The 56,101-nt window shown below is 73.6% G+C and carries 48 protein-coding genes and 2 pseudogenes (2 of these 50 cut by a window edge); 24 read left to right on the top strand and 26 right to left on the bottom strand.

What is annotated here, in order from left to right:
• From gvpJ to ACZ52R_RS09295, 4 genes are all read right to left on the bottom strand, one after another.
• Positions 1-6, bottom strand: partial view of a gas vesicle protein GvpJ gene (gvpJ, locus tag ACZ52R_RS09280; RefSeq protein ID WP_360500288.1) — the beginning only. Its footprint begins 420 nt before the window's first position; the window shows 6 of its 426 coding nt (coding positions 1-6); it begins with the start codon at positions 4-6; its stop codon lies beyond the left edge, outside the window.
• Positions 7-12: 6 nt separating this feature from the next.
• Positions 13-1,329 carry an SRPBCC family protein gene (locus ACZ52R_RS09285; RefSeq protein ID WP_465663600.1) on the bottom strand — a complete coding sequence of 439 codons (1,317 nt, stop codon included), beginning with the start codon at positions 1,327-1,329 and terminating at the stop codon, positions 13-15.
• A gap of 5 nt (positions 1,330-1,334) precedes the next feature.
• Positions 1,335-2,219 (bottom strand): hypothetical protein, encoded by an 885-nt coding sequence (locus tag ACZ52R_RS09290; RefSeq protein ID WP_465753242.1) that lies wholly within the window; start codon positions 2,217-2,219, stop codon positions 1,335-1,337.
• A gap of 305 nt (positions 2,220-2,524) precedes the next feature.
• Positions 2,525-2,818: a helix-turn-helix transcriptional regulator gene (locus tag ACZ52R_RS09295; RefSeq protein WP_465621842.1), complete on the bottom strand. Its 294-nt coding sequence runs from the start codon at positions 2,816-2,818 to the stop codon at positions 2,525-2,527.
• A 217-nt stretch (positions 2,819-3,035) separates the two neighbouring features.
• Between ACZ52R_RS09295 and ACZ52R_RS09300 the strand changes: the two genes are divergently transcribed.
• Positions 3,036-3,413: an STAS domain-containing protein gene (locus ACZ52R_RS09300; protein ID WP_465621844.1), complete on the top strand. Its 378-nt coding sequence runs from the start codon at positions 3,036-3,038 to the stop codon at positions 3,411-3,413.
• 71 nt (positions 3,414-3,484) lie between these two features.
• On the opposite strand, the gene ACZ52R_RS09305 is transcribed toward ACZ52R_RS09300, so the two are convergent.
• Positions 3,485-4,699: an MFS transporter gene (locus tag ACZ52R_RS09305; protein ID WP_465753243.1), complete on the bottom strand. Its 1,215-nt coding sequence runs from the start codon at positions 4,697-4,699 to the stop codon at positions 3,485-3,487.
• Between the two features lie 61 nt (positions 4,700-4,760).
• Here ACZ52R_RS09305 and ACZ52R_RS09310 point away from each other — a divergent pair, with 61 nt between their 5' ends.
• Positions 4,761-5,810, top strand: a complete 1,050-nt coding sequence (locus tag ACZ52R_RS09310; protein ID WP_465621848.1) for an ArsR/SmtB family transcription factor — start codon at positions 4,761-4,763, stop codon at positions 5,808-5,810.
• Between the two features lie 99 nt (positions 5,811-5,909).
• On the opposite strand, the gene ACZ52R_RS09315 is transcribed toward ACZ52R_RS09310, so the two are convergent.
• Positions 5,910-7,439, bottom strand: coding sequence for a hypothetical protein (locus ACZ52R_RS09315; RefSeq protein ID WP_465621850.1), 1,530 nt, complete (start codon positions 7,437-7,439; stop codon positions 5,910-5,912).
• Positions 7,440-7,740: 301 nt separating this feature from the next.
• On the opposite strand from ACZ52R_RS09315, the gene ACZ52R_RS09320 reads away from it, so the two are divergent.
• A complete protein-coding gene (locus ACZ52R_RS09320; RefSeq protein WP_465663605.1) occupies positions 7,741-8,364 on the top strand; it encodes a TetR/AcrR family transcriptional regulator C-terminal domain-containing protein in 624 nt (207 codons plus the stop codon).
• A 136-nt stretch (positions 8,365-8,500) separates the two neighbouring features.
• Here ACZ52R_RS09320 and ACZ52R_RS09325 read toward each other — a convergent pair whose 3' ends face one another.
• Complete coding sequence (locus ACZ52R_RS09325) at positions 8,501-10,291, bottom strand: SpoIIE family protein phosphatase (RefSeq protein WP_465663606.1); 1,791 nt, start codon at positions 10,289-10,291, stop codon at positions 8,501-8,503.
• A gap of 430 nt (positions 10,292-10,721) precedes the next feature.
• Between ACZ52R_RS09325 and ACZ52R_RS09330 the strand changes: the two genes are divergently transcribed.
• The gene (locus tag ACZ52R_RS09330) at positions 10,722-11,945 is read left to right on the top strand and encodes an ROK family transcriptional regulator (protein ID WP_465663648.1); all 1,224 of its coding nucleotides are present in this window, start codon (positions 10,722-10,724) and stop codon (positions 11,943-11,945) included.
• Positions 11,946-12,131: 186 nt separating this feature from the next.
• On the opposite strand, the gene ACZ52R_RS09335 is transcribed toward ACZ52R_RS09330, so the two are convergent.
• Both ACZ52R_RS09335 and ACZ52R_RS09340 read right to left on the bottom strand, forming a co-directional pair.
• A complete protein-coding gene (locus ACZ52R_RS09335) occupies positions 12,132-13,028 on the bottom strand; it encodes an alpha/beta hydrolase (RefSeq protein WP_465753244.1) in 897 nt (298 codons plus the stop codon).
• A gap of 112 nt (positions 13,029-13,140) precedes the next feature.
• The gene (locus ACZ52R_RS09340; RefSeq protein WP_465621858.1) at positions 13,141-13,917 is read right to left on the bottom strand and encodes an alpha/beta fold hydrolase; all 777 of its coding nucleotides are present in this window, start codon (positions 13,915-13,917) and stop codon (positions 13,141-13,143) included.
• A 61-nt stretch (positions 13,918-13,978) separates the two neighbouring features.
• Here ACZ52R_RS09340 and ACZ52R_RS09345 point away from each other — a divergent pair, with 61 nt between their 5' ends.
• On the top strand, positions 13,979-14,398 hold the full coding sequence (locus tag ACZ52R_RS09345) for a MarR family winged helix-turn-helix transcriptional regulator (protein WP_465621860.1): 420 nt from the start codon (positions 13,979-13,981) through the stop codon (positions 14,396-14,398).
• A 49-nt stretch (positions 14,399-14,447) separates the two neighbouring features.
• Here the strand turns inward: ACZ52R_RS09345 and ACZ52R_RS09350 are convergent.
• From ACZ52R_RS09350 to ACZ52R_RS09360, 3 genes and pseudogenes are all read right to left on the bottom strand, one after another.
• Positions 14,448-14,813 (bottom strand): annotated as a pseudogene (locus ACZ52R_RS09350) (transposase); the annotation flags it as partial.
• Positions 14,814-14,992: 179 nt separating this feature from the next.
• Positions 14,993-15,529: a hypothetical protein gene (locus ACZ52R_RS09355; protein WP_465621862.1), complete on the bottom strand. Its 537-nt coding sequence runs from the start codon at positions 15,527-15,529 to the stop codon at positions 14,993-14,995.
• 637 nt (positions 15,530-16,166) lie between these two features.
• The gene (locus ACZ52R_RS09360; RefSeq protein WP_465663608.1) at positions 16,167-17,099 is read right to left on the bottom strand and encodes a LysR family transcriptional regulator; all 933 of its coding nucleotides are present in this window, start codon (positions 17,097-17,099) and stop codon (positions 16,167-16,169) included.
• A 117-nt stretch (positions 17,100-17,216) separates the two neighbouring features.
• Between ACZ52R_RS09360 and ACZ52R_RS09365 the strand changes: the two genes are divergently transcribed.
• Entirely contained in the window at positions 17,217-18,062 is an 846-nt protein-coding gene (locus tag ACZ52R_RS09365; RefSeq protein ID WP_465663609.1) for an alpha/beta hydrolase, read from the top strand.
• Positions 18,063-18,164: 102 nt separating this feature from the next.
• Positions 18,165-18,398, top strand: a complete 234-nt coding sequence (locus tag ACZ52R_RS09370; protein ID WP_465663610.1) for a hypothetical protein — start codon at positions 18,165-18,167, stop codon at positions 18,396-18,398.
• 298 nt (positions 18,399-18,696) lie between these two features.
• On the opposite strand, the gene ACZ52R_RS09375 is transcribed toward ACZ52R_RS09370, so the two are convergent.
• From ACZ52R_RS09375 to ACZ52R_RS09410, 8 genes are all read right to left on the bottom strand, one after another.
• Positions 18,697-19,095 (bottom strand): hypothetical protein, encoded by a 399-nt coding sequence (locus tag ACZ52R_RS09375; RefSeq protein WP_360500333.1) that lies wholly within the window; start codon positions 19,093-19,095, stop codon positions 18,697-18,699.
• A gap of 107 nt (positions 19,096-19,202) precedes the next feature.
• Positions 19,203-19,793 (bottom strand): DUF6817 domain-containing protein, encoded by a 591-nt coding sequence (locus tag ACZ52R_RS09380; RefSeq protein WP_465663611.1) that lies wholly within the window; start codon positions 19,791-19,793, stop codon positions 19,203-19,205.
• Positions 19,794-19,803: 10 nt separating this feature from the next.
• A complete protein-coding gene (locus tag ACZ52R_RS09385) occupies positions 19,804-20,772 on the bottom strand; it encodes a ketopantoate reductase family protein (RefSeq protein ID WP_465663612.1) in 969 nt (322 codons plus the stop codon).
• 38 nt (positions 20,773-20,810) lie between these two features.
• Complete coding sequence (locus ACZ52R_RS09390) at positions 20,811-21,617, bottom strand: hypothetical protein (protein ID WP_465663613.1); 807 nt, start codon at positions 21,615-21,617, stop codon at positions 20,811-20,813.
• Positions 21,614-22,129, bottom strand: coding sequence for a hypothetical protein (locus tag ACZ52R_RS09395; protein ID WP_465621872.1), 516 nt, complete (start codon positions 22,127-22,129; stop codon positions 21,614-21,616). The genes ACZ52R_RS09390 and ACZ52R_RS09395 overlap by 4 nt, the downstream gene beginning before the upstream one ends.
• Before the next feature lie 369 nt (positions 22,130-22,498).
• Positions 22,499-23,029, bottom strand: coding sequence for a CbrC family protein (locus ACZ52R_RS09400; protein ID WP_465621873.1), 531 nt, complete (start codon positions 23,027-23,029; stop codon positions 22,499-22,501).
• Positions 23,030-23,222: 193 nt separating this feature from the next.
• Complete coding sequence (locus tag ACZ52R_RS09405) at positions 23,223-24,383, bottom strand: right-handed parallel beta-helix repeat-containing protein (RefSeq protein ID WP_465663614.1); 1,161 nt, start codon at positions 24,381-24,383, stop codon at positions 23,223-23,225.
• Positions 24,384-24,864: 481 nt separating this feature from the next.
• Entirely contained in the window at positions 24,865-25,266 is a 402-nt protein-coding gene (locus ACZ52R_RS09410) for a hypothetical protein (RefSeq protein ID WP_465663615.1), read from the bottom strand.
• 254 nt (positions 25,267-25,520) lie between these two features.
• Here ACZ52R_RS09410 and ACZ52R_RS09415 point away from each other — a divergent pair, with 254 nt between their 5' ends.
• The 3 genes from ACZ52R_RS09415 (at position 25,521) to ACZ52R_RS09425 (ending at position 29,166) form a co-directional block, all read left to right on the top strand.
• A complete protein-coding gene (locus ACZ52R_RS09415) occupies positions 25,521-26,285 on the top strand; it encodes an ABC transporter ATP-binding protein (protein WP_465663649.1) in 765 nt (254 codons plus the stop codon).
• Positions 26,286-26,290: 5 nt separating this feature from the next.
• Complete coding sequence (locus ACZ52R_RS09420; RefSeq protein ID WP_465621878.1) at positions 26,291-27,682, top strand: ABC transporter permease; 1,392 nt, start codon at positions 26,291-26,293, stop codon at positions 27,680-27,682.
• Positions 27,683-27,942: 260 nt separating this feature from the next.
• Positions 27,943-29,166, top strand: coding sequence for a sensor histidine kinase (locus ACZ52R_RS09425; RefSeq protein WP_465753245.1), 1,224 nt, complete (start codon positions 27,943-27,945; stop codon positions 29,164-29,166).
• A gap of 305 nt (positions 29,167-29,471) precedes the next feature.
• Here ACZ52R_RS09425 and ACZ52R_RS09430 read toward each other — a convergent pair whose 3' ends face one another.
• Entirely contained in the window at positions 29,472-30,140 is a 669-nt protein-coding gene (locus tag ACZ52R_RS09430) for a response regulator (RefSeq protein ID WP_465621881.1), read from the bottom strand.
• A gap of 210 nt (positions 30,141-30,350) precedes the next feature.
• On the opposite strand from ACZ52R_RS09430, the gene ACZ52R_RS09435 reads away from it, so the two are divergent.
• On the top strand, positions 30,351-30,776 hold the full coding sequence (locus ACZ52R_RS09435) for a MarR family winged helix-turn-helix transcriptional regulator (protein ID WP_465621944.1): 426 nt from the start codon (positions 30,351-30,353) through the stop codon (positions 30,774-30,776).
• The gene (locus ACZ52R_RS09440; protein ID WP_465621883.1) at positions 30,773-32,275 is read left to right on the top strand and encodes an MFS transporter; all 1,503 of its coding nucleotides are present in this window, start codon (positions 30,773-30,775) and stop codon (positions 32,273-32,275) included. Before ACZ52R_RS09435 ends, ACZ52R_RS09440 begins: the two co-directional genes overlap by 4 nt.
• Before the next feature lie 13 nt (positions 32,276-32,288).
• Here the strand turns inward: ACZ52R_RS09440 and ACZ52R_RS09445 are convergent, their stop codons facing one another.
• Positions 32,289-32,819, bottom strand: a complete 531-nt coding sequence (locus tag ACZ52R_RS09445) for a DUF5959 family protein (protein ID WP_465621884.1) — start codon at positions 32,817-32,819, stop codon at positions 32,289-32,291.
• A gap of 318 nt (positions 32,820-33,137) precedes the next feature.
• On the bottom strand, positions 33,138-34,136 hold the full coding sequence (locus ACZ52R_RS09450) for a ScbA/BarX family gamma-butyrolactone biosynthesis protein (protein ID WP_465663619.1): 999 nt from the start codon (positions 34,134-34,136) through the stop codon (positions 33,138-33,140).
• Between the two features lie 459 nt (positions 34,137-34,595).
• Between ACZ52R_RS09450 and ACZ52R_RS09455 the strand changes: the two genes are divergently transcribed.
• Complete coding sequence (locus tag ACZ52R_RS09455; protein WP_465621888.1) at positions 34,596-35,327, top strand: ScbR family autoregulator-binding transcription factor; 732 nt, start codon at positions 34,596-34,598, stop codon at positions 35,325-35,327.
• 359 nt (positions 35,328-35,686) lie between these two features.
• Positions 35,687-36,541, top strand: a complete 855-nt coding sequence (locus ACZ52R_RS09460; protein WP_465621946.1) for an AfsR/SARP family transcriptional regulator — start codon at positions 35,687-35,689, stop codon at positions 36,539-36,541.
• Positions 36,542-36,669: 128 nt separating this feature from the next.
• On the opposite strand, the gene ACZ52R_RS09465 is transcribed toward ACZ52R_RS09460, so the two are convergent.
• Positions 36,670-37,149 (bottom strand): SgcJ/EcaC family oxidoreductase, encoded by a 480-nt coding sequence (locus ACZ52R_RS09465; RefSeq protein WP_465753246.1) that lies wholly within the window; start codon positions 37,147-37,149, stop codon positions 36,670-36,672.
• A gap of 5 nt (positions 37,150-37,154) precedes the next feature.
• On the bottom strand, positions 37,155-37,934 hold the full coding sequence (locus tag ACZ52R_RS09470; RefSeq protein ID WP_465663621.1) for a TioE family transcriptional regulator: 780 nt from the start codon (positions 37,932-37,934) through the stop codon (positions 37,155-37,157).
• A 111-nt stretch (positions 37,935-38,045) separates the two neighbouring features.
• Here ACZ52R_RS09470 and ACZ52R_RS09475 point away from each other — a divergent pair, with 111 nt between their 5' ends.
• Complete coding sequence (locus ACZ52R_RS09475) at positions 38,046-39,299, top strand: erythromycin esterase family protein (protein ID WP_465663622.1); 1,254 nt, start codon at positions 38,046-38,048, stop codon at positions 39,297-39,299.
• Between the two features lie 32 nt (positions 39,300-39,331).
• Here ACZ52R_RS09475 and ACZ52R_RS09480 read toward each other — a convergent pair.
• Positions 39,332-40,351: pseudogene (locus ACZ52R_RS09480) on the bottom strand (LysR family transcriptional regulator); the annotation flags it as partial.
• Positions 40,352-40,422: 71 nt separating this feature from the next.
• Here ACZ52R_RS09480 and ACZ52R_RS09485 point away from each other — a divergent pair.
• The 9 genes from ACZ52R_RS09485 to ACZ52R_RS09525 form a co-directional block, all read left to right on the top strand.
• Positions 40,423-41,154 (top strand): maleylpyruvate isomerase family mycothiol-dependent enzyme, encoded by a 732-nt coding sequence (locus ACZ52R_RS09485; protein WP_465663623.1) that lies wholly within the window; start codon positions 40,423-40,425, stop codon positions 41,152-41,154.
• Positions 41,155-41,208: 54 nt separating this feature from the next.
• Positions 41,209-42,339 carry a PP2C family protein-serine/threonine phosphatase gene (locus ACZ52R_RS09490; RefSeq protein ID WP_465753247.1) on the top strand — a complete coding sequence of 377 codons (1,131 nt, stop codon included), beginning with the start codon at positions 41,209-41,211 and terminating at the stop codon, positions 42,337-42,339.
• A 481-nt stretch (positions 42,340-42,820) separates the two neighbouring features.
• Positions 42,821-44,194, top strand: a complete 1,374-nt coding sequence (locus ACZ52R_RS09495; RefSeq protein ID WP_465753248.1) for an MFS transporter — start codon at positions 42,821-42,823, stop codon at positions 44,192-44,194.
• Between the two features lie 48 nt (positions 44,195-44,242).
• Complete coding sequence (locus ACZ52R_RS09500; protein ID WP_465753249.1) at positions 44,243-45,550, top strand: non-ribosomal peptide synthetase; 1,308 nt, start codon at positions 44,243-44,245, stop codon at positions 45,548-45,550.
• Between the two features lie 355 nt (positions 45,551-45,905).
• Complete coding sequence (locus ACZ52R_RS09505; protein WP_465753250.1) at positions 45,906-49,040, top strand: non-ribosomal peptide synthetase; 3,135 nt, start codon at positions 45,906-45,908, stop codon at positions 49,038-49,040.
• A 14-nt stretch (positions 49,041-49,054) separates the two neighbouring features.
• Entirely contained in the window at positions 49,055-50,230 is a 1,176-nt protein-coding gene (locus ACZ52R_RS09510; RefSeq protein ID WP_360500388.1) for an acyl-CoA dehydrogenase family protein, read from the top strand.
• 27 nt (positions 50,231-50,257) lie between these two features.
• Entirely contained in the window at positions 50,258-52,093 is a 1,836-nt protein-coding gene (locus tag ACZ52R_RS09515; RefSeq protein WP_465621904.1) for an amino acid adenylation domain-containing protein, read from the top strand.
• Between the two features lie 67 nt (positions 52,094-52,160).
• Positions 52,161-54,005, top strand: coding sequence for a non-ribosomal peptide synthetase (locus tag ACZ52R_RS09520; protein ID WP_465663629.1), 1,845 nt, complete (start codon positions 52,161-52,163; stop codon positions 54,003-54,005).
• Positions 54,002-56,101: the 5' portion of a condensation domain-containing protein gene (locus ACZ52R_RS09525; RefSeq protein WP_465663630.1), read on the top strand. It continues 777 nt past the right edge of the window; 2,100 of the gene's 2,877 nt are visible here — the first part of the coding sequence; it begins with the start codon at positions 54,002-54,004; its stop codon lies off the right edge, out of view. Before ACZ52R_RS09520 ends, ACZ52R_RS09525 begins: the two co-directional genes overlap by 4 nt.

Consider the following 56,101-nt stretch of genomic DNA (forward strand, 5'->3'; position numbering starts at 1 on the left):
GGTCATGACGGCTCACCTCACCCGTGCCGGCGCGCGCCTGCGGGCCCGTGGGACCGGTCGTTCGTCGGTGTCCGCCTGCGGGGGCTCCTCGTCCTCGTCCTCGTCCTCGGCGTCTTCGTCGTACTCGTCCTCGGCGTACTCCTCCGCCGGTTCCTCCTCGTCGTCGTACTGCTCGTCTTCGCTCTCGCGCTCCTGCTCCTCGTCCTCGCCATCCGGTTCGTCCTCCCATTCCTCCTCTGCGGCGTAGTCGTCCTCGGGCTCTTCCTGATCCTCGTCCTCCTGGTCCTGCTGGTCCTCCTCGTCGTACTCCCCGGGCTCCTCGTCGTACTCGTCCTCGCCTTCCTCGGCCGGTTCCTCCTCCTCGTCGTACTCGCCGGATTGCGGCTCCCGCTCGTCCTCGGAGTCGTCCTCGGCGTCGTATTCGGCCTCGTCCTCGTCCTCGGGTTCGTCCGCGGTTTCGTCGAAGCCGCCCTCGGCCTCTTCCTCTTCGAGGGCGTCCTCGTGGGAGCGCACGACCTCGCTGTCGCGGATCTCCCCGCGCCAGCCCTCGACCCCGTCCGGGTCGAGAATGGTGCGGGTCATCACGTGCCGGCGGAAGTGCTTGAGTTCGAGGCGTGTCCGCCGACCCTGGGCCCGCCACAGGTTGCCCGTGCGCTCGAACAGGCCCTTCGGGTGGTACTCGAGGACCAGGAGGATCTTGGTGAGGTTCGGCGTCAGCTCGTGGAAGGTGACGGTGCCGTCGGTGGAACCCTTCTCGCCCTGCGACCGCCAGACGATCAGCTCGTCCGGCACCTGCTCGATGATCGTCGACTCCCAGGTGCGGTGGGAGAGGAAGATCCCGGCCTTCCACTTGAGCTTCTCCTCGGACTCCTGAGACACGCTCTCCAGCCGTTTGGTGAAGCGGGGAAAGTCCTGGAACTGGGTCCACTGGTTGTAGGCGACCCGCACGGGGACACCGACCTCGATCTCCTCGACGATGTTGGTGACCTTGAGCTTGGCGCCCTTGCCTCCGCCTCCTCCCCCGCCGGTGAGCTTGTTGCCGACCATCTGCTTCACGCCTGCGGCTCCCGCACTCAGCAGAACCCGCATCGCGGACGTTCCGCCGCCCCCGCCCTGTTCACCGTGATCGTCGGAGGGACGACCGCCGCGCTCCACGTAGTCGGCGAGCCGGCCGGTGGTCTCCGCCACCTTGTCGCTCGCCACCGCGACGGCCCGTTCCCCCGCCGCGGTCGCCAACTCGCGCGCCTGTTGCAGCAGCCGGTCGGTGGGCAGTGCCTCCAGCACCTCGCCCAGCCCGCCCAGGCCTCGGTCCTTGGTCTGCTCGGCCATCACCTTCACCCCCGCTTGCGCGCCGACGAGGCGCGCGTGCTCGTGGTCTTGCGCGCGGCGGTGGCGCTGCTCTTCTTCGCCGGCGCAGCCGCGCTCTTACGGCCGGTGGAGGAGGAGGCCGCGCTCTTACGGCCGGTGGACGAGGAGGCGGCGGTCTTACGGGTCGAAGCCGACGCCGTCTTCTTCGCGGCCGCGGCCTTGCGTGGGGCGGCCGCCTTCTTCGCCGGAGCCTTCCTCTCCGGAGCCTTCGACGACGGAGCCTTTGACTCGCTCGACTTGCTCGCCGGTCGACCGGACGATGCCGCACTCTTGCGTGTCGTGCCGCTGCTACCGGTCGTACGGGAGCGTGAAGGGGTCGTCTTCGTCGCGGAGGCGGAAGTCCGCTTCGACGCGGACGGCGACGCGCGGCGCGGGGCCGACGACGTCGAGCGAGAGGTGGCAGCCCGGGAACGCGGCGCCCGCTGCTTCTTCGCGGTGCCGCTGTCGTGGGCCTGGTCCTCCTCGGGCTCCTCGTCCGGCTCTTCGTCCGGCTCCTCCTTCTCCTCGTCGGGCTCTTCGTCCGGCTCTTCCGGCTCCTCGTCGCGTCCTGCGGTGCCCTCCCGCAGGTCCTCGGTGCGCCGCTGCAACTGGTCGGTCAGGGCGCTGACCCGGTTGCTCGCCGCCGCGATGGCCGCTTTCTTCCCCGCCTGGGCCAGTTCGCCGCGCACGTCGCCGGCCAGCTGACGAAGCTGGGGCGACGATTCCAGCACCTCACCGAGCAGCACCCCGGGGTTGGCATTCAGACGTTTTCCCGCCGCCATTCCGGCGAGGGCCAGCGCCCATCGGGCCTTGTGGAAGCGCCCGAGGACGTAGGCCGCGCCCAATGCGACGGCAAGTTTGGCGTTATTCATGATCGATGTCCCTGGAAGAGTCCCTGAAGCGGCCCCGGCCCTCTCCAGTGGGAAAGCCGCTCCACGGCCCGCCCGTGTACCCCGGCCCGGCCCCGACAAACAACCTAGGGTCACTGTGTCCGGCGCACCCGACTCGGCTGAGGGCCGAATCGGTCGACTGAATCGTTCGGGGCCGGGCCACTTGACTGGGCTTCATATGTGTCTCTCGGTGCCGGATGCCTCTCAGCGCACCACGCCGTGACAGCACGTAACCTCCGTGCTGCCGGCGCTACCCCCTTGCCCGATGACCGCGGGGCAGGGGCGGGTCAGCGCAGCAGGGTGGAGAGGAGTTCGGCGATGGTGGGGCCGGCGTCGGCGGGGTGCCGCAGCTGTTTGCTGTCGATGACGCTGTAGTGGTTGGCGCGGCCGCGGCGCTCGTGGGTGAGGTACCCGGCCTGTTCGAGGTCGACGATGATGCGTTGGACGGCGCGTTCGGTGAGCAGGCAGCGGGTCGCGATGTCGCGCACGCGGATGCCGGGGTCGCGGGCGATCTGGACCAGGACGCGGGCGTGGTTGGTCAGGAAGGTCCAGTGCCGCTCGGTCCTGGTGCCGTTCTCCATGTCTCCACCATAGGACTTCCGCTTCACGACTGCCGAAACACGACAGCAGATTCGTGCAATGGTTGACATGCCCGGAGAACGGGCGAAGAGTGGGTGAGCCGCACTTCGCGTCGCGTCCGCAGTGGATTCGCACGGCGGCCTGTCGTTTGGAGATGGTTTGTGTGAACCCGATCAACAGGAAGGCACCGGAAGAGCTCAGGGTGAAGGGCGCGGAGAAGTGCTTGCTTGCCTGAAGTCGGAGACCGTCCGGGTCGGCGATGCCCTCGTGTGCTCCTTCACCGGGGACATGATCATGGACAGTGGGCCCATCGCCGCCCAGGCCCTGGACGCCGCGCTCGACCGGCGCCCGGCTCTGCTCGCAGTCGATCTGGCCGGCGTCACGCTGTTCACCTCCACCGGCCTCAACCTGCTTCTCCGCACCCGCCGACGTGCGCTGGAGGCCGGCATCCCGCTCGTGCTGATCGCCCCGTCGCCGCGGACCCTGCGGGTCCTGGACATCACCGAGACCGCCACGCTGTTTCCCGTCCACGCCACCGCCGAAGACGCCGTCCGGAGGAGTGGGCCGCGTGGCCCGGGCCCGGTTCCTCTCAACTGACCCGGTGCGAGGGACCGGCGCTGGGGGTGCGGGTTCGCTGTCGCGGGACCGGGACATACCGGGACACCGACCTATTGCCGTGCGGGGAGGGTCTCCTCCTCCGGGGCCGCCGCCGCACCACCCGCCGCAGGGCCTGCGCGCAGCCCGGGCGCGAGCAGCAGGGTGGTGGCCAGTGAGGCCGCCGCCGTGACCACCATGCCGGTGGCCGGCGACGTCAGCTCGGCCACCGAACCGGCCACGGCCGCGCCGACCCCCTGCATGGTCAGCATTCCGGAGCTGTGCAAGCCCAGCGCGTGCCCGCTCAGTTCGTCCGGTGTCAACGCCATCAACCGCTCCTGCAGCAGCAGCCCCGCCGCGTACCCGAAGGCGGCGACCGTGACCAGCACCAGGGCTATCGGCCTCCCCGGGTGGACCGCGAAGACCAGGTACGGGGCGGCGAGCAGGACGCAGAGCGGGACGGCCAACCGGTCCCGCCGGCGGGCGGGCAGGAAACGGCCCGCGACGGTGTCCCCGACCAGCATGCCCACCGCCCCGAGGGCGAACATCAGGCCGGCGTCGGCGGGCGAGTACGGGACGTAGAGCGACTCCACGCCGACGATCAGGCCGTTCGGTACCCACAGTGCGAGACAGACGTACCGTCGCGGTACCGAGGACCAGAGGCGCGCATTGGTGCGCCAGGTCTCGGCGACCGACGTCCGCCCCGCGCCCCGGGGCGGACGGCTGCTCAGCCCGCACCGTGCCAGCACGGCGGCCGGCAGGTACAGGCCGGCGGACAGCAGCAGCGTGCCGCGCGCCGAGAGGACCGTCACCAGCGCGCCGCCGACCGCGAAGCCGCAGATCTGGATGACGCCGACCGACATGTTGAGGACGGACCGCCCCAGCAGGTACCCGTCCCGGGTCAGGACCTCGTTGAGCAGCCCGTACCGCACCCCGCCGCCGACGGAGTCGACGACGCCGAGCCCCAGCAGCACCGCGAACACGGCCCAGACCGGCAGCCCGGGGATCGCCTGCAGGGCCGTGCCCGCGCCGAGGAGCAGGCTGAGGCCGGTCATCGCCGCGCGGGGCGGCAGCCGGTCCGCGCCGGACAGGACGGTGGCCGCACCGACCAGCTGGGCCAGCGCGGGGCCGAACATGGCCAGGGAGGAGAGCAGCGCCGAGCCCGTCCGCTGGAACACCAGAATGCCCAGGGCCAGCCCGCCCACCGTCTGGGCCGCGGTCTGCCCGGCCGAGGCGAGGAGGAGCGGGGTGAACTCCCTGGTACCGAAGAGCTCCCGATACGTACGCATGCGGGGAGTCTCTCCGGCATGATCGACGCGTCGGCAGACTTTCGCGGGGAGGCGAAACCACATGGGCTGGTGGCGGGTCGACGCGGACACCCTCGCCGGGGGCCGGTTCGTGACGTCACCGCTGGCGGAGGCGCTGGCCGGCCTGAAGACCCTGCACCGCGGCAGCGCGAGTCACGTCGGCGAGCACCGATGGCTCGCCGCCCACCTTGCCGACTACCGGGACCGCCTGGCCGGCGACCCGGTCACGGCGGCCTTGGTCGGGGCCGCGTTGGGGCGCCGGTGGAACGCCACCTTCCTCACCCCCACCCCCCTCGGCGACGGCGAACCCACCTTCGCCGAGGAGCTGGAGCAGGTACGCGGCACCCCGGCCGCCGTCGTCCGCGCCGACCTGGCGGAGTCACTCGACCGCTCGCTGCCGGACCTGCTGCGGCGCGACGACCTGGCCCCACGAGCCGCTGACCTGCTGGAATGGGTGTGGACGGAGACGGTCCAGGACACCTGGCCGCGCCGCCGGCGGATCATCGAGGCCGACATCCTCGCCCGCACCGCCCGGCTCGGCCTGCACGGCTGGGCCACCACCCTCGACGACATGCGCCCCGGGATGCGCTGGCTCGGGGAGGACCGCCTGCAGATCACCGGCTTCGACAGCCCGCCGCTGGAACTCTCCGGCGTCCAGCTGATGTTCGTCCCGGTCACCCTGAACCAGAGCTGGGTCTGCTGGGACGCCCCGCCCGTCGACGGCCGGCGCATTCCCCCCGCTCGGCGCCTGCCCCCCGCCGGGCGCATGCTCCCCGCCCGGCGTTTCGCGGTCGTCTACCCGTGCTCGGGAGTCCTGGTCGACGACGACCGCCGCCCGGTGCCGAAGGCCCTGGCCGCCCTGCTCGGCCCCGCCCGCGCCGAAATCCTCGCCCTGCTCGACACCCCGAAGACCACCACCCAGCTGGTGGCCCTCACCGGCCTCCCGCTGGGCTCGGTGGGCCGGCACCTGCGGATCCTGCGCGAGGCCCGGCTGACCCAACGCCGGCGAGCGGGCCGCTCCGTCCTCTACTGCCGGACCACGACGGGCCGGACCCTGGTGGACGCACAGCTGTCCGAACCCGGAGCGCACTGACAACGGCGCGGCACGACGGTCTCGGGGGATTCGAGCCGGGCCCGGCCCCGTCGGGATCCGGCGGGCTCGCCGGATCCCGACGGGGCAGTCGGCCCGGTGTCAGCTCTTCGGCGCGGCGGCCGGGCTCGCGGCCGGGCCGGCGTTGCTGTACGCGCCCGTCACGATCGGCCACTCGTGCTGGTAGATCTTGAAGGGCAGGTCCTTCTCGAACAGCGGGGTACCGAAGACGGCGATGCGGCCGAGCACGGCGCCGTCGATCTCGACCCCGCCGGAGAGGGCGGCCTTGCCCTGGACGACCGGCTTGCCGGCGCTGCTGTCGATGGTGACCGCGCCGTCCACCGCGGCCTTGAGGTACGGCTCGACGGTGGCCTTCACGCCCACGGAGTCGTACAGGGCGACCGAGCCGTCCGCGACCAGCCCGCTGCGCACGTTGGCCTTGCCGTCGAGCGAGGCCTTCACCGGGGAGATGGTGGTCTTGATCGGCTCGCTGGTGCCGGTCCAGCCGCCGGCCTTGGTGTAGTCGGCGTGGACGGCCCAGTCGCCGTCGGCGGCCTGGGCGACGTCGACGGTGACCGTGCCGTCGGCGGAGACCTCGGCGTAGACGGTGACGTTGACCGTGATCACGACCGGCACCTCGCCGACCATCACCGTGTAGGGGGAGGTGAGCGTGGCGATCGGTATCTTGACCTGGCTGATCGACTTGCTCAGGCCCGCGGTGACGCGCCAGTTCGCGTGCGCGCCGAGGTCGAAGCCGACCTTCGCCTGGTCGAGGCTGAGGAGGCCGCCGCCCTGGTAGGAGAAGGTGACGCTCGGGTCGAGTTCGATCGAGCCGGTGAGCTGGGCCTTCGCCCCGCCGGGCAGGTCGATGGTGTCGTCGGCGTCCAGCTTCAGCGCGGCGGAGGCGGAGCCGGCGGCGCCGTCGGCGCGGGGGACGTAGGAGACCTTGACGTCCTTGAGCTGTGGGGTGACCTTGATCTTGTGCGGGTCGAGCGCGGTCTTGACGTTCGCCCAGGCCTGGCCGAGCAGTTCGGAGATGGTGGCCGGGCGGGTGCTGACCTCGACCTTTCCGGCGGCGGCCGGCTTGACGGCGGTGACCGCGAGCAGGGCACCGTTCGGCGCGGCGGCCGAGGGCGGGCTGTCGATCACCTGGCCCGGCTTGACGGCGGCGGCGACCGCGGCCGTGGCGGCCGGACTCGGGGTGCCCTTGCCGCTGTCGACGACGGCGAGCACGGCCTTGCCGGACTTCTGGTCGTAGGCGGCGAGCTTGAGGTCGGGCGTGCCGGTCACGACGGCGGGCGTGCCGGACGGGGCGGGGGCGGGTGCGGCGGCAGCCGCCTTGGACGGGGACGACGGCGAGGACGAGGCCGGGGCCGGCGCGGGCACTGGTGCGGCGGCCGGTGCGGCGGCCGGGGTGCGGTCGGCGACGGGGGACAGCAGGGTCACCTTCGCGTCGCCGGCCGGAGCCGGGCCCTGGGCCTGGGCGGTGGACGCGGAGCCGGGGGCGCCGGCGACTGTGTCCGGGGCGGCGGCATCGGTGGACTGGACGGCCGGCGTCGTCGGGTCGCAGGCGCTGAGCGTGAGCACAACGGACACGGCGAGCGCGGGCAGCACGAGGGTGCGCATGTTCATGCGGAGGGTCACCTTCAGTGAATGTGGGACAGGAGAGGAGCAGCGCACCGGCCGTCATCCACCACGAGAGTGTCAGGGGCATGCCAGGCGTCGCGTCGGCAAGGTCCACCGCGGGAGGAACGACAGGATTCCGGGGCGAAAAGCGCCTCGGATCGAAGCCCGGGGTGCAGGTGCGGCACCGGGCGCGATCCACCGGCGCCCTAAAACTAGAGCCAGTAGTTTTACCTGGTCGAGAACGTACACTAGTCCGTGATCACAGCACGCATCGGGGGTGGCGCAGCCGAAGGAAAGAGGAGAGACGATGGGCAGACCGCCGCGGTCGCTGCTGACCAGAGAGGGGATCATGCGGGCGGCCCTGGAGCTGGTCGACGAGGAAGGCGCCGACGCGCTGTCGACCACGCGCGTCGCGGCCCGGCTGGGCGTCAAGGGCCCGTCCCTCTACAACTACGTGGCGGGGCGCGACGAGATCATCCAGGGAATGTTCGAACTCATCGTCGCCGAGATGGACCTCGACCCGGCGGTCCGGCCGTGGACGACCGCGCTGGCCACCTGGGCGCGCGCCTACCGCGCCACGTTCACCGCCCACCCCAACGCCATGCCGCTGCTGGCTGCCCGTCCGGCCCAGTCGGTGGCGGCACTCCAGGTCTATGCCAACGCCTTCGCGATGCTGCGTGAGGCCGGCTTCCCGGAGGATCGCCTGCTGACCGTGACCATGGCCCTCAAGCAGTTCGTCATGGGCTCGACCCTCGCCCTCGAAGGACACCCACTGGGCACCGCACCGGCGGAGGACCTTCCGCTGGGACTCGAACCGTTCCTGAACCCCGCGCCCGACTTTCGCGAACAGGTCTTCGAAACCGGGCTGGCCCTTCTGATCCGGGGATTCCGGGACGAACTGGACGACCTCCGGGCCCAGCAGCCGAGCTGACGCGCCCGAAGCGCCGCGCCGGAGCCCTGACGACCCGCCGCCGCACCGGGCGTCGCGGCCCGTCGCCCGGCGCGGGCGCGTTCGACCTGCTCCGGGACGACGTCCACCTCGGTGACCGCCGCGAAGCGGAACCCCGTCAGCGCGGCCTGGCCCGGGCGGCGAGGAGGGCGATGTCGTCCTCGGCGGCGGGCGACGGGGGCGGGACGAGGGAGTGGAGGACGGCGTCGAGGAGGTCGTCGAGGTCGCCGGTGGCGGGCAGACGCAGCGCGGCGAGGCGCTCCAGGGAGGCGTCGATGTCCTCGCCGCGCCGTTCGACCAGTCCGTCCGTGTAGAGCAGCAGGGTCCGGCCGGGGTCGAGGGGGTGGGAGGTCTGCTCGTAGCCGCCGAGGCCGGTGCCGAGGGGCGGGCCGGTGGGGACGGGCAGCAGTTCGGTGGGCTGGTCGGGGGTGATCAGGGCGGGCGGCAGGTGGCCCGCGCTGGAGAGGGTCCAGCGGCCGCGGCCCGGGTCGGCGAGGGCGAGCAGGCAGGTCGCGGGGCGGGCGGAGTCGTCGGCCGAGATGACCGTGTCGAGCTGGCGCAGGATCCGGTGCGGAGGCAGGTCCATCCCGGCGATGTCGCGCAGGGCGGAACGGTAGTGGCTCATGTCGACGGCGGCCTCGACGCCGTGCCCCATGACGTCGCCCATCGCGAGCAGGGTGCGGCCGAACGGCAGCCGGACCGTCTCGTACCAGTCGCCGCCGACCACCGAGCTGGTGCCGGACGGCAGGTAGCGGGAGGCGAGGGCGAGGTTCTGGTGCGGGTTGCCGGGTTCGCTGAGCAGGGCCCGCTGAAGCTCGAGGGCGATGCCCTGGGAACGGGCGTAGCGGCGGGCGTTGTCGATACCGGTGGCGGCCCGGGCGGCGAGGTCGCCGAGCAGGACGGCCTCGTCGGCGGTGAAGGGCGGGGTGGCGGCGGTACGGCCGAGGGTGAGCAGCCCGACGAGGCGGCCGCGGGCGGCGAGCGGCAGGACGAGCAGGGAGGCGGTCCCGGCGGGGCAGGCGTCCTCCGGGCCAGGCTCGGCGAGCACGGCGATGGCGCCGGCGAGGCTGCGAGCGGCGGCCGATCCCTCCCGGTGCCGGATCGATTCGCCCGGGCGGGTCAGGTCGGCGAGCGCGTCGGTCAGGGCCGGGACGGCCCGCACGGCGGCGCGGTGCAGCCGCTGGGATGCGCCGCGGCCGGCCCGGGCGGGGTCGGCCTCGGGCGGCAGGACGTCGACGACGGCGAGGTCGGCGAGGCCGGGCACCGCGAAGGCGGCGAGTTCGGCACAGGTGGTGCCGATGTCGAGGGTGGTGCCGATCCGCTCGGCGGCGGCGTCGAGCAGCGCGAGACGGGCGCGGGCCTGTTCGAGCTCGCGGAGCTGCTCGCGGGCCGGGTCGGGGTCGTCCAGGACGACGACGATCACGCCGGTGGTCCGTCCGGCGTGTCGCAGCGGCCGGTAGCGCACTCGCAGGCCCGGCGGGACGGGGTGGCCCGCGCCCGCGCCGCCGGTGGCCTGTTCGCGATCGAGGCCGTCGGCGAGGACGCGGCGCAGCACGGCGGCGGCACCGGCGAAGGCGGTGGCCTCAGTGGTGCGGCCGAGCAGGTCGGCCCGGCGCAGGCCGGTGGCGGTGGTGAAGGCGGGGTTGAGGTACTGCCAGCGCAACCGCTCGTCGAGCACGGCGACGCCGACCGGGGCGGCGTCGAGGACCGCGCGGAGCAGGTCGGGATCGTCGCCGCCGGGGTCGTTGCCGTGGTTGTTGCCCGGGTCACCGTCGCGGGCACCGCCGTGGTCACCACCGGTGATCGCGCCGATCCTCGCGGCGAGGGCCGCCGCCGTCGCCGCCAGCGACCGGGTGCCCGGTGTCGCGGGCGGGGAGCCCTCTGCTCGGTTGTCGCGCCGGAAGTGCATACGCCCATGATCACGCGCCGGAGCGCGGCACGCCCACAACTGGACGAAACCTTGACCGGCCGGGGACGGTGTTGTAGCCGCAGCGGTGCCGCAGGAGCGAGGAACCGGGAGGGATGAGCCGCACGACCTGGAGCGGCGCCCGGGTGGCGTGCCGGAGAGCGGCCTGCGTCCGGCGGGCGAACGCCGGATGATCACCGGTCATACTGGGGCGTCGGCGCCCGACACCGGACGCCGCAGGCCGTGCCAGACCACCCGCAGACCAGCGTCAGACCCGTGCGAAACCCGTGCGAACCCGTGCGCGACCGTTCGAAACCGTGCGCGACCCGTGCCAGACCGCGTGACACTCATGCGCGACACTCATGCGCGACGCGTGCCGGACCGCGCGAGGCCCGTGCCGGAGACGTCCGTGAGCACCAGACCGGAGGAACCGATGAGCCCCCACCAGCCGACCAGTCGCCCGGCGGCCGGGGCCCCCGCGGTGCCCTGGAACCGGCAGCGGCTGCGCAGCAACAACGAGTGGCTGCTGCTGGAGCTGCTGCGCACCGGCGGTGGCTCCTCGCGTGCCCAACTGGCCCGGGACACCGGCCTGTCCAAGCCGACCGTCTCGGCCGCGCTGGCCGCCCTGGAACAAGCCGGGTTGGTCCGCGAGGCCGGGCGACTGGCCCCCGAACGCGGCCGCACCGCCGTGCTGTACGAGGTCGACCCGACGGCCGGGCACGTACTCGGCGTCGACATCGGCCGGGCCCGGCTGCGGGTGGCCGTCGCTGACCTCGCCGGGACGGTCGTCGCCCGCCGGGACGTGGCCAACCGCGGCCGTTCGGCGAACGCCGTCGCGGACGCCGTGGTCGCCGCCGCGCACGAGGCGATCGCCGAAGCGGGCCTGGCCGCCGACGACATCGTGCACGCCGTGATCGGCACCCCGGGCGTGTGGGACGAGGAACGGCGCGGGGTGCGCTACGCCTCCAGCCTGCCCGGCTGGGGCCGGCCCGGGCTGTTCGACCGGATCGGGGAGGGACTGGGGACGGCCGTGTCGGTGGCCAACGACGCCAACCTGGCCGCGCTCGGCGAGTACACCCTGGGCGCCGGGCGCGGCAGCCGGATGTTCGCCTACCTGCTGGTCGGCACCGGCCTCGGGCTGGGCGTGGTCAAGGACGGCGAGCTACTGCTCGGCGCGCACGGCGCGCTGGGCGAGATCGGACTGGTGCCGCTGCCCGCCCGCCCCGACGAGCCGGTGGCGACCATCGAGCAGGAGGCCGCCGCGGACGCCGTGGTGCGCACCGCCCGGGACTTCGGGCTGGGCGGGGAGGGCACCGCGCGGCAGCCGACGGCGAAGCAGGTCTTCGAACTGGCCCGGGCCGGGGAGGCCGCGGCGCTCCGGGCCGTGGAGCGGGAGGCCGAGCAACTCGCCTACGCCGTCGCCGTGTTGTCCGCCGTGCTGGACCCGGACCTGGTGGTGCTCGGCGGCGGGATCGGCAGCAGCGCCGACCTGCTCCTGGAACCGCTGGAGCAGGCCCTGCACCGGCTCGCCCCGATGCGTCCGACACTCGCGCCGAGCCTCCTGGGGGAGGAGGCGGTGCTCCTCGGCGCGGTCTCCACGGCGCTGGAGTCCGCCCGCCCCGAGGTGTTCGAGCGCCGGACGGCGGGGCTGCGCTGACGGCAGGACGGTGCTGACGGTGGGTGCTGCGCTGACGGCAGGACGGTGCTGACGGTGGGTGCTGCGCTGACGGCAGGACGGCGCTGAGGGTGGGTGCTGCGCCGACGACGGGGCTGCGCCGGCGGATGCGGTAGGGGTGTCAGCCGGTGGCCGGGGTACTCCGGCCAGGCTCGCCCGCGGCTGCCGTCACAGGCTCAGCAGCAGGTCCCGGACCGCTGCGGGCCGGGACAGGAACGGGTGGTGGCCGGTGTCGAGCTCGACGACGCGGCCGGCCCGGCGGGCGAACTCGCGCTGCAGCCGCGGCGGGGTGCCCCGGTCCTGGGCGCAGACGAGGTACGTCGAGGGCACCTGCTGCCAGGCGGCCGCCCCGACCGGCTGCCCGGTCACCCGCACGCTCTGCCGGGCGAGGTGGTCGGCGGCCTGCGCCTGGACCTCGGTGTCGCAGTCCTGAAGGAACGTCTCCACGAGCAGCTCGGGGCGGACGCCGAAGGTGCCGGCGCCCGCGTCGACGTCGATGAACGGGGCGGGGCCGCCGTCCCCGAACTCCGACAGGCTCTGCCCGACCTCGGGCAGGTAGCTGGTGACCAGCAGCAGGTGCCGCACCGATCCGATGCCCGCGGCGGCTTCCGCGGTGACGATGCCGCCGTAGCTGTGGGCGACCACGACGGTCGGCTCCTTACCGGTCTGCAGCACCTGCCGTACCGCGGCGACGTCCTCGGGCAGCCCCGGACCGTCGGCGCCGCCGGGCGGGCCCGTCTCACCGCAGCTCGGCAGCGCCGGGGCCACGCTCGCCACCCCCCGCTCGCGCAGTAGCTCGGCGGTGCGGTGCCACCACCACGACCCGTCCCGCACGCACGCCCCGTGCACGAACACGACCCTCATCGCCACCTCCGCGTCGGCCACTCCCGGGAAGAACAGGCCTACGATCACAGGTTCCCACGGGCGTCGATTCCCCTGCGGGCGGCGGAGGTCGGGCGTGGCGTGGCGCGGCGGTGCCGGTCGGAGTTCGGTGTGGTTCCAGTCGCCGGTGCAGCTGACCTGGCCGGCGACGCCGATCAGCAGCAGCGCTCCGAGAGCGTCCACCGGCGGCGGGTGCCCGCCGGGCCGACTGTGCGGCGGGCGACGCGCGAACCCGTCACCCGTCACCCGTCCGACAGTCGCCCGGCGGACAGCGGCTCTCGGCCCCGCTCGTGGGTCACCCGGCGGTCACGGGACGGGTGGTGGTCCGGTGCAGGTGGGCTTCGATCAGCGCGGACGTGGCCTCCGGCTGTTCGAGCTGCGGGAGGTGTCCTGCCCGGGGGACGAGTTCGAGGCGGGCGTCGCCGAAGGCGGCGGCGTAGGCCGCGCCGTAGGCGGGGGTGACGATGCGGTCGCTCTCGCCCCAGAGCAGGAGGGTCGGGACCCGGACGCGGCCGAGCCGGCGCAACAGCTTGGGGTCGTGCATGTAGGGGTCGCCTGCGAGCGTTCGCATGGTGGCCAGGTTGGCCTGCCTGCGGGCGAGTTCGCCGGGTGGCAGGTCGGCGGGGTCGACGTGGTAGCGGTCCGGGTCGTGCCAGGAGAGCTCGGCGAGCCCGCGGGCGTCGAGGGCGAAGACGTCGGTGATCGGCTCCGCCTCGACGTCGACGCCGACGGCGTCGATCAGGACGAGGCCGGTGATGACTCCCGCGCTGTCGCGGACGGCCATCTCGGCGGCGATCCAGCCGCCGAGAGAGGAGCCGACGACGAGGACGTCCTTGAGGTGGTGGTCGTGGAGGTGATGCAGGTAGGCGAGGGCGAGGTCGTCGATGCCGGTGAGCCAGGCGGGGCGCTGTGTGCCGTCCCAGCCGGGGTGGACGGGGGTGATGGTGTGCGCGCTCCTGGAGAGGTGCTCGGCGAGGCCGGCGACCGTGGCGGGGCCTCCGCCGCCGTGGAGAAGGAGGACGGGCCGGCCGGCGCCCGTCTCGGACAGGGTGAGGGACAGGTCGGGGTGCATGGCTCCACAGTAACTAAATATCTTTATATAAGCTAGCTTGGTTGTGCCGTAGGATCACTCCATGCATGGTGAGCTGCAGGAACTCGGCAGAGCGGTCAAGCAGACCCAGTACCGACAGCATCGGGCGCTCGACAGTGCCCTCGCGGCCGTCGGCACGACGCTGGCGCAGTGGGACGCCCTGCGCGCGATCAGCCGTTCACCCGGGGCCTCGGCGCGTGCGCTGGCCGTCGCGACCTTCCAGAGCGAACAGGCCTTCGGGGCGCTCGTCGGCCGCCTGGCCGCCCAGGGCCTCGTGGAGCGCCGCCCCGGGCACGGCCGCCGCATCGAGCACCACCTCACGCCCGCCGGTGAGCAGGTTCTGACGGCCGGCCATACGGTCGCCGACGAGGTGCTCGCCGACTGCTTCGCCCCCCTGTCCGAGGTGGACCGAGCCGCCCTGCTCGACCTGCTGAGGCGGCTCGCCGCCGGAGCGGGCGGATAAAAGCGGGTGGTGAGGTTGGCGGATCTCGATCTGCCAACGAGTGGGGAAACGGTGCGTAGGCCGCGTGGGAGGCGTGCTGGAATCGCACGACCGCCGACTCGGAGATCCTGACGCGGAGGGGGCTGACGGGGACGGCAAGCCGGGGGATCGGCAGGGCGGCACGTGTGCGTCGCAGCCGGGTCGGCTCGAGCCGGCCCCGGTCCAGCGCGGCGTACATCGCGCCGTGCCCGCGCCGGTGCTCGGCCGCCAGCGACAGGTCCACAAGCGTCTTGACCGGCCCCTCCGTGCACAACAGCGCGTCGGTGAGCTCGAAGAGCACATCCGCTCGCTTGTACAGACTCTCGGGGAACTCGACCCGAAAGCGGCACAGAATGCCCAACGCGTCCCCTACGGGCGCGTCGGCGGGAAGACTCATGGGCAGCGGCCGTTCTCTCGCATTTCGTGACTCGACATCTCGAAGCGTGGAGAACGGCCGCCTCCGCTGTCCCGGAAGGAACCGCAGATCAGCAGGTCGGGTGACCAGCGAGGTTCAACGACAAGCTCAGCTCAGACGCCTCGCGTAACCGACGCATCCTCGGAGCTCTGGTTCCAACTTCAGGGGCCGACCCGGTCGTAGCGCAGTGACGTGCGACCGGCGGCGTCGGAGTAGATCTGGGCAACGGACGCTGTCCCGACTGCGTCGCTTCGGATGCCCTGCAGCCGGATCGTGGTCGGCCTGTTCACGTGGATCAGCTCGCTGATCGGTGCGGTCGCGTTACCGCCGGCCTGGGCGTTGCCGGGGTTCAGGTCGATGACCTGGTAGACGAGCCGCTCGCTGTCCGCGACGGCGGTGTTCGATGTGGCATCCCACAGCCGAGCGGTGATGTACGTGTTGACCGGGGGAACGCCTGCGAGACGGCCACGGACGTTCGCGTCGAGCTCGTAGGTCCCGGCCCGGGGCAGGGTGACCTCCAGCGGGGCGTCGGTCCACACACCGGGCGGCAGGTTGACCACCGTGTTGAGGTGGGCGATTCCTCGGACCGCCGTGGGCGCCGCGGGGGCCGCGGTGACGGTGGTCTGGGTTGCGACGGTCGTGGCGCCCACGAGCACGGCGACGGTTACGGCGGTAAGTCCGGTGCGCAGCGATGACATGATGCCTCCGAGACGGATGCCAGCGGAATGTGCCATCGCCAATGTAGGGACGCTCGCAAGGCGGGTGTATCACCCGGCAGGGTGATGCCCGCTTGCAAGTCGACGGTCGCGAGCGGGCGTGCGCCGGGAGCTCCCGGAGCGCTCGGCCATCGCCGTCTCGCGAGGCATCGGGCCTGGTCGAGGTCGCGGGCCCGCGGTCGGCGACGGCCTCGGCGGTGGCGCGGGTGGTCAGCTTCCACAGCCGGCGGGCGGGCGCGCCGGGCCGTCCCGCCCGTTCGACGCCGGCGTTGCCGACGGCGGGCCGGTCCAGGACCAGTGACCGGACAGGTGTCGGCGGTCGCGGTGCGCACCCGCTCGGTATGCCCCACGACGACAGCACCCAACTCCTGGCACTGCTGGACGCGGTCGCACCGATCCGGGGACTTCGCGGACGCCCTCGGCGCAAGCCCCGACGCCTGGATGCCCCGTCAGGTCTGCGCTCGGCCTCTTCGGTGACTGCGGCGAGCGGTGACAGGTACCGGGCCTGCGGGTCGACGCAACGTTCTGAGACTCGCTCGGGTACGCCGTGCGCCTCCCGCCGAAGCAGACCCGTGCCGGAAGGCCGGACACGCCCACGCGAAGGGATGACCGGCCCGAATCAAGTGTGGTGCCGGAGCCGGTCGTTGAGCGCGGCACCGACGTCGGGGCAGTTCTTCCGGATGATGTCGAGGAAGGCGCGCAGCACCGGGGAGTGATCGCGGCCCGCGAAGGACAGGACGAGATCGGGCAGGGGCGTGCGCGGGGTCACTTCACAGAACCGCACTCCCGGACGCGGGACCGCCCTCATGCGGGACGGCCCCAGGCCGACGCCCACGCCCGAGGCGGCGAGGCCGATGATCGTGTGCACGTCCCTCGCGACGGTCGCGCCGGCGAGAGCCGATGAGTCCGTGCCCAGCAGGGTGCGCAGTCCGGCGACTACGGCGGGCTCGTCCTCGCCGGCCGACACGATCAGTGGCTGTCGCCGCAACTGGTCGGCCGTTACCGATTGTTGACCCGCGTACGGGTGCACCGTACTTACCACAGCGATCACGTGGTCGCGTCCGATCGGGACGGACACGAGATGCTCGGCTCCGGCGCCCCGTGGCGGGCCGAGGGTGAGGGCCACGTCCAGCTCCCCGGCGACGAGAGCCGAGCTGCTGCGGTTGGTCGCCATCTCGTGCAGTTCCAGTCTCACGTCGGGCCGTTCACGGCCGAACCGGCTCAGGACGCCCGGCAGCGGGTCGAGCAGTGCCGAGGCGATGAAGCCGAGGCGCAGACGTCCCGTCTCGCCGCGCGCGGCCCGGCCCGCATCGACCGTGGCCGCCGCGATCTCGTCGAGTGCCCGGCGTGCCCGCGCGAGGAACGCCTCACCGGCGGCGGTCGGGAACACCCCCTGACGTGTGCGGTCGAACAGCCGGGCCCCGACCTCGCGCTCCAGGTCGGCGATCTGCTTGGACAACGGCGGCTGCGCGATGCCCAGCTCGCCGGCCGCCCGGCCGAAGTGTTCGTGCTCGGCGAGAGCAACCGCGTACCGCAGGTGTCGCGCTTCCATGGCTCGCCCTCCATCCCATCGATCCCATCGGCTGCCGACAAGACCTCAAAGATATTGCCATGCCACTTACCAGATCTATGACTGGATGGCGCGGTGGTTCCTGTCTGGAATGGAGCCATGAAGAACGTATCTCTGACCGGCACCGTCTTCGTTTTCGTGCACGGCGCCTGGCACAGCTCCGGACAGTGGGCAGCGACGCAGCGCGCGCTGGCCGGACTGGGCGCTGCGAGCGTGGCCGTCGACCTGCCGGGGCACGGCTTCGACGCACCCCTGCCAACCGGATACCTGCTGCCCGGCCAGCCGGGCCTGCTGACCGAGAAGTCACGGCTCGCCCCCCTGGCGATGGACGACTGCGCCGAGGCAGTACTGAGCGTCCTGCGCCAGGTGCGTCACCATCGCACTGTCGTGCTCGTCGCGCACAGCGCGGGCGGCGGTCCCGCGTCCCTGGCCGCGGAGTGGGCACCCGAGCTGGTGGACCGGATCGTCTACCTGTCCGCGTTCGTCCCGGGCGGGCGGCCGCGGTTCTTCGACTACCTGGGCTCACCCGAGAACGCCCCCGCGCTGGGCCGGAACCTGAACCTCGGCGACCCCGAGGCCCTGGGCGCCGTACGGATCAATCCGCTCTCACCGGATCCCGCCTACCTCGACGAACTGCGGGAAACCCACTACCACGACACCCCGCTGGACCGCTTTGACCGGTGGCGGTCCGCGCTGAGCCCTGATCTGCCCCTGGCGATCCCGACGGCTCCGGTCACCCTGACCGCGGCACGGTGGGGACGAATTCCACGAACTTTCCTGCGCTGCGCCGAGGACCGGGCGCTGGCACCGGCCGCGCAGGACCTGACGATCGCGGAAGCCGACCGGGCCTTCCCCGGTAACCCGTTCACTGTGCATACCCTGCCCGGCAGCCACAGCCCGTTCGCAGCCCGGCCGGGCGAGCTCGCCGCGGTCCTCGCCTCGTGAGCCGGTATCGGCCCGTGAAGGGTTTCCCGTTCCTGAGCGCGGGCCGGCTCGCGGCCGGTGCCGGCGGGCGGCTCGTACTGCCGGTCGTGCTGTGCGACATCCGTGCAGTTGCTCAACGTCACCATCGGGCAGATCGCCGCCCCGGCGATCCGGGCCGACCCGGGTGCCGTGCAGCTGATGGTGGCCGGGTACACCCTGACCTCCGCCTCCGCGGCCGGTTCTGTGTCCGGGCTGTTGCCCACGGCTCAGCAGCTGGGCGGGTCGATAGGGTGGATGCGGCGGGGCTCGTCTACCTCGCACCCGCCGGCCCGGGCGCCGCGTTTCGGCACGCCATGATCTACGAGGCCGCCGTCTTCACCGTCACCGCGCTGATCAGCCTTCGGATGCGCGATCGGAACCGACCGGCCGCGCCACTGGCAGATGCGGCTATCCCGCCGCACGACATCCCCTGGGCGGCGGCGAAAAGAGCCTGGTAGGCAGTGTGCAGGAACATGCGGGTCAGGGCGGCGCCGAGGCAGAAGTGCGGGCCGGTGGCGACCGGTGGCGGTGGGTGCTCCGTGGTGCTCCCGGCCCGGTCGGTGCCCGGGCCGGGAGCGGCAGATCCTGGTAGCGACCGCGGTGTGGCGGGGGCTGGTCAGGCTGTGGCGCAGGCCTTGGTCACGTCACCGGCGGCGCTGGTGATCGCGCCGAAGTCGGGCTGCTGGTTGTGGGAGACCTTGTCGAGGGCATCGTCGACAGCCTTGGAGAGCTTGTCGGTGGCGGTGTCGAGCTTGCCCCCACCGTCCTGATGGATCTTCTTGGTATCGTCGACGATCTTCTTCAAAGCGTTGGTGGTGTGCTTGCGGCGCTCCTCGTCGGTGATCTGGCCGACGTTGACCGCTGAGTCCGCGAGGTCCTGGACATCGCCGGTGAGGCTGATCGCACGCTTCCCACAGTCGATGGCCTGGTCGGCGTTCTTGCACGCGGTGAACAACGGGGCCGCGACGAGCACCGCGAGTGCGGTGGCGGCCAGGCGGTACGGCTTTCTTGTCATGTCAGAATCCCTCCCGCCTGCACAACGCCGTTTTGCCGTAAGGCGGTTCCGGCAGCGTGGATGAAGGGTTGGCAAAGCCTTTGCCCGTTACCGAATGTGGCAATCAGTCAGTTTGCCTGGTCCGGACCGGGCGTTCCCGGTCCGAGGAGGTCGGTGCAGGCCTGCCAGGCGGCGGGCGGCAGGAGGTCGCGGGTGCGGGCGAAGAGCCCGTACAGGGCTGGTCCGTAGCGGGCGGCCAGGTCCGCGTTGTGAGCCAGGACGTCGAGTTCGTTGGCGACCGTGATGGCGAGGAAGGCCCGCAGGTCCTCCTCCGGCGGGGTGTGGTCGGCCCCGGTGAACCGGTCGCGGAACACCACCGGTTCGTCGACCCCCAGGCGCGGGTAGACGGCCGCCCGGTCGCAGCTGGCGTAGAGGTGGACGAGTGCTTCGCCGCGGTGGCCGATGAGGTCGACCAGGGTGTCCCGTCGGTCGAGCCCCAGCAGGGCCTGGTCGAATCCGTCGGTTCCGTACGCGGCGTGGCAGAGCCCGGCGGCCCGGACGGCATGGTCGCAGCCCCAGTCCGCCAACAGGCCTGCCACCCGGAGGAGATGGGACAGCAGCGTGCCGCCCGGGTGGGGGATCCGGTCGGTGCCGTGGGCGCGGAGGAAGGTTTCGACGCGGTCCCACGCGAGCGCGCTTCGGTGGTCGGAAGGCGTCACCTCGCGCGTCCTAACTCGTTTCCGCCAGATTCTGATCGTTGGGGCCCCGCGCGGGTCCGCGCCCCGGCGGCCGTCCCCGTCCGGCGGCCTCTGACAGCTCGCCGACCAGTCGGGCGAGGGTCGGGACGGCCACCCCGTGCGTGCCGGCGGCCCGCAGGACGGCGCTGCCGATGGCGCCGAGCTCGGTCGGGCGGCCGGCCTCCACGTCGCGCTGCATCGAGGACTTCATCGCCCCGGGGACCCGATCGACCGCCGCGAGCAGGGCCTGCGCGTCGGCGGGCGCGCCGACCGCCCGGGCGACGGCGGTGATCTCATCCAGCGCGGCGAGGAGTTCGGGCCGGTGCTCGGTGCGCACGGTGCCGACGTCGCTCGCATGGCGGGTGGTGAGCAGCGCCAACGGGGCGAGGAAGGAGAACTTGCTCCACAGCATCGCCGTCTCGTCCTCGCACAGCGTCACGGCCAGGCCGGAGTGCCGCAGTCGATCGGCGAACTCCCCGACGGGGGAGTTGGGTTCGCTGGGAGCGGCGAGTTCGACGGCGGCGAACGGGCTGGTGTGCTCGATCCGACCGGGCGCGGTGCGGGTGGCCTCGACCCGGATCGTGCCGGCCACGACCCGGGCGGCCGGGTAGCGCCGGCGTAGGACCGCCATGTGGTCCAGGCCGTTGAGCAACGGCACCACGATCCCGGTGCCGAGCACCTCGGGCGGCAGCCGGTCGAGGGCGGCCGCCAGGGCCGTCTCCTTGACGGTCACGAAGACGGCGTCGACCGGTTCGCGCAGCTCGGTGGCGGCCTCGACCGCGGCGGTGAAGTCGCCGAACTGCCCGCTGTGGACGTGTAGTCCGTCCCGGCCGAGGATGGCGGCGGTCTCCTCGCCCGCCAGGCAGACGACGCGGTGCCCGTCGCGGGCGAGCAGTCCGCCGATCAGTCCGCCGACGCCGCCCGGTCCGAGGATCGCGACGGTCAGGGGGGTGGTGGTCATGCTGACTCCTGTGGGTGAGAAGCGGGTTGGGGGGGCGGTTACGGGATGTCCCAGAAGAAGCGGCCCTCCAGACCGTCCGGGCTGAGGAAGCCGAAGCCGTCGCCGTAACCGAAGTCGAGGAAGTACGGATCGCCCTCGTCCGGGGCGTCCGAGAGGGCGAAGAAGTACCGCCAGGGCGCGGGGACCTCGGCTTGGCCGCTCGGAAAGGACGGGAGACCGCCGACGTGGTCGTGCACGTGACCGCCGTCCGGGAACCGGACCTCGGGGCCCTCGCCGCGCAAGTACCGCTGGAAGACGGCCCGTTCGTCCATCGACCGGTCGAGGTCCTCAGGCAGCGGCCGCAGATCGAGGTGGAACTCGACCGGTGTCTCGTCGCCGTCCGGGTCGCGGCGCCACAGCGTACGGCCGCGGGTGTCGGGCGGGCCGATGACGGCGAAGGGCGGGATCCGCCCGCCCGGCTGGACGAGCAGCAGGGCGTCGCCCGCCTCCGGGTCGATGCCACCCGTGATCTCCCCCTCCTCCAGGAAGAGGTAGGCGAGTCGCAGCTCCTCGCCGGGGACGGCGAACTGGCCGATGAACAACAGTGGTTCACCGGTCGTCGGCGAGAGCGGCCAGGCGGGTTCGGCCAGCCAGCAGGGCTCGCCGCCGAGCTTGGGGACGGGAGCGGTGATCGGCCGCTCGGGCTCCCGCAGGACGAACTGCAGGCGGGGGAGGAAAGCGGCGTCGTGCGGACCGGTTGCGGTGCCGGTGGGCTGCGGGGTCGGCGAGGGCGTCGAGGATGCCGGGGTCGGCGAGGGCGACGAGGATGCCGGGGTCGGCGAGGGCGACGAGATTCGTGGGGTCATGGGGTGGCCTCGGCGGCTTCGTAGAAGGAGACGACGTCGAAGCTGAACGGCCCTTCGTGGCGCGGCTTCCGCCCCGGCGCGGCCGACCGGCCCGGCGCGTGGTGGCGGTAGAGGTGGAGCGGGTAGTGGTGGAGGGTGCCGCGGGTGGGATCGGGCACCGGCAACCCCTCGGCGCGCAACGCCTCGACCAGCTCGTGGGCCGGCCAGCCGAGCAGGTCGATCCCCCGGTAGCCGACCGGGCAGGCGGGCCGGTCGTCGCTCGGGTTCCGGCCGACGGTCACGCTGCAGAGGCGGTCGCGGTCGTCCGAGCAGAGGGTGACGCCCACCCCGGGCAGCTGGAAGGCCAGCGCCCAACGGCAGCCGCAGACGAAGGTGTTCCGCACGCCGTCGGGCAGCAGCTCGCCGTGCGGGGCCAGCAACGTGCGCACCGCCGCCTCGGTGAGGCCGAAGCGCACCTCGGGCAGCGGCGCGGGCAGGCGGACGCCGTGGCCGGGCAGCAGGTCGATGGTCACCCGATCATGGTCTCTTGCGAGGCGGGCGGAGGGGAGGCCGGGGCGGAAAATGGTGAGCCCGCTCCGCGACCGCTGTGGCGACCGGTTCCAGCGGCAGGCGAACCTCGCGAAGAACGACCGGGCCCACGCGTCAGGGTCAGCCCACTCCCGGGTAGTAGCCCCGTGGGTGTTCCGACAGCTGGGAGAGGGTCAGTTGACCCCCGCCCCGGCAGATCGGGCACACCTGTTCCCTGTGGCATTTCGATGCAGCCGGTCCGTCCGTGGGGCTCGCTGGGTACCCACCCGCGGCCGCCGCATCCGGAGCGCCACCTGGGGCCCTCGCACTCCTAGCAGAGTACGTGAGCTTGCTCTTCAACCTCTCGCCCGGGCCTACGTGGCGTCCGCGTATGCAAGGTGGGTGCCGCAGACCCGGCAACGGAAGAGGTAAGCGGTTGGCTGGCCGTTCCTGGTCAAGGCCCTGAGGTACTGCTCGGCCTGCGCCGAGGACCAAGGCCCGTGGCTGAGTTCCTGCCGAAGCGCTGCCCACGCTTCGGGGTGGTCCACAAGTTCGGTGGCCCCGGCGCTCCCGAGGAAGGCAGCACCGTCGCCGCAATGGATCAGCCAGCGTTCCTGCTGCCACCCGCTGAATCCTGGCGTGCGTTGTGTGATCGCGAAGAGCCGGTCCAGCGGCACGTCGTCGACGACGTCTGTGAACTGGGCCTCGAAGCGTTCGGCTGCGCTGCCGTCGGCGATGCACCACGGACACAACCGACCCCGAAGGTTCTCCGCTGCGTAGACCGGGCCGGCGTAGATGTAGCCACGGACCCGACGGCAGCAGATGCACTCTGCGCCGGACTGGACGATGGCGCCGGTGGCCATCGGGTCGGGGTGATACGGGAATTCTGGAAGCGGCTCTGTCACGGCGAGCGACCGTATCACCGCAGCGACGGCTGCTCAGCTGGACGACGCCGCGTACACCCACCAGCTCTCCGAGGTGGCGAGCTTGTTCGGTTCGGCGGGTTTCTCCCACGGGCGGCGGAGGTCGGTGGCCAGGGGCCGGGCGAGACGGACGGGGGCCCGCCCCCTGAGGCCCCCGCTGCGGCTCGCCCCCCGTCTACACCCTGCCGCAGGGCACCGGCTCGTTGTACGGGCCCGACGCCGTCGTACGGTTGCCGCACACGGTGACCGTTGACGAGTAGGTCTGCACGACAGCTTCCGCGCCGATGAACGTGTTGTGGATCACCTCGCCGCTCGGCACGCCGACCAGTTCGACCCCGGCGGCGAAACCGCAGCCGCCGGCTTGGATGGTGGTGGTGTTTCCGGAGACATCGGCCCGGGAGACGTTTCCGAGCGCGATCGTGGTGCCGAACGATCTCAGGGAGTTCCCCGTGACCTGTGCCGGGCCGTATTCGTTGCTCGGTGGAGCGATGTAGACCGGGGGATAACAGGTGACGGGGTCACTGGTCTGGACATTGTCGCGGAGGATGAACGGACCGGGTTTCACCCCGTAGTCGCTCGCCGCAGCCAGCAGCCCGAGGTAGACATCGCGGTAGGTGTTCCGGACGAGCGTCACGTCCCCGGTCCACACCGCGCCCTCGATCTCCACGTCGGTCATCCAGTAGCCGACGTTGCTCACGTCGTTGTGCTCGATCACGTAGTTGTGGCAGTTGTCGCACGAGAACGCGTGCCGGCCGGTCGTGTGGACTGTTGAGTCGCGGACGGTGACATCGCGCGGCGCCACGGCTCCGTTGCCCTGGCCGTCCCACGTTCCACCGGAAAAGAGCTCCACGGCGTCGCCCCAGGTGTTCTCGATGTGCAGCCGTTCGAGCAGAACGCCGTCGGCACCCCCGATCTTGACTCCGGCGTCGTGCTCCCGCGCCGAGTTGTAGCAGGAGGGCTGGCCGACCACCGCGCAGTGCTCGGAGAAATTCGTACCCTGCAGAGTCAGATCCCGGACGACGAAGCCGCCCCCGCGGTCGAACCAGAGCCGCGCGCGGTTGGTGCTCACGGGCGCGTCGACGGTGGCCTTGATGGTCGCGCCGCCGCCCTCGATGGTGATGTTCCTCCGCTGGGTGAAGGTGATCGAGCCGTTGGTCAGGTAACAGCCGTTGCGGGCCAGGCGGATGGTCGCCCCGTCGGGAACCCCGCCCAGCCAGGTGTTGAACGCATCGGTGACGTCCTGCGAGCAGTCGGAGGCCACGGGTGGCGTGACCGGCGCTGCCCGGGCCGTGCCCGTCGCCGAGACACTGGCCAGCAGAGCGAGCAGGAAGGCCATAGCGGTGACACGTCTCTTCACTTTCGTCTCCCAGGATGATCGACAATCCGTAAGAGCATCATCACGCTACGCAACTGCTCGGGCGCGTCGAGGACGCCCGTTCGCACCGCCCGAACTCCCGGCGTTCCTCTCCTCCTCGCATCGCCGAGAGGGGACACCCCGGATCCCGGCAGTCCCTTGTCAGGTCAGGCTCACAAGCAGGCACCAACCGGGTGTGACGGGAGACGGTCTCGGTAGCGGTGACCCTCGCGGGACGTTCGCCGCGGAACACGGCCGAGTAGTGGTAGCGCAGCGGCTCGTGCCAGTCGGCGACCGACGGCTCGTCGAGGAACAGCAGGCTGAGGTCGGCGCCGGGGCTCAAAGCGGCGATCAGCTCGACCAGTTGCCCACGCAGGGACCGACCCGGCCGGTCCGGTTCGTCACGTACTTCCGACGTCCCACCCACGGTGACGATCCGCCGTTCTCCGGGGGCGCGCGGAGGTCAGGGGGATGCCACGTGGGCGGCGGCGAGGAGGGCGGGAAGGGTGCCCCGGAAGGGGTGCATCAGGGCGCCGACCTCGTGCCAGAAGCCGGGGGCGTGCGGGTACGAGGCCAGATGGCGGGCCAGGTGGGCGCGGGCGGCGGTGTGGAAGGCGGCGAGACCGCCGCCCGGCTCCTGGGCGTCGGCGGAGAAGGAGGAGGTCTGGCCGGCGTGGCAGGCGACGGCGGCGGCCGGGCGGGTATGGGCCACCGCTTGTTCGGCGGTGATCAGGCCGTCGACGAGTTCGGCGAGCGCGAGCGCGGGCGCGCGGTGGGCGCGGGGCAGCAGCGCGACCAGACAGCCGACGCTGAAGCGCCGCGCCAGGGTCGCGATCTTCCTGGCGTGTTCGCTCTCGGCCGTCATGACGGGGCCGCTGACAGGCGGGGTGGGGGCGCGGGGTTGTCGGGTGGCCGGGCGACGGCACGCGGCCGTAGCAGCCGCCGTGCGCGTCGTGGGTGACGACCGGTGGAATGTCGGGTCGCGTCGGTGGCCGTTCGAGTCGACTGGTCGAAGGAGTCGGCACCACCTGCGGGGTTCGGTTTTCCGAACCCCGGATTCGGGGGCCAGCACAATCGATCTCCCGGCCCCGGACGCCCACGATGGAGGGCATGAACGGGATGACGACAGCCGCAGCCCCGGCGGCGCATGACGGGGTGACGGGCGCGGCCCTGAGTGGGGACGGGCTGCACCGGGAGTACGGGCGCGGCACGGCGGCGGTCCGGGCGCTGCGCGGAGTGTCCGTGGCCTTCACGCCAGGGACCTTCACGGCGGTGATGGGGCCCTCGGGCTCGGGCAAGACGACCCTGCTGCACTGCCTGGCCGGGATGGACCGGCCGACCCGCGGCACCGTCCGGTGGGGCGACACGGAGGTGTCCGGGCTGCCCGAGCAGCGGTTGGCGGAGCTGCGCCGCACCCGGATCGGGTTCGTGTTCCAGGCCTTCAACCTGATGCCGGCGATGACCGTCGCCCAGAACGTCGAGCTGCCCGGGCGGCTGGCCGGACAGCCGCCGGAGCGGGCCCGGGTACGGGAGGCACTGGCCCGGGTCGGGCTCGCCGGGCGCGAACGACACCGGCCCGGCCAGTTGTCGGGCGGCCAGCAGCAGCGGGTGGCGATCGCCCGGGCGCTGGTCGCCCGGCCGGAGGTGCTGTTCGCCGACGAGCCGACGGGCGCGCTCGACCGGGCGACCGGGCACGACATCCTCGACCTGCTGCGCACGGGCGTCGACACCGACGGTCAGACCTGTGTGATGGTCACCCACGACCCGGCGGCCGCCGGTTATGCGGACCGGGTGCTGCTGCTCGCGGACGGGCTACTGGTGGACGAACTGGTCAAGCCGACCGCCGCGCAGGTCGGCGAGCGGCTGAGCCGGTTGGGCGGGTGAGCGCGATGAGCAGTCCTGTCCTGGCCCTGTCCGGCGGGCAGATCCGGCGGCGGCCCGCGGCCTTCGCCGGGCTGGGGGCGGCACTGTTCCTGGCGATGGCGGCGGTGACGCTGTTCGGCTCGCTGGTCGCCGCGCAGGTGACGGCCCCGGCGGGGGTGGCACGGGCACCGGTGGCCGGGCCGGGAGTGATGGTGATCGCCGCGGCGTTCGGCGAGATCGCCGTCCTGGTCGCGCTGTTCGTCGTGGCCAACGCGCTCGGCTTCACCCTCCGTCAGCAGCACCGTGACCTGGCCCTGCTGCGCACCGTCGCGGCGACACCCCGCCAGGTGCGGCGGGTGATCCGTGCCCAGGTCCTGGGCACCGTCCTGCTGGCGGCCGTCCCGGGCTGCGCGGTGGGCCTCCTCGCCGCCCGCGCCTTCCTCACCGCCCTGCAGCGGCGCGGGATGGCCGCGCCCGGTCTGCACATACCCGGGTCACCGGTGCCGATGCTGGTCGCGCTCGGCGTGGCGCTGCTGGTCGGGATGGCGGCCACCGCCGTCGCGGCCCGGCGGATCACCCGGCCCGCGCCGGCCGTCGCCCTGACGGAGGGGACGGGCGGCCCGCGGGGGACGGGCGTGCTGCGGCTGCTCGCCGGGGCAGCCGTGCTGGCGGGCGGTGCGCTGCTGCTGAGGCTGGCCGCGACCAGGCCGCCCGGGGAGCTGGACAAGGCGGGGCAGGCCTCGCTGCTCGGTTCGCTGGTGCTGTTGGTCGCGGTCGCCCTGCTGGGGCCGTTGGCGGCGCGGGCGCTGGCCGCCGTGCTCGGCGTCCCGGTCCGGGCGCTCGTCCCGCGGGCCGGCTGGCTGGCCGATGCCAACCTGCGCGGCTACGCGGCCCGGCTCTCCTCGGCCGTGGTCCCGGTCGCGCTGCTGGTCGGGCTCTCCGGCACGATGCTGATCATGACCAGCACCGCCGAACGCGTGGCCCGGGCCACCGGCGCCGCGACCAGCGTCACCAAAGCGAGCGACGTCTGGCTGCGCCAGGCGGAACTCGGCCTGCTGGTCTGCTTCGCGGCGGTCTCCACGGTCAACACCCTGGTCGCGCTGACCGCCGACCGGCGCCGCGAGTTCGCGCTGCTGCGCCTGGTGGGGGCGACGCGACGGCAACTGCTGCGGATGCTCTCCGTGGAGGCGCTGCTGACCACGGCGGTCGGCGTGCTGCTGGGCGCGGCGGTCGCGGCCGCGGCCTCGGGGGCGTTCAGCTGGGCGGTGCGGGGATCGGTGGTGCCGGTGGTGCCGGGCGCGGGGTGCGCCTGGGTGGTGCTGGGCGCGGCGGTCCTGACGGTGCCCGGGATCGTGGGCACGGGGCTGTGGGCGATCGGGGGATCGGCGGTGGAGTCGGTGGGCGGGGAACGGGGGTGAGGTGACGGGTTCGGGCGTGGCGGTGGGTGTGGGGGTGGGGTGGGCGTGGGGGTGGGTGTGGAGGGGGAAGTGGGGGTGCGGGCGTGGGCGGCGAGGCGAGCGGGTCGGCGGCCGTGCTGGGCGGTGGAGCCGGGGGAAGACAGGGTGATGCGGTGGTGCCTGCGGTACCTGGTGAATGCTGGGGGCCGATCGGCGGGTGAGTGGTGAGGTGGACGGCGGTGCGACGGAAGGCGATGCGGTGGACAGCGGTGACGCGGACGATGGCTGAGCGGCGGCGATTCCTGGCGGTGCGCGGTGACGAGGCGGCGTTCGCCGTCCTCGGACTGCCGCTCGGGGTGCTCGGCGGCGTCTACGCGGTCGCCGTCCTCTACGCCGGGGCACTGCTCTCGCTCACCGTGCTGGGCCTGCCCTTCGTGGTGGCCGCCCTGCTCGGGGCACGGCGGATCGGCCGGCTGCACCGGTGGCTGGTCCGGCGGCTGCTCGACGAAGCGGTGCCCGAGCCGCTGCCGCTGCCCCGCCCGTCCGGGGTGCTCGCCCGGGGCCGGGCGGTGCTGACCGACCCGGTCGCCTGGCGGGTGCTGCTCTACCTCTTCATACGGCTGCCGGTGGGGGTGCTCGGCTTCCTGGCCGCGATCGGGCTGCCGCTCGGAAGCGTCTGGCTGATGGGCTTCCCGCTCTGGGTACGGCTGCTGGAGCCGGGCCCCAGGCCGGTCGGCTGGTGGGACGTGGGCGCGATACCGGCCGGCCTCGCGCTGCTGGCCGCCGTACCCGCCGTCCTGCGGGCGTTGAGCCGGGCCAACCGGGCGCTCGCCCGCATGCTGCTCGGGCCGGTCCGTTCGCAGCAGCGGGTGCGCGAGCTGGAGAGCGCCCGGGCCACCCTGCTGGCCGAGAACAGCGGCCGACTCCGGCGCCTCGAACGCGACCTGCACGACGGCACCCAGGCGCAACTGGTCGCGCTCGCCATCACTCTCTCACTGGCCGACGACGCCCTCGCCGACCCGGCCGAGCCCGACCTCGGGCGGCTGCGCACCCTGGTCGACCGGGCCCGCGGGCAGACCGACGACACCATCACCGGCCTGCGTCGACTGACCAGGGGCATCCACCCGGTGGCACTGGACGGCGGGCTCGCCGAGGCACTGCCCGGGCTCACCGCCGCCTCGCCGGTGCCGGTCACGGTCCGGCTGGACCTGCGGGAGCGGCCGGAGGAGGTGATAGAACGGGCCGTCTACTTCTGCGCGGCCGAACTGCTGACGAACATGGCCAAGCACAGCGACGCGCGGTCGGCGGAGCTGACCGCGAGCGCGGCCGACGGGACGGTCCGGCTGACCGTACGCGACGACGGGCGCGGCGGCGCCGCGATCGGCACGGGCACCGGACTGGCGGGCCTGGCCGAGCGACTCGCGGCGGTGGACGGGGTGCTGCGGGTGGACAGCCCGCCGGGCGGACCGACGGTGGTCAGCGCCGAGCTGCCCGGCAGGCTCTGACGGGGGCAGGGGCGGCCATGAGAGCGGCTCATGGCCGGGGCATGAGCACCGTTCATGAGTGCTTCGATGAGCGACGCTCATGCGCCTGGCCCATGAGTGACGCTCATGACCGCGCCTATGAGTAACGCTCATGAGGCCAGTCCATGAGCATCGCTCATGACCGCGCGATGAGCGACGCTCATGAGACTGCCCCATGAGTAACGCTCATGCGCTGGCTATGAGAGGGCTTCTTGAGGCCGGGCTCATGAGCGCTGCTCATGACCTGCCCCATGAGTAACGCTCATGAGCGGCCCGATAGGCCCGGCTCAGGATGTGCCGCTCTCCGCGAGGTAGGCGAGCACGGCCTTGACCCGCCGGTTGTCGGCGTCGGTCGCCGGCAGCTCGAACTTGGTGAACACCGCGGCCACGTGCTTCTCCACCGCCCGCTCCGACACCACGAGCTGCGTGGCGATCGAGCGGTTGGAGTGGCCCTGCGCCATCAGTTCCAGCACCTCCCGCTCGCGCGGGGTGAGCGCGTCCACCCGGCTGCGCCGCCGGCCGCGGATCAGCTCGTTGACGATCTCCGGGTCGAGCGCGGTGCCGCCTGCGGCGACCCGGTGCAAGGCGTCCACGAACTGGGAGGTGCGGGCCACCCGTTCCTTGAGCAGGTAGCCGATACCGGCGGCGCCGTCGGCCAGCAGCCGGGCCGCCCAGGTGGTTTCGACGTGCTGGGAGAAGACCAGGATCCCGACCTCGGGCATCGCGGCCCGGATCTCGACGGCCGCCCGGATTCCTTCGTCGGTGTGGGTCGGCGGCATCCGGATGTCCACCACGGCCACGTCGGGCCGGTGCTCGGTGACGGCGGCGACCAGTTCGGACGCCGTACCGGCGGTGGCGACCACCGCGCAGCCGCGCGCGGTGAGGAGTTCGACCATCCCGTCCCGGAGGATCACCGAGTCCTCGGCGAGGACGACGCGGAGCTGATTGTCGATCATGCCGCCATTATCCCGGGCATACGAGGGAGGTCGTCCCGCACCCGCAGAAATCTTCAGCCAAGACTGGACAGTCCAGACTGATGAAATTACCGTGGAACCGTGACCGAGAAGCGAACCGTCCGTACTGCCGCCGCCCTCGCCGACTCCGCTTGCCCCGCTGGCTCGGCTTCCCCCGCTGACTCCGCTTGCCCCGCTGACTCGGCTTCCCCCATCGACTCCGCGGCTCTGGCCGCCCGCGAGTTGCGCGCCGTTTTCAGTCGGCTGCGCCGCACGCTCCGGGAGGCCAGCGGGACCAGCGACCTCACCCCCTCCCAGTCCGCCGTGCTCAGCCGGCTGATCAACGACGGCCTGACCTCCGCGAGTGAGCTGGCCGTCGCCGAGCGGGTCCGGCCGCAGTCCATGGCCGCCACCCTTGCCGGGCTCGAACAACACGGCCTGATCGGGCGTCGGCCCGACCCCGAGGACGGGCGCCGCCAGCTGATCAGCCTCACCGAGACCGGTCTGGGCCGGATCGCGGACAGCCGTCAGGCACGCGAGGAGTGGCTGGCCAGGGCAATGGAGGAGCAGTACACCGAGGCCGAACGCGCCACCGTGCTGGCCGCCTTGACCCTGCTCGACCGGCTGAACCGTCGATGACCGGCCCGGCCGCCCGGTTGGCCCGCCTCCGGGCCAACCGTCGGCAGTCCGCTCCGGACGGCGGGTTCGATCGACGGCTGCTCGTACCGATGGTGCTCGGCTCGGTGCTCAACCCGATCAACTCCTCGATGACCGCGGTGGCCCTGGTGCCGGTGGGGGCTGCCTTCGGCGCGCCGCCCGCCGAGACCGCCTGGCTGGTTACCGGGCTCTACCTCGCCACCGCCGTCGGCCAGCCGGTGATCGGACGGCTGGTGGACACCTACGGCCCGCGCCGCCTCTATCTCGCCGGGACGGCACTGGTCGGCACGGCCGGCCTGCTCGGCGCGCTCGCCCCGTCGCTCGGGCTGCTGATCGTCGCGCGGGTGCTGCTCGGGCTGGGCACCTCGGCGGCGTACCCCGCCGCGATGCACCTCACCCGCGGTGAGGCCGAGCGGACCGGGCGGTCCAGCCCCACCGGGGTGCTGACCGTGCTCGCCGTCGCCAACCAGACCGTCGCCGTGGTCGGCCCGACCCTCGGTGGCCTGCTGATCGGCGCGGGCGGCTGGCGGACGGTCTTCGTCGTCAACGTGCCGCTCTCGCTTGCCTGTCTGGTCCTCGGTGCGGCCCGCCTGCCCGTTGCCGCCGCGCGCCGCGACCGGCAGTACCGGCCTGACCGAATCGGCCGAACCGACCGGGTCGACCGAATCTGCCAAGCCGACCGAATCGGCCGAACGGACCAGCCCGACCAGCCCGACCGCCTCGACCACGCCGGAATCGCGCTCTTCGCCGTCCTGCTCCTCTCGCTGATGCTGTTCCTGATGAAGCCGAGCCCGGCGCTCTGGTACCTGCCGGTGCTGGCCCTGCTGGCCGCCGCCGGCTTCGCCGTCCGCGAGACGCGGGCCCGCACCCCCTTCATCGACTTGCGGGCGCTCGCCCGTAACCGGCCGCTGATCGCCACGTATGTGCGCCAACTCCTCGGCTGCACCGCCATCTACGCCTTCCTTTACGGCTACACCCAGTGGCTGGAGGAGGGGCGCGGCCTGTCCGCCGCCGGCGCGGGGCTGATCCTGCTGCCGCTCTCGCTCACCGCCCTCGCGGTCTCCGGCCTCACCGGTCGCAGTTCGGCCGTTCGCGGCAAGCTCCTGATCGGCTCCGCGTGCCAGATCGCCGCTGGGGCGGCCCTGCTGTGGGTGCGCGCGGACAGCCCGGCCGTTCTGCTGAGCGCGGTCGGTGTGGTGGCGGGCATCCCGCAGGGCCTGATCGGGATCGGCACCCAGACCGCTCTCTACCACCAGGCCGATCCGGCCGCCATCGCCTCCGCGGCCGGGCTGCTGCGCACCTTCATGTACGTCGGCGCGATGGCCGCCTCCGCCGCGAACGCCGCCTTCTTCCGTCGCGGTGCCACTACGGAAGGGCTGCACGGCCTCGCGCTGTTCATGCTCGGCGGCGCGGCCCTGCTCTTCCTCCTGACCCTGCCCGACCGTTCCCTCGGACGGATCGCGAGCCGGATCCGGAAGTGACATTGACGATCCATCAGTTCTCGGTGCGCGGCGTTCCGCGCCAGGCGTGGACGCCGGGGGAGACCTCGACCACCTCGGGCGGATAGGCGGCCCGGACGAGTTCGAGCAGTGCGCGCTGCTCGTCCAGCCAGTCGGGGGCGGGGGAGAGGACGACCCGGAGTGTGACGCCCGAGTTCTCGGTGTCCGAGACGGTCAGCCAGAGCCCGCCGGGCCGCCCGGGTTCGATCCGCAGCTCCGGGCCGTGCTCCTCGTCCAGCCAGCGGACCGCGAACCCCTGGCCGAGCCGCTCCAAGGCCCTTTCCCATTCCTGCAGATGGCGATCGGTCACCAGGGTGACGAAGTGTCCGCGCACCGAGTCCGCGGTGACGGTGATCTCGCAGTCCAGCCAGTCGTGCCCGAGCAGGGAGCCCGGCGCGTGCCGCCCGAGCACCCGTACCCGGACGTTCCGGCCGCCGGTCCGCCCGTTGCATCCGGGGGCTTCGTCGGTGCCGGGACGGTCCGTCAGTCTGATCAACTCGTACTGGTGCGAAGCGACTTCACTCACTGCGTGCTCCCGGTGGCAGCGGATTCAAGGGCTGACATCCTCGCGCAGGTGTTCGCTCCGGTGCCAGACCGAGGGGTGGTGCGTTCCCGCCAGGTTCAGCCCTCGCAGCATTCAGCCTTCGCAGCATTCAGCCCTGGCAACGTTCAGTCCTGGCAACGTTCAGCCCTCGCAACGTTCAGCCGTCGCACCATTCGTCCCTCGGTGGCGGTCCGCTCCCCTCGGAGAGGCCGACGGCCCGCCTGACCGTGAGGTCGGGCAGGCCGTTCGGGTGGTGCCGCCGTGCCGGGCTGCCCGGTCCGTACGGCGGTGGGCGTCGGGTCAGCGGTGGTCCGGGTGACCGGTGAGGACGGTGGTGAAGATCGGCTCGCCGTGCTGGTGGCCGGTGACGGTGGTGGTGAGGGCGTCCGGGTCCTCGCCGGGGGTGTGCCGGGCGGTGATGGTGGTGGGCGCGTCGTGCTCGGCGTACCGGTGGAAGGTGGTGGCGGCGGCGGTCGGGGTGACGGCGACCGGGCTGGTCAGCGCATTGGTCGCCTGGCGAGCCGCCTCGATCAGCACCATGCCGGGGATGTGGTCGTTGGCGTGGTCGAAGAGGATCGGGTGCCAGAAGTCGGGGGTGAGGTGCCAGGTGCCCGGTGCGTCGGCCGGGGTGAGGACGACATCGCACGGGCGGAGCCGGCCGACCCGAGCCGGCGGCAGCGGCTCTGCGGTCACGCCGGGCGCCGGCAGCGCGTCGACGTCGTGGCGTCCTCGGCGGAGCCGCTGGTAGGTCGAGTTCGAGACGGTGGTGAAGCGGGAGTGCCCGGTGGCGGCCAGGTGCGGACCGCGCCGGACGACCGTGCTGAGCGTGAAGTCGACGGTGTTGCGGGTGCGGCGCGGCTGGGCGACGAGCTTCGCCTCGATGGTGAGGTCGGTGGGCTTGGGGCCGATCAGCAGCCGGCGCGGCCGGGTGGTGTAGTCGAGGTTCCACATCATGAACTTGTGGTCGAGCGGGACATCGAACCGGGTGTGCGCGAGATAGAGCCCGACTTGGCGGATCGTTTCAGCAGCTTGGATCGGGTCGTGCCGGGTACCGTCCGGGGTGCTGAAGAAGGTGTGCGCCCGGGGCCATTGCGCGGAGACCGCGAAGGTGGTCTCGTCCAGCTGCTCGCTGCCGGTGAGGAACACCTCGGCGTGGCAGGCCCGGTGGACGTACTCCTTGGCGACGGTACTGGTCAGGCGGGATGCCGGGCCGGTTGCCGGGCCCGGGCCGGGGAGGGCCCCGGTGGCCTCGGCGGTGGTGAGGGCGTCGGCAGGCGTGCGGAAGGCAAGCAGAGTCATGGGGAGCGCTCCGAAAGGCCGTAACGGGCGGGGTGGGCTGCTCAGGGCTCGTAAGATACGTACCTACCGGTTTGCTTTTCAAGGAGCCAGAACGAAGGTTCGTCGGCGGCCGAGCGGGGCGTTCGGATACGCCCCAAAGGGGTCTGAGCCCTTCCGCAGCCTGTGCCGGATTGGTGAAGGCCGGTTGACCTGCGGTGATTTCATGACTCAAACTTGACGAGTTCATTATCACGAGGGGGGTTTCCGTGAGGGTGACGGCCACAAGTAGGAGCTGCTGCTCCGGTTCTAGGGGCTCCAGCGAAGACTCGGGCACTTGGTCGACTCATACCGTCCGCGCGGGTTCCAGCGCCAAGAGGCGGGCCCCTATGTGACCTGGGACGCAGGGATCGCCACAGGATTCGCGGGTAAGATACGGGGTGTTTGGTTTTATTTGCCGAGCGTTTCGGGTGGGTGGTTGCGGTGGTGCGGCAGGAACGGGCGGTCCGAACGCGTCGGCTGATCCTGGAGGCGGCGGCGTCGGTCTTCGACGAGTGCGGGTACGAGGGGGCGACGATCGGTGAGGTCGTCGCCCGCGCGGGAGTGACCCGCGGCGCGGTGTACTTCCACTTCGCGTCCAAGCGGGAGCTCGCCCAGGGGGTCGTGGAGGAGCAGTTCGGCCGGGACGAACTTCCCGAACGGCAGTGCAAGCTGCAGGAGTTCGTGGACCTCGGGATGGTCGTCGCCCATCTCATGCCCCGTGACCCGCTGTTGAGCGCGGGCGCGCGGCTCTCCCTCGGCCAGGACGTGTTCGGCGACTTCAGCGGCGGCGCCGCCCCCGGGTGGATCCAGCGGGCCGAGAGCGTGCTGATGATGGCCGGCGAGCGCGGCGAGCTGCTGCCGCAGGTGGTGCCCGCCGAGACGGCGTGGCTGGTGACCGGGGCCTGGACGGGGGTGCAGATCCAGTCCCAGAAGATGTCCGGCCGGGCCGACCTGGAACGCCGGATCGCCGTCCTGTACCAGCACTTGATGCCGAGCATCGCCGTGCCCGGGGTGCTCGCCACGCTCGACCTCGGGGCGGACCGGGGTGGTCGGGTGGTGGCCGAACTTGAGGCGGCCCGGGCCGCGGAGGCCGGCGAAGGCGGGGCCGGCGAGGACGAGGTCGCCGAGGCTGAGGTCGCCGAGGCGGGCGTGGGCGGGATCGGCTCGGTCTGACGCCGGCGGCCCCGCTTCCTCGCCGGTCGGCCGGCCGATGGGTCGGTCGGTCGGGCGATCAGTCGGGCGATCGATCGGGCCGGTCCGACGCCGGCCGGTGTCGTCTGCCCTCCCCATTTCGGGCGGCCGGTCCTGACGCCGGCTGGTCCGCTGTCCTGCTCCCCAGGGGCGATTGCTCCGCCTAAAAACAAACAGCGCGTTCGGTTTTGTATTGACAAACCGTCCGTCCTGTTTTTGGATAGGTGTCGGGTGCTCAGCCGATCCCTCCGCGCAACCTCGCGGGGGCCTCGAGCAGCGGAGCACCCGCCCGGCCGGTGGCCGTCGGGGTCGCCGACCCGTCTGGATTTGGGGTGGACGTCGTGGAAATCCGGGTGCTGGGGTCCTTGGGGGTCCAACTGTGCGGGGTGTCGGTGGTGCCGACCGCCCCGAAGCCGCGGCAGGTACTCGCCCTGCTCGCCTTACGGGCCGACCAGGTCGTTCCGGCCGGCGTCCTCGCCGACGAACTGTGGTGCGGCCGGCCGCCGCGCAGTGCGCGGACCACCGTGCAGACCTACGTCCTCCAACTGCGCGACCTGATCGACCGCGCGCTAGCCCAGGGCGACGGTGGTCCGGGGGCGTCCTGCGCCAAGGACGTCCTGGTCACCTCGGCCGGCGGCTACATGCTGAACAGCGGAGGCGGCCTCGTCGACCTCCAGGAGTTCGACCGCCTCGCCGGGCACGGCTACCGCGCCATGGATGCCGGTGACTTCCCGCTCGCCGCCCGCCAGTTGGGCGAGGCGCTCGCGCTGTGGCGCGGACCGGCCTTCGCCGACGTCCCGGTCGGCGGTCAACTCGCCGTCGAGGCCAAGCGGTTGGAGGAGACCAGGCTCTGTGCGTTGGACCAGCGGATCGAGGCGGACCTGCGGTTGGGCCGCCACCGCGTCCTGCTCGCCGAACTCACCGTCCTGGTCGACCGCTACCGCACTCACGAGAGCCTGCACGGCCAGTACATGATCGCCCTGCACCGTTCCGGGCGCCGCGGCGAGGCCCTCGAGGCCTACCAGCGCCTGCGGAACACCCTGGTACGGGAGTTGGGCATGGAGCCGTCCACCGTGCTGCGCCGCCTCCAGCGCTCCATCCTGCTCGCCGGCCCCGAGCGGCCCGACCAGGACCAGCCGGCCGCGCCCGCCGACGGAGCCGCCGCCCGCCCCGCCCGCCTCAGCCGGGTCGGCTGACCCGGGCGGCCTGAGTCGCAGGTTCGCGGCAGGGCGAACGGCGGCAGGACGAACGGCGGCAGGACGAACGGCGGCGGGGAGAACAGCGGCAGGGCGAACGGCGGCGCGGTGGTCGGCCGTTGACCGAACTAGGCGGCCTTCACCTCGGTGTTCTGGCCGACCTGCAGCAGCCACCGTCCGTCGTCCTGCTTGGTCATGACGTAGAGCGGGGAGCCTTCGGAGCCACCGTCCGCCCGGCCGTCCGCCCCGCCCGCCGCCGGCTGGGAGACCTGTCGCACCTTGACGGCCGCCACGTCGGGGCGAAGGAAGCGGATGTGCGCCACCTCGTAGGTGACGTCGCCGCTCCAGTTCGCGGCGGGCAGGACGGCGCGGGTGAACGCGGCGATCGCGTCGAGGCCGAGGAGGACCTTGCCGTGGGCGGTGGTCCAGAGGGCCTCGGGGTGGAACAGTGCGAGGAAGCCCTCGGCGTCCTTGGCACGCTGGGTGCGTTCGACGGTGGCGACGATCCGCTCGATGGCCTCGACGTCCGCGGCGCGGGCGTCGGTGCTGGTGTCGGTGTCGGGGCTGAGAGTGTCGCTGACTGGGCTGTCTGCTGCCTGGGTGTTCATGCGGATCACTCTTGTCCCTCAAGTCCACTTGAGGTCAAGCCGCTTGGTGGAGTGGAGCCCAGGGCGAGGTACTCGCCGAGACGGGCGGCGGCAGTGAGCATGGCGAGGCCCCTGGCGGTGAGGTGTCGCTGCCAGCCGTCGAGGGCCGCGGCCAGTTCGTCGGTGCCGCCCGCCGTGCGGATCTGCCGGACCACGGTGGCGATGTGGTCCAGCCGGTACCCGCCCCGCCGCAGCAGGTGGGCGAGTTCGGCGTCGCGGACGTCGGCCGGGCCGTAGACGCGGTGGCCGGTGGCGCGGTCGCGGGCCGGGGTGAGGATGTCGGCGGCCTCCCAGGCACGCACGGTCGCGGGAGTGACGCCGAGCCGGTGCGCGACGTCGCCGACGCTGAGGGGGCTGGACGGCATCGGACGCTCGGGCGCCGTCGACTGCGCCGTCGACTGCGCCGTTGACTGTGTGGCGGGTGCGGCCGTGAGGTGGCCGACGGCGTCCCGGACGGCGGCGAGGGTCTCCCGGTCGCGCAGCAGTCGGGCGTGGCCGCGGTCGAGGGCGGTCAGGGCCTCGTCGAGGCGGTCGGCGTGGAGGGTGGTCATGACCAGGCCGGCGGTCGCGTGCCCGTACGCCGGGACGAGGGCGAGGAAGGCGCGCAGGGCGGCCGCGTGCAGCTCGGTGTAGATCCGGTAGCCGGTGGGGGTGCGCGCGGCGGGCGGGAGGCAGCCGTCGCGTTCGTAGTTGCGGACCGCCTGGGTCGAGATGCCGTGCTCGCGGGCGAGGTCGGAGGGGCGCATGGTCGTCTTCCGTTCGAGCGCGTTTGAGGCTTCGCGTCCAGTTCTCGCTGCAGTCGACGGGCTGGCTGGGGCAAAGTCTCAACCGTTCTTTCAAGGATACGCTTGAGGTTCATGAGCCAGGACATTCACGACTTCGTCACCCCGTCGTGCGAGCTGCTGGGGCTCGGCGAGCCGACGCACCAGGAGCCGGCATTCGGCTGGGTCCGCAACGAACTGTTCGCCCGGCTGGTCGACCGGGGCTTCCGGTCGATCGCCCTCGAAACCGACCGGGTGGCCGCGCTCGCCGTGGACGACTACGTCCGGGAGGGCGTGGGCACGTTGGACGCGGCGCTGAGCGAGGGCTTCTCGCACGGCTTCGGGGAGCACGACGCCAACCGCCGACTCATCGCCTGGATGCGCGAGTTCAACCGGAACCGACCGCCGGGGGAGCAGCTGTCCTTCCACGGCTTCGACGCCCCGACCGAGACGTACAGCGCCCCCAGTCCGCGCCGCTACCTCGAGCACGCCCGCGACTACCTGCGACTCGACCTCGACATCGCCGGTCCGGCCGGGGAGGACGAGCGCTGGAGCCGAGCCGAGGCGGTGCTGGACCCGGCGCAGTCGCCCGGTGCCACCGCCGAGGCCGGGCGGCTGCGCTGCCTTGCCGACGACCTGCTGCTCCGACTCCACGCGCGGGCGCCGGAGTTGATCGGCGCGACCTCCCGGGCCGAATGGCTCAGGGCCAGGACGCGGCTGACCGCGGGCATCGGACTGCTGCGCTACCACGCGCAGTCGGCGGTCCGGGGCCTGACCCCGAGCGACCGGTTGAGCGGTCTGCTCGGGGTGCGGGACGCGCTCATGGCGCAGAACCTCCTCGACATCCGCGACCTCGAGGCGCAGCGCGGCCCGACCCTGGTCTTCTCGCACAACCAGCACCTGCAGCGGAACCCCAGCGCCTGGGCACTGGGGGAGCTGGACTGCGGATGGAACAGCGCGGGTCGCATCGTCGGCGCGCTGCTGGGCGAGCGGTACGCCTTCGTCGCCGGGAGCCTGGGGCGCAGCGAAGCGATCCTGCTGGGCGAGCCGGCGCCGGACACGTACGAGGCGTTCCTGCAACGGCCGGATGTGCTCTGGCAGTTGACGGAGGCGGTGCTGCCCGCGGGCCGGACCCGCACCGACACCACACCGCGGCAAGGCTACTTCCCGCTCGATCGGGAGGTGCTCGACGGCGCGGCCGCGCTCCTGCACATCGGCGACGGCGCGGCGGCAGCCGCAGCATCGGCGGCGCGGGACACACGGGCACGGGCGGCGCCGGACGGACCGGCGGCGTCGGGCACGCCCGCGGCGTCGGACGCGTCGGTGGCACCGGCGTCGCCGCGGGGCTGAGGAACCGTCGGGCCCGGGTAGGCCGTCCGCAGGTGGGACAGCAGGGCGGCGGTCGGCGGCTCGGTCGGCCGTCCGCTCGGCCAGGCCAGCGCGATCCGTACCAGCGGGACGGGATCGGCCAGTGGGCGGACCCGCAGTCCGGGTGCCGGGCCCGGGTTCGGCAGGATGGCCACGCCCAGCCCGTGCGCGGCGAGTTCGGCCAACTGTGGTGGCGCGGCGGCCTCGACGCCGACGGTCGGGCGCGCCCCGGCCTCGGCCAGGGCGCGCTCCAGCGCGGTGCGCATGCCGGTGCCGCGCGGGGTGCTCACCAGGGCGTGCCCGGCCAGCGCGGCGACCGGGAGCGCGTCGTCCCGGCTGGTGCGGTTCCGAGCGGTGGCATCGCGGATGCTTTCGCAGATGGGTTCGTCCCGGGCGGTTCCCTGCGGGGCGCCACCGAGCGGGGAGGCGCTGCCCAGGGCGGTGGCGAGCGGGTGGTGCTCGGGGCAGGCCGCGACCAGCGGGACCTCCAGCACGGTGTGCAGGTCGAGTCCGGCCAGTGTCGTCCAGCCGTCGTCGTCCTCGCGTCCGCTCGCGGCGGCGGGCAGGCCGATCACGGCGAGGTCCAGCCGCCCGTCGCGCAGCGCGGCGAGCATGCCCGCGGTGGTGTCCTCGGCCAGCGAGAAGTCGATGCAGGGGTGCTCCTGGCGGAACGCGGCGAGCGTGGTGGCGAGCCCGGGGAACGTGCCCAGCTCGGACGGCGGGGTGAACGCCGCTCCGGCGACCATGCCCAACCGGACGTGGCCGCGCCGTTGGCCGCCGAACTCCTGCGCCGTCCGCCGGGCCGCCGCGGCGGAGGCGAGTGCCGCCCGCGCGTGCGGCAGTACGGCCTCGCCGACCGGCGTGAGGCGCACGGTGCGACCCGAGCGGTCGAGCAGCCGGTGCCCGAGTTCGCGCTCCAACTGCCGGATCTGGGAACTGACCCCGGGCTGGGTCAGGTGCAGCAGCTGCGCGGCGCGGGTGAAGCTTCCGTGCTGGGCGACGGTGACGAAGTACCGGAGCTGCCGCAGTTCCATAACTGCTGATCATAGGCGGCAGAACTCCCTGCTCTTGGACGGGTGAACGGTTCCGGCCGCAGGCTGGACGCATGGAAACCGTGTCGAAGGACCAGGGCGCCGGGCAGCTCGACTGGATCCGCGAGCAGATCGCGGCCGAACGCCGCGAACTCGCCGAGGTGTTCGCCGCCCTCACCCCGGAGCAGTGGAACGCGCCCTCGCTGTGCGGGGGGTGGCGGGTCCGCGAGGTCGCCGCGCACATGAGCACCGGCTTCCGGCACTCGACGGCGCGTACGGCCGTGGAACTCGCCCGCTCCGGCGGAAACGTCCACCGCATGGCCGACCGGATCGCCCGCCGCGACGCCGCTGCGATGACCGAGCGCGAACTCGCCGCCGCGATGGCCGACCACGCCGGCCACCCGTGGCGCCCACCGGTCGGCGGCCGGATCGCGGCGCTCGCGCACGACGCCGTCCACGGCCTCGACATCACCCTGGCGCTCGGTCTGCCCGCCCGCCTGCCGGTGGCGCGCACCACGGCCCTGCTGGCCGGCGTCTCCCCGTGGACGCTGCGATTCTTCGGGGCGCGGGTGGACGGCGTCCGCCTGGTGGCGACGGACCTCGACTGGTCGTACGGGCGCGGTCCGCTCACCGTGGCGGGACGGGCGGAGCACCTGCTGGCGGTGGCGTACGGGCGCCGGGTGCCGGAAGGACTGCTCTCGGGGTCGGGCGCGGGGCGGTTCGGGTGGGGCGGGCAGGGCGAGGCCCGGGGCGGAGGTACTCCACCGGGGCCGGGCGGCCGTCATGCGAGTTCGGGGGGCCCGTGACTACGATCGGAAGAAGTCCTTCCGGATGGTGGTGAGACGGAAGCCAGGTCGCCGATGCCTCCGAGGTCCGTGCAGTGGCCGCCGTACGTGCGGGTCGCGCCGTGGTTGCTGATCGTCGGCGGGCTGGTGTGGAACTCGCTGGACCCGACCGACTACTGGGGCGATCCGCTGCTGGCGGCGGCCGCCGTGCTGGCGGGCTCGCTGCTGCGGCTGCGGGACACCGTCGCGGTCGGGATCGCCAATGTGCTCGGGATCCTGGTGCTGTCCACCCAGGACGCGTCGATCGGGACGGGGGACGGGTACCTGGAGCTGGCGAACACGGCCTTCGCCGCGCTGCTCGGGGTCGGGGTGAACCGCGTGGTGGCCCGGCACGGGCGGCGGCTGGAGCGGATGCGGTCGGTGGCGGAGGCGGCGCAGCGGGCGGTGCTGCCGGAGCCGCCGGCACGGGTGGGGGAGCTGTCGGTCGCGGCCAGTTACCACGCGGCCCAGGACGAGGCGCTGATCGGCGGGGACGCCTATGCGCTGCAGATCACCCCGTACGGTGTGCGCGCGCTGATCGCGGACGTGCGGGGCAAGGGGCTGCACGCGGTGGGGGCGGTCTCGGTGCTGCTCGGGGCCTTCCGGGAGGACTCGCACCGGGTGCCGGAACTGGCCGCGCTCGCGGACGCGCTGGAGGACTCGCTGCTCCGGGAGGCCGACCTGCTGAGCGAGGAACTGCGGCTGGAGGGGTTCATCACGGCGCTGCTGGTCGAGTTCCCGCCGGGGGAGGGGACGGTGCGCACGCTCGACTGCGGGCACCCCGGCCCCTATCTGCTGGGCGCCGACGCGCACACGCAGAGCCCCGGCCCGTACCCGCGAGGCGGTGAGCCGGCGGTGCGGCGGCTGGACGCGGCCGACCCGGGGCTGCCGCTGGGGATGGGCGGGCTGGGGGTCGCGCGGCCCGCGCCGGAGAGCCGGCCGTTCCCGCCCGGGTGCACGCTGCTGCTGGTGACCGACGGGGTGACCGAGGCCCGGGACGCGGCGGGGGAGTTCTACGACCCGGTGCTCGGGCTGGCTCCGCTGGGTCCGTTCGCCGGGCCAGCCGAGGTGCTGGACGCTCTGGTGGCGGACGTCGAGCGGTGGACCGGCGGGCCGCGGGACGACGACATGGCGGTGCTGGCGATCACCCGCCGGGCGGGCGGATGACAGGCGTGCGGATGGTGGGCGTGCGGATGCCGGATGCCGGGTGGCGGGCCGGTGCTACGGCGCCCGGCCGAGTGTCGATACGAGGTACGAGGTACGAGGAGCGGCGGTGACGCCCGTACGGCGGTCTCCTGGACCAGTTCGACGGTTGCCGACGGTCACGCCGGTATCACGATGAGGTGTCGGTACGGCAGCACTCCATGGAATTCGGCCAAGTTGAGCGGTGCCGTCCGGTGGCCGGAAAGACGGTGTCCGCATAGCGGACGATGAAATGGACGGATGGCCCCGGCGGCGCCCCGGGCGCCCTTCGGCCTGTGCCGCCTTGGCGGAGGGGCGGTCCGGATGTCGAGGCCGGTCCATAAGGGGGCGTAGGAGGCGCGCAAGAGGCGGTCGGGGGAGTGGCGGGATCGGGCCGCGCTGTGGTTCGTCCGGAAACGGACCTGGCGCTTGCCCCGTGTCGAAGAGGTGGCCGAGAGTCGAACCAATGAACGAGAAGCCTCGCCCTCGCCAGGCCCGTCTGCTCGACCACCGCGATTTCCGGCTCCTGTTGACCGGAGCCGCGGCGGCCCAGACGGGCAGTCAGGTCACCCTGGTCGCGCTGCCATTGGTGGCGGTGATCGTGCTCGACGCCACCCCGCTCGAGGTCGGTCTGCTGACCGCCGCCGAGACCGCCGCCTTCCTGTTGGTCGGCCTGCCGGCCGGCGCCTGGCTGGACCGGATGCGCAAGCTGCCGGTGCTGATCCGCGCCGACCTCGTGCGCTGTCTGGCGGTGGGGTCGATCCCGCCGGCGGCGGCGCTCGGGGTGCTGACCATGCCGCAGCTCTACCTGGTGGCCCTGGTCACCGGGGTGGCCACGGTGTTCTTCGACGTCGCCCACCAGTCCTTCCTGCCCGCCGTCCTGCCGCGCGAGCAACTGGTCGGCGGGAACGGGGCGCTGGAGACGGTCCGCTCCTCGGCGCAGATCGCCGGGCCGGGCCTCGGCGGGGGGCTGGTCCAGCTGCTCGGGGCGCCGCTCGCCATCGTGGCCGACGCCTGCGGCTACCTGGCCTCCGCGCTGCTGCTCGCCCGGATCCGGGTCGAGGAGCCGCCGCCGGAGCCGACGCCCGGGCGCTCGCTGCGCGCCGAGGTCGGGGAGGGCGTCCGCTTCGTGCTCGGACACCCGCTGCTGCGGGCGATCGCCACCGCCACCGCCGTGTCCAACCTGTTCGCGGCCGTCCTGATGGCCGTACAGACGGTCTTCTGGGTACGGGTGCTCGACCTGGCGCCGGGCGCCATCGGCGTGCTGCTGTCGATCTCCGCCGTCGGCGGGCTGGCGGGCGCGCTGTGTGCCGGCTACCTGGCGCGGCGGGTCGGACAGGCCCGGCTGATCTGGCTGTCCACGGTGGTGACGGCGCCGTTCGCGGTGCTGTGGCCGCTGTCCGGCGGCGGCGCGGGCGTGGTGCTGTTCGGCCTCGCCTCCGGGGTGGTGCTGTTCGGCGCGGTCGCCTACAACGTCGCCCAGGTCAGCTTCCGGCAGAGCGTCTGCCCGCCCGAGCTGCTCGGCCGGATGAACGCCACCATGCGCTTCCTGGTGTGGGGCACGTTGCCGATCGGCGCGCTGGGCGGCGGGATCGTCGCCGACGCGGCCGGGCCACGCGCCGCGCTCTGGCTCTGCGCGATCGGCTTCCTGCTCGTGCCGGTGCCGCTGCTGCTGTCGCCACTGCGGCGGATGCGCGACCTGCCGGGCGGGGACACACCGGGCGGCGGCACGCCGGACGCGGAGGAGGCCGCCACCGCCGAGCACACCGCCGGGAGAGCGACCACCGCCGAGCGGCCCACCACCGCCGAGGAGCCCGCCGCGAGCACCAGCACCCCCTGACCGACCCCAGACCTGCCGAGCCGCGACCGGAAACCGGAGACCGTTCCCGTGCACGCCAGCATCACCTCCGCCTACCTCGCCCGGTACCGCTCCGCCGCCGCCGACTCCCCGGCGGAGCTGCTCCCGCTCACCGGAGCCCAGCGGCGGTTCCTGATCAGCCGCCGACTCGCGCCGCACAGCCGCTCCGACGTCGTCCCGCTGTTCTTCGCCTACCCGCGCGGCACCCTCGACCAGGACCGGTTGGCCCGCGCCGCCGCCGTGGTCGCCGCCCGGCACCCGGCCCTGTGCGGCGCCTTCGCGACCGTGCGCGGCACGCCCGTCCTGCGGGTCGGCGGCCCCTCGGCCGAGGCCGCCCGGATCGCCGTCGCCCCCGGCCGAACGGCCCGCGAGGCGCTGCGCGAAGCCCTGCTGGACTGGCCCGCCGACGGGCCCGCCCTACGCCTGCTGGTCGCCCAGGAGCCGGAGGGCGACGAGGAGTTGCTCGCCCTCGCGCTGGACCACGCGGCCTGCGACGAGCAGTCGCTCGGAGTACTCACCGCCGAGCTGAGCGAAGCGTACGAGAAGGACGAGGCACACGAGCGGGGCGAGGCACCGGCAGCCGGGCCCGCACCGCAGGCCCTGGCCGACTACCGGCAGGCCGTCGAACTCCAGCTGGCCGCCGAGGACGCCGCCGGCGGGCCCGCCGCGCAGGCCCACTGGGGCCGCCGGCTCGGCGCGCTGACCGGGGCGGGCGGCGGCGCGGCCACGTCCACCGGGATGCTCACCGAGCGGCTGCCGGCCGCCGAGGGCGCCGCCCGCAGCGCCGTCTTCCCGGCCCTGCTGGACGCCGTCGGGGCCGCCGCGCACCGACTGCACCGGACGGACGGGGGGCCGCTCGCGCTCGGCTACCCGTGGGGCGGCCGACCGGCCGGCTCGCCCGCCGCGCTCGGCTGCTTCCTCAACACCCTGGTGCACCCGGCCGGTTCGAGCACCACGGACGACCTGGACACCCTCGCCGACGCCTGGTGGGACGACCTCGACCACGCCGGCACCCCGTTCGACGAGGTGGTGCGCGCAGCCCGTACCGCCGGGGCGCCGTGGACGGGAGCCCTGGACGCCATGCTCACCCTGGAGGACCTGCACCGCCGCCCGCCGCTGGTGCTCGGCGGCACGCCCGGCCGGGAGACCCACCTGGCCGGACGGCCGCTCGCCGCCCCGCTCGCGGTCTCCGCCTCGCACGGCGACGACCTGCTGGTCCGGCTCGCCTGGGACAGCGACCGCTTCCCCGAGGCCGACGCCCGCGCCGCCTTCGACGACCTGCTCGCCGTGCTGCGCCACCACCTGCACGCCCGGCCAGGCCCGGACTCCCACGCCTGACCTTCCGGGCCTGACCTCCCGCGCCTGACCTTCCGCGCCTGACCCTCGACGCCTGAACCCGCCTGCCCCGGAAGGGGTTTGCGACTCCCGAGCCCGCGCCCCGACCGACGGGCTGCCCGACCTCCCGCGCCCCATTCCGCGGGCCCGAACTCCCATGCCGGATCCGCCTCGCAGGATCCACCGCGCCTGGACGCGCGTGCCCGAACAGGCATGCCCGCGCAGGAGCCCGAAGCCCGGACCCCCGGGCCGCACCGTCATCCCGGTGCGGCCGGGTCCAGCGGCCGGAGCGGGACCACCCCACGCCCGCCGCCGGCCACCGCAGTGCCGACAAGCCCACCACACAAGGGAACCGCCCATGTTCGCACTCTCTCCGTCGCAGGAGATCGTCTGGCTGCACGAACAGATGCTGCCGGGAAGCCGCGCCTACAACTTCACCGCCGTCCTCGACCTCTGGGGCACCCTCGACCGGGACGCGCTGCACGCCGGTCTGGCCGCCGTCCTGGACCACCACCCCGGCCTGCGGCTGGAGTTGGTGCCCCGAGCGGAGGGGCTGCCCGGCCAGCGGGTCGCCGAGGGGTGTCAACCGGAGCTGCGCCACAGCGACTTCGCCACCGAGCACGACCCGGAGGCCGCCTTCCGGCGGCTGCTCGCCGCCGAGGCCGAAGAACCGGTCGACACCGAGCGGGCACCGGTGCTGCGCTGGCACCTGGTGCGGATCGCCGAAGGCCACCACCGGCTGATCCACGTCGAGCACCACCTCGTCCACGACGGCCACTCCTTCGCGATCCTGCTGCGCGACCTGTTCACCGTCTACCGCGCCCGGGTCCTCGGCGAGCCGTACGACCTGCCCACCGCCCCCTCGTACGAGGAGCACGCGCGGGCCGCCGTCGACGTCCCCCGCGACCGCGCACTCGACTTCTGGACCAGGGAGTTGGCCGACGCGCCGCGCGAGGTCACCCTGCCCGGGCTGGCCCGGCCGGGCGTCGAGCGCCGCCACCGGGGCGGCCAGTTGCGCCAGGCGATCGGCGCCGACCTGGCCGAGCGGCTGCGCGAGCGCAGCACGGCGGACGGCCACACCCCGTTCAGCACCCTGCTCGCCCTGTTCGCCGAACTGCTGCGCCGGCACAGCGGGCACCGCGAGGTCGTGGTCGGCACCGCCGTCGGCAACCGCCCGGAGGGCTTCGAGGGCACCGTCGGCATGTTCGTGAACACCGTGCCGCTGCGCCTGCGGCTCGACCCCGCCGCCCCCGGCACCGAGGCCGTGGACGAGGTGACCGACGTCCTGATGCGCGCCCTGCCGTACCAGGACCTGCCGGTGCAGGAGCTGACCCGCCGCCTGGGCCTGCACACCGGCGGTGCCGACAACCCGCTGTTCAACGTGATGTTCAGTGCGCACGACGCGGCCCTGCCGGACGTCCAGGCGCCCGGCCTGGAGGTCTCGCTGTACGAGGGCTTCAACACCGGCACCACCCGCTTCGATCTCGACCTGGTGCTGCTGCCGGACGACCGCCGGGTGGTCGGCGAGAAGCACGGCGCTGCCGGGATGACCCTGGTCTGGGACTACGACGCGGACCTGTTCCGCGAGTCCGAGGCCGTGCTGCTGTCCGAGCGGCTGCTGGAGCTGCTGCGCTGCTACCTCGACCGCCCGCAGGCGCCGATCGCCGAGCTGTCCCCCGCGCCCGAGGCCGCGCCGACCACCGTGGCGCCGGTCGCCACACCTGCCGACACTCCCACCGCTACGCTCGCCGACGCACTGGCCGTGCTCGACCCGGCCGCCGCCCACGACCCGACCGCACTCGCCCTGCTGACCGGCACCGAGCGGATCAGCTACGGCGAACTCGACCGTCGCGTCACCGAGTTGGCCGAGCGGCTGCGCGCAGCCGGGGTCGCGCCCGGCCAGCCGGTGGCCGCCGTCCTGCCGCGCGGCGCGGACAGCGTGGTCGCCCTGCTCGCCTGCCTGCGCCACGGCGCCGTCTACGCGCCGCTGTCCACCGAGGACCCGGCCGCCCGGCTCGGCCTGCTGCTGGAGCGGCTCAGCCCGGCGCTCGTCCTGGCCACCCGGCAGAGCGCCCTCGCGCTGCCCGCCGAGGGTGTCACCCCGGCGCTGCTGGACGGCCCGGCCTTCCCGAAGGCCGAGCCCGCCGACGTCCTGGACGGCGCCGCCTACCTGATCCACACCTCCGGCTCCACCGGCGTGCCCAAGCCCGTCCAGGTCGGCCGCGAGGCGCTCGCCGGCTACCTGGCCGCGATCGTCGACCGCTACGAACTCACCTCCGCCGACCGGGTGCTGCTGTTCGCCCGGCCGTCCTTCGACGTGGCGCTGGAGGAGGTGCTGCCCGCCCTCGCCGCCGGCGCCGCCCTGGTCGTGCCGCAGCGCGAGGTGCCCACCGGGCCCGAGCTGGTGGCCGTCCTGGCCGCCCGCGGCGTCACCGTCGCCAACCTGCCGACCAGCTACCTGCTCGCCGTCCGCTCGGACCTGTCCGAGGCGCTGCGCGACGGCCGCTGGACGCCACGGCTGCTCGTCCTCGGCGGCGAGCGCCTGCCCGCCCGGGCGCTCGCCGACCTGACCGAGGCCACCACCGTGCTGAACGCCTACGGCGTCACCGAGGCCACCGTCACCTCCACCGTGTACCAGGTGACCGCCGCCGACGTCGCCGAGGACGGCGAGATCCCGCTCGGCACCGAGCTGGACGGCGTCCGGATGCACGTCCTGGACGACACGCTGCGCCCGCTCCCGGCCGGCTGCGTCGGCGAACTCGTCGTCGGCGGAGCGATGGTGGCCGACGGCTACCCCGGCCTGCCGGAGCCGACCGCCGCCCGCTTCGTCACCGTCCCCGCGCTCGACGGCGCCCGCGTCTACCGCACCGGCGACCGCGGCTACCGCGACCTGGACGGCCGGCTCCGCTTCCTCGGCCGCGCCGACAACCAGGTCAAGCTCCGCGGCCACCGGATCGAGCTGGAGGAGATCGAGGCCGCCGCCTCCGCCGAACTCGGCGGCCGCTCCTGCGCGGTGGTGCTGCACACCGACCCGCAGACCGGCCCCCGCCTGGTCGGCTTCCTGGAGGGCGCCGACCGCCCCGACCAGGCAGCCCTGCACGAGGCGCTCGCCCGCCGGCTGCCCGGCGGCCTCGTCCCGGCGAGCTGGACCGCCGTCGCCGCGATGCCCACCCTGCCCGGCGGCAAGCCCGACCGCGCCGCCCTCACCCTGCTGGCCAACCAGGCCGCCGAGGCGGGCCCCGAAGAGCAGGCCGCGCCGAGCGCGTTCGCCGACCCCGGCCAGGAGCTGATCGCCGCCGCCTGGCGCGAGGTGCTCGGCCACGACCGCTTCGGCGCGGACTCCCACTTCTTCGAGGTCGGCGGCCACTCGCTGCTCGCCGCCCAGCTCGCCGCCTACCTGGAACCGCACCTCGGCAGCCGCCCGCCGCTGCGCACCCTGTTCCGCCACGCCGTGCTGGCCGACCAGGCCCGCGCCCTCACCGGCCAGAAGTGAAAGGCAGAGCCCAAGTGACCGCCCCCTCCGCCGTCCTGGAAGCCGGACACCGCGAACTCGTCGAAGCCTTCGAGAGCTTCGTCCGCCGCGAACTCGTCCCGCTCGCCGCCGAGTTGCCCGAGACCGCCGACCAGGTGCCGGGTGATCTGCGCACCTACGTCCGCAAGCGCTCGGCCGCGCTCGGCTTCTACGCGGGCGACTACCCCGAGGAGCTCGGCGGCTCCGACATGCCCTTCACCGCCGTCGTCCTGCTGCACCACGCCGCCGGGCGCAGCGGCTGCGTCCTCGCGCCGTACGCGCTGGCCGGCTCCGACGGCCCCAGCCCGCTGCTGCGCAACGGCACCCCCGAGCAGGTCGAGCGCCACCTGATCCCGCTGGTACGCGGCGAGCAGACCCGCTGCCTCGCCCTTACCGAGCCGCACGCCGGCTCCGACGCCTTCCGCCTCACCACCACCGCCCTGCGCGAGGGCGACCGGTGGGTGCTGAACGGGCGCAAGACCTTCGTCAGCAACGCCGAACACGCCGGGATCGCGCTGGTCGTCGCCGCCACCGACCTCGGTGACGGCGCCGGCCCCACGACCGGGGCCACCGCCTTCGTGCTGCCGATGGACCAGCCCGGGCTGCGTATCGGCCAGCGCTACGAGGGCATGTCCGGCGAGCCGCTGTTCGAGCTGCTGCTCGACGGGGTCACCGTCGGCCCGGAGGCCGTGATCGGCGGCGAGGAGGGCGTCGGCGCAGCCACCGCCCTCGCCATCGACAGCCTCTCCCGCGGCCGCCTGGTGGTCGCCGCGATGTGCAACGGCATCGCCGAGTACGCGCTGCGCGTCGGCGTCGAGTACGCCAAGGAGCGGCGTGCCTTCGGCCGGGTGATCGGCGAGTACCAGCACGTCCAGGAGCACCTGGTGTCCACCCGCGCCGAGGTCGAGGCCTCCAAGCTGCTCACCCTCGCCTGCGCCCGGCTGGTCGACGAGGGCACCGAGTCGCCCGAGAACGCCGCGCTCGCCAAGCTCACCGCCTCGGAGACCGCCGTGCGCGCGGTGGACCGCTCGCTCCAGGTGCACGGCGCCACCGGCTGGGTGCGCGGCCACCCGCTGGAGTTCCTGTACCGCTACGTGCGGATGACCACGATCATCGAGGGGACCTCCGAGGTCCAGAAGGTCATCATTGCCCGTTCCATGGGCCTGAACTGACGGATCGTCATGAAAATGGAGACCACGATGGAATCCCTGAGCATCGGGTACGGCCGTCCGCACCAGGACGGCGCGGTCCTCGACCTGTTCACCACCTGGGCGCACCGCACCCCGGACGCCCCCGCCCTGATCGACGGCGAGCGGACCTACAGCTACGCCGAGCTCGACCGCCTCGCCGAGAGAACCGCCGACGCCCTGCGTGGGACGGTCGGCCCCGGCGACCTGCTCGGCGTCTGCCTCGGCCACTCGGTCTCGCTGGTGGCCGTCACCCTGGCCGCCGCCAAGCTCGGCGCCGTCCACCTGCCGCTCGGCCCGCGCCCCGGCGAGCGCCGGCTGCGGGCCGTCGCCGAACAGCTGCGCCCGGCCTGCCTGGTCGGCGAGCCGGACCTGCTGCCGCCCGGCGGCGAGCGGCTGCCGCTGGACCTGCCCACCGAGGGCGTGGTGGCCGCCCTGACCCCCGGCGAGCAGGTGCGCATCCCGGCCGGCACCCACTACGCGGTGCTCACCTCCGGCTCCACCGGCACCCCGAAGGCCGTCGCCGTCACCGAGCCCGCGCTCGGCGCGCTGCTGCAGTGGTACCGCGAGCTGACCGGCCTCGGCCCCGGCGAGCGGCACAGCCTGCTGATCGGGGTCGCCTTCGACCCGCACCTGATGGAGCTGTGGGCCGGCCTCACCTCCGGCGCCGCCCTGGTCGTCGCCCCCGAGGCCGTCCGCTGGGACTCCGGCGCGCTCACCGACTGGTGGTGCGAGGCGGGCATCACCGCGGCCGTGCTGCCCACCCCGCTGGCCGAGCCCGTCCTGGCCCGCCGCTGGCCCGCCGGGTCGGCGCTGCGCCACCTCACCGTCGGCGGCGACCGGCTGCGCCGCGCCCCCGGGCCCGACGTCACCGCGGCCGTCCACAACGCCTACGGCCCCGCCGAGGCCACCGTCACCACCACCGTGCACAGCATGGCCCCCGGCGGCGACCACGGCGCCGGCGCCCCGCCGATCGGGCGGCCGATCGCGGGCGCCGTCGTGGTGGTCACCGACGAGGACGGCCGGCCGGTGCCGCGCGGCGTCCCCGGCGAGCTGCGGATCGGCGGACGCTGCCTGGCCGCCGGGTACCTCGACCCCGAGCTGACCGCCCGCCGCTTCGTCGGCGCGCCCGAGGGCGTGGAAGGCACCGACCGGGTCTACCGCACCGGCGACCGGGTCGTCATGCGCCCCGATGGGGTGCTGGAGTTCCACGGCCGTCTGGACGACCAGGTCAAGGTCAGCGGCGTGCGGATCGAACCCGCCGAGGTCGAGGCCGCGTTCGAGCGCGACCCGCAGGTGCGCCGGGCGGTGGTGGCCGCCGAGCAGGCGCCGGCCGGCGGCGTCCGGCTGATCGCCTTCGTCCAGCCCGAGGACGGGGCCGGGACCGGCGCCGGGACCGGTCCCGAGGACGGTGTCGCGGGCGGTGCGGCGGACCGCATCGACCCGGCGCGGCTGCTCGACGCCGTCCGGCCCTGGCTGCCCGAGCAGGCGGTGCCCTCGGCCGTGCGGCTGGTGGACCGCTACCCGTTGGACGCCAACGGCAAGGTGGACCGCCACGCGCTGCTGGCCGCCGAGCCGCCGGAGCCCATCGGCGAGGACGGCGACACTCCCGTCGAGCGCACCGTGCTGAAGCTCTGCCGCGAGCTGATCGGCCGCGCCGACCTTGGCCCCGCCGACAACTTCCTCGCGTCGGGCGGCAATTCGCTCGCCGCCGCACGACTGCTGGAGGCGCTGGAAAGCGAGTACGGGATCCGGCTGCGCGCGCCCCTGGTGCTGCGCCAGCCGGACCTGCGGGCCGTCGCCCGACTGGTCGAGGAGCGGGTGGCCGCCCTGACCGCGACCACCTGACCCTCCCGCACCTCCTTAACAGGGCGCCCCGGCCGAACCGCCGGGGCGCCCGGAAGGGAACCACACCATGACCATCGCGACCCTGCCCGCGTTGATCGCCCAGCAGGCCGAACGGCAGCCCGACGCGCTCGCCGTGACCGACGGCTCCACCATCCTCACCTACCGCGAACTCGTCGACGCCGCAGGCCGGTTGGCCGCCGTGCTGACCTCCCGGGGGATCGGCCCCGGCAGCGCCGTCGGCCTGCTCTGCGCCCGCTCCACCCGCCTGGTCGTCGCCCAGCTCGCGATCTGGCGGACCGGCGGCCACGTCCTCCCGATCGACCCCGCCTACCCGCGCCCGCGCATCGCCGAGATGACCTCCGACGCCGAGGTCCGGCTCGTGCTCGGCGACAAGGCGCTGCTCGCCGAGGCCGGGTTCGCCGAGGAGCAGACCCTCGTCCTGACCGAGCACGGAACCGACATCGGCACCGATGCCGATACCGACACTGACGTCGAGACCGGCACCGGCTGCGCGGCGGCGCCGGACGCCGCCGACCCGGCCGCACCCGCGCTGGTCTTCTACACCTCCGGCTCCACCGGACAGGCCAAGGGCGTGCTCGTCCCGCACGGCGCCATCGCCGACCTGGTCACCGCCCCGGACGCCATCGCGGTCGGCCCCCGCGACCGGGTGCTGTTCCACTCCGCCGTCACCTTCGACGCCTCCACCTTCGAGCTGTGGGCCCCGCTGGCCCGCGGCGCCGCCGTCGCCGTCTCCCCGGCCGACCGGCCCACCGCCGAGGAACTCGGCCGCGACGTCGAGCGGTTCGGCGTCACCACGCTGCTGCTCACCAGCGCGCTCTTCCACCGCCTGGCCGCCCGCCAGTCACGGATCTTCGGGGTGCTGCGCACCGTGGGCGTCGGCGGCGAGGTGCTGTCGCCCGAGCACGCGGGCGCGGTGCTGCGCGCCTTCCCGTGGCTCGAACTGGTCAACGTCTACGGACCGACCGAGGCCACCACCTTCACCACCCTGCACTGGGTGACCCCGGCCGACTGCGCCGGCCCCATCCCGATCGGCCGCCCCTTCGGCGGCGCCCGCGTCCTGGTCCTGGACGAGCAGCTCGCGCCGGTGCCGCCCGGCACGGTCGGCGAGCTGTGGATCGCCGGCGACCGCCTCGCCCAGGGCTACCTCAACCGGCCCGAGCTGACCGCCGAGCGCTTCCGCGAGCTGCCGGACCTCGGCCGCGCCTACCGCAGCGGCGACCTGGTCCGCCAACGGCCGGACGGCACCCTGGAGTTCCACGGTCGCACGGACGAGCAGGTCAAGCTGCGCGGCTTCCGGATCGAACCGGGCGAGGTCGAGCACGCGCTGCTGCAGCTCCCCGAGGTCGCGGAGGCGGCGGTCGTGGTCCGCCGGGCCGGGCAGGCCGACGCGGCCCTCACCGCCTGCCTCGTCCTCGCCGAGGGCGCAAGCCAGGCCGTCGAGCCGCTGCGCGCCCGGCTCTCCGAACGGCTGCCCGCCCACCTGGTGCCCACCGCCTGGACCGTACTCGGCGCGCTGCCGCTGACCGGCTCCGGGAAGGTGGACCGGCGGGCGCTGGCCGCCGACGACCCGGTCGAGCGGCGCCCCTCCGGCGGCGGCACGCTCACCCCGATCGAGCAGGTCGTCGCCGAGGCCTGGAGCCGCGCCCTGGAGCGCCCGATCACCGACCCGGCCGCCGACTTCCTCGCCGAGGGCGGGCACTCGCTGCTCGCCATGTGGGTCGTCGACGACCTGCGCGAGGACCTCGGGGTCGAGCTCTCGCTCGCCGACTTCCTCGACCACCCGACCGTCGCCGGGCAGGCGCAGCTGCTCGAACGGGCGCTGCGGGCCACCGACGGCCCGGCCGGCGCTGACGAGGACGGCTCGGACGAGGCGCCGGGAGAGGGCCGGTGACCGCCGTGGACCAGGCCGACCTGCTGCGCCGCGCCCGCAGCCGTCGCAGCGCCGCCGCCCCGTCGCAGCGCCCCGCCGTGGCCGACGGTCCGGCCCCGCTCTCGCACGCCCAGCAGCGGATGTGGCTGATGGACCACCTCGGCCAAGGCGGCGCCCTCTACAACGTGCCGATCGCGGCCCGGCTGCGCGGCCCCCTCGACCGGGTCGCCCTCGCCGCCGCGATCACCGGGCTCACCGAGCGGCACGCCGTCCTGCGCACCCGCTACCCGCGCCGGGGCGGACAGCCGTACCAGCAGACCGACCCGGTCGCCCCGGTGCCGCTGCCGGTCGTGGACGTGAAGACCGACGCCGCGGCCTCCGAGCAGCTCGTCGCCGAGGCCGCCCGCCCGTTCGACCTCGCCACCGGCCCGGTCCTGCGCGCCCTCCTGCTGCGGCACGGGCCGGAGGACCACACGATGCTGCTGACGATCCATCACATCGCGGTCGATGGCGGATCGTTGCCGGTCCTTGCTGCCGATGTCGCTGCGCTCTACACAGCTGCACGCGACGGCGTGGCGCCGCAACTCCCGCCGCCCGGGCCGTCGTACGCCGAGTACGCCCGCCAGGAACGTGCCCGGGACGCCGAGCTCACGGCCGCCGCCGACACCCTCGCCGCCCGGCTGGCCGGCGCCCGGCCGCCGACGCTGCTGCGGCCCGTCCCGTCCGGCGCCCGCGAGCGCCGGGCCGCGCTGCACGCCGCTCCGCTGGACCCCGCCGTCGTGGACGGCCTGCGCGCCCTCGGTGCCCGGCACGGGGCCACGCTGTTCACCGTCGTCCTGGCCGCCGCGTTCGCCACCCTGCGGACGGCCTCCGGGCAGGGCGACCTCGTCCTCGGGTGCGCCAGCGGTCACCGGGCCCGGCCCGACCTGCGGCACACCGTCGGCCTCGCGGTCAACACCCTTGCCGTGCGGGTCGATCCGGCCGGCGACCCGTCGTTCGCGGAACTGCTGGCCGCGGTGCGCGGCGAGCTGCTCGACGCCCAGCAGCACCACGACGTGCCGTTCGACCTCGTGGTCGAGCGACTCGGCGCGGCGGCCCGCGGCGCGGACGGCACCCCGCTGCTCTCGGTGACCTGCGACCTCGTCCAGCCCGTCGCGCCGCTGGCGCTGCCCGGTCTCGACGCCGAGAACGTGGAACTCGACCTGGGGCTCGCCAAGTTCGGTCTGGCGCTGCTGGTGGAGGACGGCCCGGCGCCGCGCTGCCTGGTGCAGCACGACCGGGACGCCCTGGACGAGGCCACCGCAGGGCAGTTGCTGGACGCCTTCGCCGCCGTGCTCGCGGCCGTGGCCGGGGAAGCGGACCCGCTCCTGTCCGAGCTGCCCGGCCGCCTCCTGGCCGCCGCCGAACACCCGGTGGTGGAAGGCCTGTCGGCCGATCCGGGGGTGGTCGACGCGGCCGTGGTCGAGAACGCCGACGGCCCGCCGCTCGCCTACGCGGTGGTCCGCGGGCCCGGCGCCCCGAACGGTGCCCAGCTGCGGGCCGCCCTGCGCGGACGCCTGCCGGCCGCCGAACTCCCGCTCGCGGTCACGCTGGTGGACCGGATCCCCCGGCACCCCGACGGCACCGTCGACCACGGCCTGCTGCCCGGGGCCACACCGCTCCGGGACGGCCGGCTCCAGGACGGCTCACATCGGGACGGCTCGCTCCGGGACGGTCCGAGCCAGGGCGACCCGCTTCGGGACGGCCCGGTGGACACCGTCCGGGAGGTCTTCGGCGAACTGCTCGGCGCCACCCCGCCCGCCGACGGCGACTTCTTCGCCCTCGGCGGCCACTCCCTGGTCGCCGTCCAGCTCGCCGAACGCCTGCGCACCCGCACCGGGCTGCCGCTCACCGGCCTCGACATCCTGGAACAGCGCACCCCGCGCGCCCTCGCCGCCGTGCTCGCCACCCGCGAGGACGAGCGCCGCGCCGCCCTCGCCCGCACCGGCGCCCGCCCGCGCACCCGCTCCCGCACCGGCACCGTCCTGCTCACCGGCGCCACCGGCGGGGTCGGCGCGGCGGTCCTGCAGGAGCTGATGGCCCAGGGCAGGCCGGTCCGGGCCCTGGTCCGCTCCGAG

This window comes from Kitasatospora sp. NPDC034023 (assembly GCF_055575795.1).

Bases quoted from the DNA above. Each gene is read 5' to 3' on its own strand.
- ACZ52R_RS09360 (WP_465663608.1), bottom strand. From the start codon at position 17,099: ATGGAAGCGCGACACCTGCGGTACGCGGTTGCTCTCGCCGAGCACGAA.
- ACZ52R_RS09405 (WP_465663614.1), bottom strand. From the start codon at position 24,383: ATGGCCTTCCTGCTCGCTCTGCTGGCCAGTGTCTCGGCGACGGGCACG.
- ACZ52R_RS09485 (WP_465663623.1), top strand. From the start codon at position 40,423: ATGGAAACCGTGTCGAAGGACCAGGGCGCCGGGCAGCTCGACTGGATC.
- ACZ52R_RS09340 (WP_465621858.1), bottom strand. From the start codon at position 13,917: ATGCACCCCGACCTGTCCCTCACCCTGTCCGAGACGGGCGCCGGCCGG.
- ACZ52R_RS09520 (WP_465663629.1), top strand. From the start codon at position 52,161: ATGACCATCGCGACCCTGCCCGCGTTGATCGCCCAGCAGGCCGAACGG.
- ACZ52R_RS09325 (WP_465663606.1), bottom strand. From the start codon at position 10,291: ATGCACTTCCGGCGCGACAACCGAGCAGAGGGCTCCCCGCCCGCGACA.
- ACZ52R_RS09320 (WP_465663605.1), top strand. From the start codon at position 7,741: ATGGGCAGACCGCCGCGGTCGCTGCTGACCAGAGAGGGGATCATGCGG.
- ACZ52R_RS09285 (WP_465663600.1), bottom strand. From the start codon at position 1,329: ATGGCCGAGCAGACCAAGGACCGAGGCCTGGGCGGGCTGGGCGAGGTG.
- ACZ52R_RS09305 (WP_465753243.1), bottom strand. From the start codon at position 4,699: ATGCGTACGTATCGGGAGCTCTTCGGTACCAGGGAGTTCACCCCGCTC.
- ACZ52R_RS09470 (WP_465663621.1), bottom strand. From the start codon at position 37,934: ATGCGCCCCTCCGACCTCGCCCGCGAGCACGGCATCTCGACCCAGGCG.
- ACZ52R_RS09415 (WP_465663649.1), top strand. From the start codon at position 25,521: ATGACGACAGCCGCAGCCCCGGCGGCGCATGACGGGGTGACGGGCGCG.
- ACZ52R_RS09355 (WP_465621862.1), bottom strand. From the start codon at position 15,529: ATGTCATCGCTGCGCACCGGACTTACCGCCGTAACCGTCGCCGTGCTC.
- ACZ52R_RS09505 (WP_465753250.1), top strand. From the start codon at position 45,906: ATGTTCGCACTCTCTCCGTCGCAGGAGATCGTCTGGCTGCACGAACAG.
- ACZ52R_RS09475 (WP_465663622.1), top strand. From the start codon at position 38,046: ATGAGCCAGGACATTCACGACTTCGTCACCCCGTCGTGCGAGCTGCTG.
- ACZ52R_RS09330 (WP_465663648.1), top strand. From the start codon at position 10,722: ATGAGCCCCCACCAGCCGACCAGTCGCCCGGCGGCCGGGGCCCCCGCG.
- ACZ52R_RS09430 (WP_465621881.1), bottom strand. From the start codon at position 30,140: ATGATCGACAATCAGCTCCGCGTCGTCCTCGCCGAGGACTCGGTGATC.
- ACZ52R_RS09365 (WP_465663609.1), top strand. From the start codon at position 17,217: ATGAAGAACGTATCTCTGACCGGCACCGTCTTCGTTTTCGTGCACGGC.
- ACZ52R_RS09290 (WP_465753242.1), bottom strand. From the start codon at position 2,219: ATGAATAACGCCAAACTTGCCGTCGCATTGGGCGCGGCCTACGTCCTC.
- ACZ52R_RS09390 (WP_465663613.1), bottom strand. From the start codon at position 21,617: ATGACCCCACGAATCTCGTCGCCCTCGCCGACCCCGGCATCCTCGTCG.
- ACZ52R_RS09310 (WP_465621848.1), top strand. From the start codon at position 4,761: ATGGGCTGGTGGCGGGTCGACGCGGACACCCTCGCCGGGGGCCGGTTC.
- ACZ52R_RS09490 (WP_465753247.1), top strand. From the start codon at position 41,209: ATGCCTCCGAGGTCCGTGCAGTGGCCGCCGTACGTGCGGGTCGCGCCG.
- ACZ52R_RS09375 (WP_360500333.1), bottom strand. From the start codon at position 19,095: ATGACAAGAAAGCCGTACCGCCTGGCCGCCACCGCACTCGCGGTGCTC.
- ACZ52R_RS09315 (WP_465621850.1), bottom strand. From the start codon at position 7,439: ATGAACATGCGCACCCTCGTGCTGCCCGCGCTCGCCGTGTCCGTTGTG.
- ACZ52R_RS09440 (WP_465621883.1), top strand. From the start codon at position 30,773: ATGACCGGCCCGGCCGCCCGGTTGGCCCGCCTCCGGGCCAACCGTCGG.
- ACZ52R_RS09450 (WP_465663619.1), bottom strand. From the start codon at position 34,136: ATGACTCTGCTTGCCTTCCGCACGCCTGCCGACGCCCTCACCACCGCC.
- ACZ52R_RS09515 (WP_465621904.1), top strand. From the start codon at position 50,258: ATGGAATCCCTGAGCATCGGGTACGGCCGTCCGCACCAGGACGGCGCG.
- ACZ52R_RS09495 (WP_465753248.1), top strand. From the start codon at position 42,821: ATGAACGAGAAGCCTCGCCCTCGCCAGGCCCGTCTGCTCGACCACCGC.
- ACZ52R_RS09465 (WP_465753246.1), bottom strand. From the start codon at position 37,149: ATGAACACCCAGGCAGCAGACAGCCCAGTCAGCGACACTCTCAGCCCC.
- ACZ52R_RS09410 (WP_465663615.1), bottom strand. From the start codon at position 25,266: ATGACGGCCGAGAGCGAACACGCCAGGAAGATCGCGACCCTGGCGCGG.
- ACZ52R_RS09345 (WP_465621860.1), top strand. From the start codon at position 13,979: ATGCATGGTGAGCTGCAGGAACTCGGCAGAGCGGTCAAGCAGACCCAG.
- ACZ52R_RS09385 (WP_465663612.1), bottom strand. From the start codon at position 20,772: ATGACCACCACCCCCCTGACCGTCGCGATCCTCGGACCGGGCGGCGTC.
- ACZ52R_RS09425 (WP_465753245.1), top strand. From the start codon at position 27,943: ATGGCTGAGCGGCGGCGATTCCTGGCGGTGCGCGGTGACGAGGCGGCG.
- ACZ52R_RS09295 (WP_465621842.1), bottom strand. From the start codon at position 2,818: ATGGAGAACGGCACCAGGACCGAGCGGCACTGGACCTTCCTGACCAAC.
- ACZ52R_RS09420 (WP_465621878.1), top strand. From the start codon at position 26,291: ATGAGCAGTCCTGTCCTGGCCCTGTCCGGCGGGCAGATCCGGCGGCGG.